Source organism: Tsuneonella rigui (assembly GCF_003958625.1).
Taxonomy (GTDB): domain Bacteria; phylum Pseudomonadota; class Alphaproteobacteria; order Sphingomonadales; family Sphingomonadaceae; genus Tsuneonella; species Tsuneonella rigui.
Map to the genome: position 1 here is coordinate 1 of NZ_RSEL01000029.1, position 56347 is coordinate 56347.

Consider the following 56347-nt stretch of genomic DNA (forward strand, 5'->3'; position numbering starts at 1 on the left):
ACGGTCTCGATGTAGTTCTCGCCGCTGCACGCGTGGCTGAGCTTCTTGCGCAGCTTGCAGATGAACACGTCGATGATCTTGAGCTCGGGTTCGTCCATCCCGCCGTAGAGGTGGTTGAGGAACATTTCCTTGGTCAGCGTGGTGCCCTTGCGGAGCGAAAGAAGCTCCAGCATCGCGTATTCCTTGCCGGTCAGGTGGACCCGCGCGCCATCGACCTCGACTGTCTTGGCATCGAGGTTCACCGCCAGCTTGCCGGTGCGGATGACCGACTGGCTGTGGCCCTTCGAACGGCGCACCACGGCGTGGATGCGGGCGACCAGCTCTTCGCGGTGGAACGGCTTGGTCACGTAATCGTCGGCGCCGAAGCCGAACGAGCGGATCTTCGAATCCATCTCGGCGATGCCCGACAGGATCAGTACCGGCGTCTGCACCTTGGCGACGCGGAGCTTCTTCAGCACGTCGTATCCGTGCATGTCTGGCAGGTTCAGGTCGAGCAGGATGATGTCGTAATCATACAGCTTGCCGAGGTCCAAGCCCTCTTCGCCGAGATCGGTCTGATAGACGTTGAACCCCTCGGTCGTGAGCATCAGCTCGATCGCCTTGGCCGTCGTCGGCTCGTCCTCGATCAGCAACACGCGCATCGCCGGTACCCCCCTGTGATCCCCAAAATCCGTGGTAACGCCCCGTCAATGGGTGTTGCCCGCGGTTAACCACAAAACATCTGAAGGAAAAAGGTTAACGGCGAGTAAAGCGCGTTAAGACTTTCTGGGTGTGGCACGGCGGACTCACTTGTCCTTAGCCGACCCCCGCCAGCTTTTTTTGCCGGCGGCGCTGGACGCTGGAGCCGATCCCCATTGCCTCGCGGTACTTGGCGACGGTGCGGCGGGCGAGATCGAAGCCCTTCTCCTTGAGCAGGTCGACCAGCGTATCGTCGGACAGGATGTCCTTCGGGTCTTCCGCCTCGATCAGCGCCTTGATCGCCGCCTTGACCGCTTCGGCGCTGGCAGCACCCTCGCCGTCGGCGGTGGCGACACCGCTGGTGAAGAAGTATTTCAGCTCGAACGTCCCGCGCGGGCAGGCGAGGTACTTGTTGCTGGTAACGCGACTGACGGTGCTTTCGTGGAGGTCGATCGCCTCGGCCACCGCGCGCAGGGTGAGCGGCTTCAGCTCTGACACCCCCCGGCGGAAGAAGCCTTCCTGCCGCTTTACAATCTCGGCGGCGACCTTGAGGATGGTCTTGGCGCGCTGGTCGAGCGCCTTCAGCAGCCAGTTGGCCTCGTTGAGTTGTTCCTTGAGCCAGCTTTCGGCCGCCTTGCCGCCGCCCTGCTTGAGCTGGACATAGTACGAGCGGTTGACGATCAGCCGCGGCAGCGTCGCCTCGTTGAGCGCGATATCCCATCCGGCGCCGGCGGGCTGCAACAGGATGTCGGGCGTGACCGCCGCCTCCCCACCGCCGCCGTATTGGAGGCCGGGCCGGGGATCGTAGCCGCGCAGCTCGGCGAGCATGTCGGCGAAGTCTTCGTCGTCGACCTCGCACATGCGCTTGAGGCGAGTGACATCGCCGCGGGCGACCAGTTCAAGGTTGTCGATCAGACGCGCCATGCAGGGGTCGTATCGGTCGGCTTCCCGGGCCTGGAGGGCGAGGCATTCGGCGAGGTTGCGCGCGCCGACGCCGGTTGGATCGAGCGACTGGACGACGGTCAGCGCACGCTCCGCCTCGGCCAGCGGCACGCCCAGCGCACCGGCGATTTCGCCAAGCGTGACAGTGAGATAGCCCGCTTCGTCGAGCTGATCGATGATCGCGCGGGCGACGAATTCCTCGCGGCTGTCGCCCGCCGCGGCGCCGACTTGGGCGTGGAGATGTTCAGCGAGCGAAGGCCCCTCGCCACCGCGTTCGGACATGTCCGGGCCTTCCTCGCCGCCAGAACAATGGGCGGCGCTCCAGTCGCCGTCGCCGGTGTCGCGGTCGCGGTCGAGGGCGCTGGAATCGATGTCGAGCGCCGTCTCTCCGTCGCCGGAATCGGCCCCAGCTTCGCGCACAAGTGATTCAACCTCGCCTTCCGGGGAGTCGTCGCGGCTGACCTCGCCCATCTCGAGCAGCGGATTGGCTTCCAGCGCCTCGCCAATGAAGGTTTCGAGTTCGAGATTAGACAGTGCGAGCAGGCGGATCGCCTGCTGCAGCTGCGGCGTCATCACCAGCGACTGGCTTTGCCTGAGATCGAGGCGAGGACCCAGCGCCATGGTTCAGGTCACAGCGTGAAGCTCTCGCCGAGGTAGAGCCGGCGCACGTTCTCGTCGGCGACCAGCGCTTCAGGAGTGCCGGCAAACAGCACCTGGCCGCCATAGATGATGCAGGCGCGGTCGACGATCTCGAGCGTCTCGCGGACGTTGTGGTCGGTGATGAGGACACCGATGCCGCGGGTCTTCAAATCCTTCACCAGGTCGCGGATGTCGCTGATCGACAGCGGGTCGATCCCGGCGAAGGGCTCGTCGAGCAACATGATGCTCGGCTTGGCGGCCAAGGCCCGGGCGATCTCGCAGCGCCGCCGTTCACCGCCCGACAATGCCATCGCCGCGCTTCCCCGCAGCCGCTGCAGCCCAAATTCATCGAGCAGCCGGTCGAGTTCGCGCGCCCGCGTTTCCTTGTCGGGCTCAACCAGCTCGAGCACGCAGCTGATGTTCTGCTCCACGGTCATCCCGCGGAAAATGCTGGTTTCCTGCGGCAGGTAGCCGAGGCCGAGGATCGCGCGCCGGTACATCGGCAGCTTGGTCACGTCCTCGCCGTCCATCAGGATGCGGCCCGAATCGGGGCGGACGAGGCCCATGATCGAATAGAAGCAGGTGGTCTTGCCCGCGCCGTTGGGTCCGAGCAGGCCGAGCACCTCGCCCTTGGCGACCGTCAGCGAAATATCGCTCAGCACGCTGCGCTTGTCGTAGGACTTGGCGATCGAGATGACCTCGAGACCGCCGTTTGGCATCGGAGCGGTGGCGTCGATAACCGGAGCGGAAGGGTCGAGCGTGTCCATCGCGCCTGCATGTAGCACCGCGCGGGGCGCAGAAAACCCCGCTTGGCAGGTTTCGTGCATGGCGCGCGGCGGACCGCCGAGACGGATACGGTTAGCGCCCCTTGCGCCCCGCTCTCGAATTTGAGACAGTCCCCGGCGGAGAGAGTACTGGGAGACAAGGGCCGATGCCCAAGGCGATCGATCGCACCGAAGCCGCGCACACCGAGCACCCGATTGCGGGACGCAAGCTCGATTGGCGCAAACGGATGAGCGACAACGTCGCCTATGCCCTGCTGGTTTACACCGCGCTGCAGATCTTCGTCACCGTGCATGCGTTGAAGTCCGGCACGGACTCGGCCTCGATGCTGCCCTATCTCGCCCTCGTCGTGCTGGTCGCGGCGATCATCCCCGCCTGCCGCGCGTTCGAGGCGCGCTGGATGGGGATCTCCGACGAAGCGGCATCCGATCCCGACTACCGCGGCGCCTACCGCCGCGACCAGGCGATGCTGTGGATCGTCGCGATCGGCCTGCCGTTCGCGCTGACCGGCGTGTTCAAGGTGCTCGCATCGGTCGTCTAGCGGCGGGCCGCCGCGCCTTGCCCTGAGGTCCCGCGCACCCTAGCTCGCGCGGCATGCAATCTTCCGAACTGCTCGACGCCGCCCAGGCCCTGATCGATCACGCGCGCCGATGCGGCGCGGATGCCGCCGATGCGACCGGGCACACGTCCTCCGCGCACGGCGTCAGCGTCCGGCTCGGCGTGCTCGAGGACATCGACCGGTCGGAAGGCGCGCACGTAGGCCTGCGCGCGTTCGTCGGCCAGCGTTCCGCCAGCGTTTCAACGAGCGACCTGTCGCCGGCCGGCCTGCGCGAGCTGGCCGAGCGGGTGGTGGCGATGGCTCGCCACGCGCCGGAAGATCCGTTCGCCGCGCTCGCCCCCGAGGCGGCGCTGGCGCGCGGACCGTTCCCCGACCTCGACATCGCCGATCCCAGCGATCTGACCGCCGAGCAACTGCGCGACCGCGCGTGCGAGACCGAGGACGCCGCGCGCGCGGTTTCGGGCGTGCGCAACAGCGAAGGCGGCAGCGCCGTGCTCGCCCGCGGCGGGTCGGTGCTGGTGACCAGCACGGGCTTGGCGGCCGCTTACGAAGGCGCCAGCCACTCGCTGTCGGCGAGCGTCATCGCCGGCGAGGGCGACGGCATGCAGCGCGACTACGCCTCGCGCAGCGCGCGCTATCTGACGGACTTGCCGGGCCCGGCAGAGGTCGGCCGGCTGGCCGGCGAGCGCGCGGTGGGCCGCCTTGCGCCGGCCACCCCGGCAGGCGGGAGAATGCCGGTGGTGTTCGACCCCCGGGTTTCGCCGTCGCTCGTCGGCCACTTGCTCGGCGCGATGGCCGCGCCGGCGATCGCCCGCCGCGCGAGCTTCCTGGTCGGGCGCGAGGATGAGGACCTGTTTCCCGCGGCGATCCGGATAATCGACGACCCGCTCCGCCCGCGCGGCATGCACTCGCGTCCGTTCGATGGAGAGGGTGTCGCCTGCGCCCCGCGCGTGCTGGTCGAACACTGCAAGGTGACCGGCTGGCTGACCAACGCCGCCTCCGCCGCCCAGCTCGGCCTGCCGCTGACCGGCCACGCCTCGCGCGGGGCCGGCGGCACGCCGGGGGTTTCGCCGAGCAATGTCGACCTGCTCGCCGGCGAAGCGACGGTGGAAGAGCTGATCGCCGACATCCGCGAGGGCGTGCTGGTCGATTACCTGATCGGGCAGGGGATCAACCCGGTAACCGGCGACTACAGTCGCGGCGCCGCCGGGCGACGGATTGTCGACGGCAAGATCGCCGGCCCGGTCGCGGGCTTCACCGTCGCCGGCAACCTGATCGACATGTTCGCGGGGCTGCGCGCGGCGAACGATCTCGAAACCTGGCGCGCCATCAACGCGCCGACGCTGCGGGTCGACGGGATGACGGTGGCTGCTGCTTAAGCTTTTAGCCCTCTCCCCTTGAGGGAGAGGCGGAGGGAGAGGAGTCGGCGGCGCCAGCCGCCGCTGACGCGGCGGACCCCTCTCGCGGGGTCTCCGCAAAGTAGTACTTTGTGGGGTGCCCCAAACCCTCTCCCGCAAGGGGAGAGGGCTTTAAAACTACTTCCTCGCGCTCTTCGCCCGCTCGATGCAGTCGAGCACGACCTTGCGCGCTTCGGCGGCATCGCCCCACTTGCCGACACGGACCCACTTCTCGGCTTCCAGATCCTTGTAGTGGGTGAAGAAGTGCTCGATCTGCTGGAGCACGATCGAGGGCAGGTCCTGCCGCTCGCCGACATCCGAATAATACGGGAAGGTCGTGTCGACCGGTACGCAGATGAGCTTCTCGTCGCCGCCGTGCTCGTCTTCCAGGTTGAGCACGCCGATCGGCCGCGCGCGCACCACGCAGCCCGGGATGAACGGGCTGCGGCTGATGACCAGCGCATCAAGCGGGTCGCCGTCGTCCGACAGGGTGTGCGGGATGAAGCCGTAGTTCGCCGGGTAGCGCATCGGGGTGTGCAGGATGCGGTCGACGAACAGCGCGCCACTCGCCTTGTCGAATTCGTACTTCACCGGCTCGCCGCCGGTCGGCACTTCGATGATGACGTTGAGGCTCTCGGGCGGATTGTCGCCCACGGGAATCTTGTCGATTTGCATGGCGCGCGCCCTAGCCGCGCACATGCTGCGCCGCAACACGCTAGGTTAGGATGAACCGCCCAGCACGTTGATGGTGAACGCGATCACCCCGATGTTGAACACGAACGCGGCGAAGCTGTGCAGCAGCGCGATCTTGCGCACGCCGGTGGCGGTGATCGCGACGTCGGAGGTCTGAAAGGTCATGCCCAGGGTGAAGGCGAAGTAGGCGAAGTCCCAGTAATCGGGCGTCTTGGTGCCGGGAAAGTCGAACCCGCCGACATCGCCGCCGCTCTTCTCGTCGGTCGCGTAAAACGCATGCGCGTAGTGCAGCGCGTAGATGCTGTTGGCGAACGCCCAGACGAGCAGCAGTGTAGCGACGAGCTTGGCGATCGGCAGCCACTCACCGCTTTGCGCGCCCTGCAGCTCGGCGGTGATCGCCGCCATCGCGACCACCGTCAGCAGCGAGGTGATGCCGAGGATCAGTCCGCGGTTGGCATCGTTGTCGCGCGCATGCTCGCGAATCTCCTCCGCGCTGCAATCTTTCAGCAGCGGCGCGAGCGAGACGAGGAACACCAGCGCGGCGGCATCGAACGCCATCGCCGCGCCGTCGCGCCAGTCGTCGGAGGGAAACCACCACTGATGCGCGAACCACGCCGCGATCAGCGCGACGAGGAACAGGATGAAGCGCGGCGGCGCGAGCCGGTTGCCGATCCCCACCGCCTTGGCGGCCCGGGACGCGCCGCGGGCCAAGCTATTGCCCGGTGCGCGGCGCGAGCAGCCGGTCGAGCGGCTGCTCGCCCGTGCCGCTCGGCACCAGCCAGGGGTAGCGCAGGCCGCCGTGGTAGTCGACCGGCACAGTCGTGTAGATGTCGCCGCGCTTGACCAAGAGCTGGATCGGAGCCTTCGAGCCGGCAGCCGCGGTGACCGCCGACTTCATGACGTCCGCCGAATAGGCCTCTCCATTGACCGCGACGATCTGCGAGGTGGTGACCAGCCCCGCGTTGAACGCCGGCCCGTCCCACCGCGCCGAGGTGACCTTGCCGTCCTTGTCGAGGGCGAAACCGAGCGAATAGGTGAGGTCGAGCCCCTTGCCGCTATCCATCACGCCCTTGTCGTAGGGGTTCGGCGTATCGCGCCAGACGAGCTGGTAGCCGGCCATTTCGATCCCCTTGGTCGGGGACGGCTGGTTCGGCTTGAGCAGGCGGGTGGTGAGGAAGTTCGCCCAATCGTACGGGTAAATCCCGTTGAGCGCCGTCACCACGTCGTCGAAGGTGTAGGTCAGCTCGCCCCAATCGCCGTCGCGCATGCCGAAGAACGCTTTGGCAAAATCGTCGAGCCCCTTCGCGCCGCCGGTGCCCTGGCGAATGATCTGGTCCGCCTCGAGCCAGGTTAGCGCGCCCTCGACGTAGTAGTCCTCGCTGCGCTGGAGCGACGGGTAGGGATGAGGCCGGCGGGCGTTGACGATCGGATCGTTGGTGGTGTCGCCCACGTCGCGCCACTCGCGGCCCGGCTGGCCTTCGGAATAGGTCGCGGCGTTGCGCGCGAGCGTGCCGAGGATCGTCTCTTTCTTCTGGATGCCCGACCGCGCGGCGAGGACGTAGCCCCAGAACTGGGTCTGCCCTTCATAGAGCCACAGCAGCGAACCCTGCATCGGGGTGCGGTAGTCGGGAGTCCACAGGTCTGCCGGGCGGCGGAACTTGCCGTTCCAGCTATGCACCAGCTCGTGGCTGACCACGTTGTGGTCCCAATCCATCTCGTCCCATTTGACGAAGCTGTCGGGTTCGTACTGGTTTTCGGCCGAGCGATGATGTTCAAGCCCGATGCCGCCCATGCGGTCGGTCAGCGCGAGCAGCATGTCGTAGTGATCGAAGTGCCGCGCGCCGAACAGCGCGTCGGCCTCGTTGATCAGGTTCTTGAACGACTGCAGGTTCTGAGGCGCGAGCGCGAGCTGGGTCGGCTTATCGGCCACCACGTCGAGCCGCACGTCCTCGCCGATGTCCCAGCTCTGCGCGTTGATCCCGGCGAAGATCGGCGAATCGACCAGCGTCTCGTAGTCGGTCGGCGCCCAGGTCACCGTGTCGCCGGCGCGCTTCTGGCCGTCGAGCGCGGTGTAGACCTTCCAGTCCTTGGGGAAGGTCACCTTCGGGCCCACTGCGATCCGGCGGGCGTAGTGGCCGGCGGGGTAGAAGCTCATCTTCTCCCACTGCAGGTTGAGCATCTCCTGCGTCATCGTAATGCGACCCTCGCTCGACTGCAGCGGCGAGGTGTGGACGAACTTGGCGACGACGGTCTTGGCGCCCTTGGGGAGCGTCACCTTGAAGGCGAATACGTCGAGCGGATCGCGCTTCCACGCGACCGGCTTGCCGTCGACCAGAAAGTGGATGTCGGACACTTGCGCGATCGGCCCGCGCGCGGCGTGGTTGCCGGGAAGCCACTCGGGATAGAGCAGCGTCAGCTCGGTGGTGCCGGCGGGGACCGGGATGGTCTCGGTCACCCGATACAGCCCGCGCTTGGTGTCGCTGGCGTCGATGGTGAGGTCGATCGTGCCGCCGGGCCACGGGGTGTCGGCGGGCAGCGGCGTCGCGCTGGTGAGCGCGGTGGCGACTGGCATCGAGCGATTGCCGTCCTGAGCGACAGCGGGGGTGGCGAGAGCGAAGGCGAGGAGCGGGAGGAGCGCGATGCGATAGATCATGGCCAAGTCTCTGCGGGAAGCATCGGGCGCGCGCAACCCGCCGTTCGACGAGCGGCTTTCGCCGATGCAGCGAACCCGCTAGTGCGCGCCGCGCAATGAGCCAGAAAACTCCTCAAGCCATCAGGGGCACCCAGGACATCTTCGGCGCGGAGGCCGAGGCTTTCGCGTATGTCGTGGAGACCTTCGAGCGTATTCGAAAACTCTACCGCTTCCGCCGGATCGAGATGCCGGTGTTCGAACGGACCGAAGTGTTCAGCCGCTCGATCGGCGAGACCACCGATGTCGTGTCGAAGGAGATGTACTCGTTCGAGGACCGCGGCGGCGAAAGCCTAACCTTGCGGCCCGAGTTCACCGCCGGGATAGCGCGCGCTTACCTCACCGACGGCTGGCAGCAGTATGCGCCGCTCAAGGTCGCGACCCACGGCCCGCTGTTCCGCTACGAGCGCCCGCAGAAGGGCCGCTACCGCCAGTTCCACCAGCTCGACGCCGAGATCATCGGCGCCGCCGAACCGCAGGCTGACGTCGAGCTGCTGGCGATGGCCGACCAGCTGCTGAAGGAGCTGGGCATTGCTGAGGGCGTGACGCTGCAGTTGAACACGCTCGGCGACGGCAACAGCCGCGAGGCGTGGCGCAGCGCGCTGGTCGAGCACTTCGCAGGGGTGCGCGGAGAGCTCAGCGAGGATTCGCAAGAGCGCCTCGACAAGAACCCGCTGCGCATCCTCGACAGCAAGGATCCGCGCGACAAGGTGTTCGTCGGCGACGCGCCCAAGATCGACGACTTCCTGAGCGCGGAGGCACAGGACTACTTTGGCAAGGTGTGCGACGGCCTCGGCGCCGCCGGCGTCGCGTGGGAGCGCAACCCCGCGCTGGTGCGCGGCCTCGACTACTACCGCCACACCGCGTTCGAATTCGTCACCGACCGCCTCGGCGCCCAAGGCACCGTCCTCGGCGGCGGCCGCTACGATGGGCTGATCGAAACCCTCGGCGGCCCGCATACTCCGGCCGTGGGTTGGGCCGCGGGGATCGAGCGGCTGGCGATGCTGGTGGGGGACAAGGGCGAAGACACCCCTGAAGTCGTCGTAGTCGTTGAGGACGATGCCTTTGTCACCGAGGCGATTGCCGCAATTACGCGATTGCGGTCTGACGGCATGAGCGCGGTCCTCATTGCCACTGGCAGTCCGAAAAAGCGGTTCGACAAGGCGGCCAAGATGAACCCAGCGGCGATTGCTTTTGTAAGGTCGCAAGATGGTGGCCCAATCTGGGGAGTACGAGAAATGCGCGAAAAGGGCGACTTCGACTTCGCCCTGATCGTTCATCGGACTGTGGCGGGTTCGTTCAACAAGCCATGACCATCCCCGCCGAACGGCTCGAACAGATCCTGCACCGGTTCAGCGAACTCGAAGCTCGGCTCGCTTCGGGGACGCTCGAGGGCGCGGAGTTCGTGGCCGCCAGCCGCGACTATGCCGAGCTCGAACCCGTCGCGCGGACGGCCGAGGCAGTGCGGACGATGCGCGGTGAGCTGGCCGAGCTCGAAGCGCTCGACGATGCCGACCCCGACATGCGCGCGCTGGCCGAGGAGGAGGTCATGCGGCTGCGCAACGCCCTCCCCGACGCCGAGCATCAGCTCGCCATCGCCATGCTCCCGCGCGACAGTGCCGACGCGAAGCCGGCGATGCTCGAAATCCGCGCCGGCACCGGGGGGGATGAGGCGGCGCTGTTCGCGGCCGATCTCTACCGCATGTACGAACGCTTCGCCGCCGAGCAGGGCTGGCGGGTCGAGCCGGTCAGCATGAACGCTAGCGACATCGGGGGCTTCAAGGAAATCGTCGCCAACGTCGCCGGCTCGGGCGTGTTCGCCAAGCTCAAGTTCGAGAGCGGCGTCCACCGCGTCCAGCGCGTGCCGGTGACCGAAAGCGGCGGGCGCATCCACACCTCTGCGGCGACCGTCGCGGTGCTGCCCGAGCCCGACGAGGTCGACGTGCAGATCGAGGACAAGGACCTCAAGATCGACGTCTACCGCGCGAGCGGCGCGGGCGGGCAGCACGTCAATACCACCGACAGCGCGGTGCGCATCACGCACCTGCCCACCAACACTGTGGTCACCTGCCAGGACGCGCGCAGCCAGCACAAGAACAAGGAGAAGGCGATGCAGGTCCTCCGCGCCCGCCTGTTCGAAGCGCAGCGAGAGGCGACCCAGGGCGCGGAGGCCGAGGCGCGCAAGGCGATGGTCGGCTCGGGCGACCGTTCCGAACGCATCCGCACCTACAATTTCCCGCAAGGCCGGGTGACCGACCACCGCATCGGGCTGACCCTTCACAAGCTCGACGAGGTGCTCGCCGGGCCGGGGCTGGGCGAGCTGGTCGACGCGCTGATTTCGGAGGACGAGGCCAAGCGGCTGGCCGCGCTCGGCGAATGACCAGGGTCAATCAAGCGCTTCATTCGGCCGCCGAACAGCTGTCGAACACTTCGGACACCGCACGGCTCGATGCCGAACTGCTGATGGCGCACGCGCTGGGGGTGACGCGGTCGGAGCTGCTGCTGCGGCATATGCGCGACGAGGCACCGGCTTCATTTGGCGCATTGGTAAAGCGCCGATCTGCACATGAACCCGTCGCCTACATCACCGGCGAGGAGGAGTTTTACGGTCACACCTTCACGATCACACCCGCGGTCCTGATACCTAGGTCGGACAGCGAAGCCGTTATCGATGCGGCCCGCGAGGCGATGGACGGAAAACCGGCGCGGCGGATATTAGACCTCGGGACCGGCTCGGGAGCGCTGTTGCTCACGATGCTGCTCGTGTGGCCCGAAGCCGAAGGAATGGGAATCGATCGCGATCCTTGCGCGGTGTTTGTCGCGCTCAAGAACGCGGAGCGGGTAGGGGTCAATCCGTCCTACGATCCCGAAGAAGCCGAAGCATTTCTGGTGAAGATTCGAGCCAGCGGGATCGACACATCGAGCGGCGCACTCGGGTACGTTTCACGTGGCCGGGCAAGCTTTCGAGTGCTCGACTGGACGAAGCGCGGATGGCGAACTCATCTCGGCCGGTTCGACCTCATCGTCGCCAATCCGCCCTATGTGGAGGACACCGCCCAGCTCGATCCGACGGTCCATGACCACGAACCCCACGGCGCGCTCTACTCAGGGCCGGAGGGGCTGGATGACTACCGCGCGCTGATCCCGCAGCTCCCCGCGTTGCTCGAGCCCGGCGGGGTCGTGGTGCTCGAAATCGGTTACGCGCAGGACGATGCGGTCGCCGCCATCGCCGCCGCATCCGGCTTCTCCGCCGAACTCCGCCGCGATCTCGCCGGGCGGCCCCGCGCGCTTATCCTCCGCCGCGACTGACTTAGGACTTGGCAAACGCGCCTGCGATAGCTACTTCGTGACCCAAGCCCAGCGGATTGCGGCGCGTCCGCCTCCCGCTCGGCCCAGCTCCAACATTTGCATGATCTTCGCGGGATGCACCCGCTGGACAGGGCAGATAGGGCACCGCGACCCATGACGGGCGCGAAGAGGGTCATGCGACCTGTCCGGCGCGAGGGGACGGCCGGGGGTCCACCAGAAGGAAGAGTTTTTCCTTGAACAACAACAGCAACAACAATCGTAACAACAACCGGCGCCGTGGCCGCGGCAATCGCCAGCAGGGCGGCGGCAACCAGAACCGGATCGACAGCCGCGCGCGCGGCAATGCGCCGCAGATGCTCGACAAGTATCGCAAGCTGGCGCAGGACGCCCAGCACAACGGCGACCGCGTGCAGGCGGAATACTACCTGCAGTTCGCCGATCACTATTTCCGCGTCATCGCCGACAGCCGCCCGCGCCAGGAAGAGCAGCGCGCGCGCCGCGACGAGCGCGATTTCTCGAACGAGGAAGAGGGCGACGAGGACGAGTTCGATTCGCCGCGCACTGCGCGTGAAGACCGTCAGCGCGACGATCGTCCCCGGGAAGACCGGCAACGTGACGACCGCCAGCGCGACGACCGTCCGCGGGGCGACCGCGGCCGCAACGATCGCCAGCGCCAGCCGAACCGCGAGGAAGGCGAGCGTGTCAGCGAAGGCGAGGCGGCCAACGAGTACGAACCGGCAGAGAATCCGTTCGTCCGTCCCAGCCGCGAACGCAACAACCGCCGCACGCGCGGTGGGCGCGGCAATGAGGGCGAAACCGCCGACATGACCAGCGACGTCGGCGAAATCGACGCTTCGGCGCTGCCGCCGTCGTTCTCCGCTGGCATCGCCGCCAACAGCGACGACGATGCCGAGCCGGTCACCCGCAAGCTCCCGCCGCGCCGCCGCCGCAAGCCCGCCGATGAAGCCGGTGAGGGCGAAGGCGATAACCTGACGGCGGTCGGCTGATCGCGACGGCGTGGGCCTGCCAGCCCGCCTGACAGGTACCTTTGCGGCCCACCCGCGGCTGAGCGCGCTCGGCTGCGGGCTGGTCGCCGCGCTCGGCTTCCCGCCGCTCGGGCTATGGCCCTTCACGCTGATCGGCGTCGCCGGGCTTGCCGCGTTGCTCGTGCGCACGAGCGGCTGGAAACAGGCGGCGTGGATCGGCTGGCTGTTCGGCGTCGCGCATTTCACGTTCGCCAACAACTGGATCGCGACCGCGTTCACCTACCAGGCGAACATGCCCGCCGCGCTCGGCTGGGCTGCGGTGCCGCTGCTGGCGCTCTACCTCGCCGTCTATCCCGCCATCGGCGCCGGACTGGCGCGGGCGATCGGCGGGACAAGGCCGCTGCCCCTCGCACTTGCGCTGGGCGGCGCGTGGACGGTGTCCGAATGGCTGCGGAGCTGGGTGTTTACCGGCTACGCCTGGGACCCGCTGGGGCTCGCCTTCCTCGGCCCGTTCGACCGCGCCGGCCTTGCCGCGCTGCTGCCGTGGATGGGCACCTACGCCCTCTCCGGCCTCGTCGCGCTGATTGCGGGCGGTCTCGCGGCACTCGCCGCCGCGCGCGCATGGTGGCGAGCGCTGGCGGTCGTCGCCTTGGTCGCGGTCGGCATGTACCTGCCTGGTCCCGCCGAGCAAAAGGGCAACCTGCCCGTCACGCTGGTCCAGCCCGGCTTCATGCAGGACGAGCTCGACCAGCCCCAGCTTTACGAAGGGCAGTTCCGCGAACTGGCCCAGACTACTGCGCCGCGGCGGGATAACGGCAAGCGACTGGTGCTGTGGCCCGAGTCCGGGCTGCCCGACTACCTGCGCGACGGGTATCCGCGCCGCTATTATCTCGCGAGCACCGCCGGCGCCGACCCTCAGTATGCGCGCACCCGCATCGGCCAGACAATCGGCCCCGGCAGCCTGCTGCTGACCGGTGCCGTCGACCTGGAGATCGCGGGCGGCAAGGCGGTGGGCGCCTACAACGTGGTCACCGCGCTGGACTCGCAAGGCAACTTTCACGGCAGCTACGCCAAGGCGCATCTGGTGCCTTATGGCGAGTACCTCGCGCTGCGCTGGCTGCTCGAACCGCTCGGCGCGTCGCGGCTGGTTGCGGGGACGACCGACTTCATTCCCGGCCCCGGCCCGCGCACGCTCGACCTCGGCGACTACGGCAAGGCCGGGATGCAGATCTGCTACGAGATCACCTTCGCCGGGCAGGTCGTCGATCGGGCGCATCGGCCCGACTACATCTTCAACCCGTCGAACGACGGCTGGTTCGGCCATTTCGGACCGCCGCAGCACCTGGGGCAAGCGCGGATGCGCGCGATCGAGGAAGGGCTGCCGGTGCTCCGCGCGACGGTCAACGGAATCAGCGCCGTGATCGACGCGCGCGGTGTGGTGCGCGCGCATCTGCCGTCGAGCCACCTGCCCGGGCGGATCGATGCACTGGTTCCACCCGCCCTGCCCGCGACGTGGTTCGCGAGCCTCGGAAACGTACTGTCGCTTGCCTGGGGGATAGCGATCCTCGGCCTGTCCCTGCTTGTCAGGCGGCGGCGGCGCGGCTAGGCCCCGAGCCACATATAAAGCTTTCCTTATATCGGGATTTCGACCGCATGCGCTCCGACTACTTGTTCACGTCCGAAAGCGTTTCCGAAGGCCATCCGGACAAGGTCTCCGACCAGATTTCGGACGCGATCGTGGACCTGTTCCTGTCGAAGGACCCGCAGGCGCGCGTCGCGTGCGAGACGCTGACCACCACGCAGAAGGTCGTCATCGCGGGTGAGATTCGCGGCAACGGGATCATGGACACCGAGGGCAACTGGGCACCCGGCGTCGAGCAGGAGATCGAGGACACCGTGCGCGGCGTGGTGCGCGACATCGGCTACGAGCAGGACGGCTTCCACTGGCAGACGCTGCAGTTCTCTAACAACCTGCACCCGCAGTCGGCGCATATCGCGCAAGGCGTCGATGCCGGCGAGAGCAAGGACGAAGGCGCGGGCGACCAGGGCATCATGTTCGGCTTCGCGTGCGACGAGACGCCCGACCTGATGCCGGCGACACTCGACTACAGCCACAAGATTCTCGAGCGGATGGCCGCCGACCGCCACAGCGGCGCGGCGCCGTTCCTGGAGCCCGACACCAAGAGCCAGGTGACCCTGCGCTTCCGCGACGGCAAGCCGGTCGCCGCGACCGCGATCGTGGTCTCGACCCAGCACGCCAAGGGCTACGATCAGGGCGCGCAAGAGACCGAGCTGCACAACTACGTCAAGGGCGTGATCGCCGACGTGCTGCCGCGCGAACTGCTGACCAACGAGACCGTCTATCACATCAACCCGACCGGCAGCTTCGAGATCGGCGGCCCGGACGGGGACGCCGGGCTGACGGGCCGCAAGATCATCGTCGACACCTACGGCGGCGCGGCTCCGCACGGTGGCGGCGCATTCTCGGGCAAGGACCCGACCAAGGTCGACCGCTCGGCCGCCTACGTGACGCGCTACCTCGCCAAGAACGTGGTCGCCGCGGGCCTCGCGCGCCGCTGCACGATCCAGATCGCCTATGCGATCGGGGTGTCGCAGCCGCTGTCGCTCTATGTCGATACGCATGGCACCGGCACCGTCGCCGACGAAAAGCTGGAGCAGGCGATCACCGCGGTTGCCAAGGACAAGCTGGGCGGGCTGACCCCGCGCGGCATTCGCGAAGGGCTCGGGCTCAACAAGCCGATCTATCGCAAGACCGCGGCGTATGGCCACTTCGGGCGGCAGGCCTCGGGCGATGATTTTCCGTGGGAAAAGACCGACCTGGTGGGCGCGCTGAAGGCGGCTGCGGCCTAAGCCCTTCCCTCGCGGACCTTCGCGAGGTCACCTTCGAGCGTGCGGGCGGCGAGCAGGTAATGCGCCGCCGCCCATAGCGACACCAGCCCGCACCCGGCCATGCCGTAGCCGAGCGCGATGTCGCTCGCGTAGCCGGCTGCTGAAAGCTTGTCGCTCATCCAGCCGACCAGCACCGGACCGAGCCCGCCGACGAGGCCGGTGAAGATGTTGGTGAAGGCGTGGCCGGTCGCGCGCATCCGCGGGTGGAGCATGTTCTGCAGGCTCCCCGCGGTCGGCCCCAGGAAAGTGAACTGCAGGAGCGTCGATAGCGCGGTGAACACCGCGAACGGCATCAGGTCTCCGCGCGTCATCGCGATGACGTAGAGCGGCGCGGCGGCAAGCAGGCACAGCCCCGGCACTAGCGCGTGGCTCGCCCTGACCCGCGGCGCGAGGCGGTCGGCGATGGTCCCGCCGAGCGCGACCGAAACCGCCGCGGGCAGGCTCGCGATCAGCGCGGTGAACAGCCCCGCCTCGCCCACCGGCAAGCCGAAGCGCCGGGTCATCAGGGCCGACAGGAACGCGATCAGCCCAAACCCGACCAGCGAGGCGAGCGCCGAGCCCATGACCAGGTGCCGTGCGGCAGGGAGCGAGAGCAGGCGTTTGAGGACCGCGCCCACGCCTGGCACCGCATGGTCGATCTCGCCGTCGTGCGCCCCGCGCGGCGGCTCCTTGACGAACAGCCACACGAGCGCGGCGAGCAGGATGCCCGGCAGTCCGGTGACGATAAACGCCCAGCGCCAGCCCCAGTGCTGCGCGACCACGCCGCCGAGGCCCAGCCCGATCAGCGCTCCCAGCGGCGCCGAGAGCAGCAGGATCGACATCGCGCTCGCACGGCGGTGCGGCGGGTAGTAATCCGAGATGACCGACTGGTTCGCGGGCAGGCCGACTGCCTCTCCCACCCCGACCGCGATGCGCGCGGCGAGAAGCTGGTGCCAGCCCTGTACGAATCCGCTGGCGGTCGCCGCGACCGACCACAGCAGCGTGCCGATGGTGGTGAAGGTCAGCCGCCTCCGGTGCTCGGCCAGCCGCGCGATGCCGACGCCGAGCACGATGTTGAGCGCGGAGTAGGCGAGGCCCAGCAGGCCGATCTGCGCGTCGCTCAGGCCGAACTCCGCCTTCAGCGGCTCGACCAGCGCGTTGACCACGATCCGGTCGATGAACCCGATCGTGCCGATCATGGTGAGGAGGGTCAGCGCCAGCGCGGGCGAGTGACGGCGCAGGCGGCTCATGAGGCGACGCTATACGCGGCGCACAAGTGGTTCAACCTCATGCGTATGCGGCGGCATCCTCATCCGGCCAGCTCGCGAGGCGCGGGGTCGAGCGGTTGAGGAACACCGCCGGCAGCTTCACCAGCATCAGCGTCTTGTGAATCCAGTAATCGGCCCACCGCTCGCGCCAACGGGCGGTCACCCGGCCGTTGCGGGTCAGCCAGCGCTCATAGGGCAGGTAGTGGTCGGGCTCGTCCTTCTCGACGACCTCGAAGATGCGCTTCAGCGCCTTGTCGCTGCGGATGTGCGGGTTGGTGAGGAGGATTTCGACCTGCCGCATCCCGCGCTGCTCGGTCAGCATGATCACGCGGCAGAGCTGCTCGAACGCCTTGGGATCGGCGACGATCGCCTGGGTATCGAGCTCGTCGATGGTGCAGCGGAACACGCGCTGGATGAAGTGGTCGATATGGCCGCAGGTGCGGTCCACCTTGAGCGGCATGCGGCCCTGCAACTCGTAGTAGCGGCGGAACATGCGGTAGTGCTTGTGCTCGTCGGCGCGGTGCTTCTCGACCTCGGCGATGAATTTGGGATCGTCGGGACAGCGCGCGCGCACCGCCTCCAGCACCCGGTCGAGCGAGGTGTAGCCGCGGTGCTCGTTGTAGATGTAGATCGATGCCAGGACGTCGAGAAATCGCGACCGGAATGCAGCCCAGGGGTTCATATTAACGCCTCTCAGGCGTGAAATCGCACGATCCGTTGCACCCTGCAATCAATCAAATGTTGCAGTGAGCCGCTCGACTGCCTCGACGAATTCCTCGCGAAACGACTGCACTACGGCGCGTGCCGGGCGGACCTCCTCGATCAGCCCGACACCCTGGCCGACGAAGTAGCTGACCAGCTCGCGCGCCCGCGGGTTGCCGGCTTCGGCCGCGCGCTCGATCTTCGCGAACGAGGGTTCGGACACCATTCCCATCAATGGCATCGGCAGGGTACCCGGACCATCCGCCGCATCCCATGCCTCGTGCCACGCGGTCCGGAGCTGGCGCGCGGGCTTGCCGGTGCGGCTCCGGGACCTGACCGTATCGCGGCTGCGCGCGGCGATCATCTTGTCGCGGAACGCCTCGCTGGTCTCCGCCTCGGGCGTCGCGAGCCAGACGCTTCCGGTCCAAGCCCCTTGCGCGCCGGCGGCCATCATCGCGGCCATCTGCCCGCCGGTCATGATCCCTCCCGCCGCCAGCACCGGCGTGTCGTACCCCGCCTGCCCGAGCGCACGGACCACCTCGGGGATCAGCACCAGCGTCGAGACCTCACCGCAGTGCCCGCCCGCCTCGGTCCCTTGCGCGACAATGATGTCCACGCCCGCCTCGGCCTGGCGCAGCGCGTGCTCCTTGGCCCCGACCAGCGCCGCCACCGGCACTCCGCGCCGCTTGCCCTCGGCGAGCATCTCGGGCGGCGCGATGCCGAGCGCATTGGCGATCAGGCGGATGGGGTGGCGAAAGGCGACCTCCATCAGCGCGAGGCCGTTTTCGGGCGTGATCCCCATCCGCTCGCGCATCTGCGGCACCTCGGCGCTCGCCTCGATCCCATATTGCGAGAGGATTCCGGCAGCGAACTCGGGATACTTGGGATCGATCGCCGCCGCCCGCGCGCGGTTGTCAGTGAACCCCGCAACCCGCGGATCGATCGTCTCGGGCACCAGCACGTCGACGCCGTACGGCGCGCCGTCGACATGCGCGTCGATCCACGCAAGCTCTTCCTCAAGCTGCTCGGGCGAAAACCGCGTCGCGCCGAGCACCCCGAAGCCTCCCGCCTTGCTCACCGCCGCCACCACGTCGCGGCAATGGCTGAAGGCAAACAGCGGGAACTCGGCGCCGGTCAGGCGGCAGACGGCGTTGTTCATCGAATGCTCCTCCACGCCACTACGGCCGCGTAGAGCCTAACGGCTTGCCGGACAGGCCGCTAGCTGCCGATTAGCGGGTAGCGGGTTCCGACCGCAGGCCCGCCGCCTCGATACCGGCCAGCACGCAGGCAACGTCGTCCGCTGGCGCCTCGCCCGACGCCCCGACCGCGCCCAGTCGCATCGCGCCGTCGGCGGAATAGACCGGCACCCCGCCGGGGACCGTGACCACGTGGGGTGCGTCGGCGAAGCCGGGCGTGCCGCGCGCACCTTCCTCCATGCCGCTCGTCGGGAATCCCCACAGCGCCGCGGCGCGGGCCTTTTCCAGCGCGAACTCGGTCGCCCCCGGGCCGCTGCGGTCCATGCGGAACACGATCACCGGATGGCCACCGGTGTCGGTGACGGCGATCGAGTGGCTCTGGCTGGCAACCTCGTCGCGCGCGACACATCCGGCAACGATCGCCTGCGCCGACGCGGATGAGATACGCTGGGTGGGTATCTGCGCGCCGGCTGCCGCGGTCCACCCGGCCAGCACCAATGTCAGGACTGAACGCATGCCTCACCTCCTGCCTGCGCAGGAGTATCGGATCGATACCTGGAGTCGATTCGCTGGCCGACGAACGCGCGGCGCGAACCGTCGAAAGCCGTCAGGCTTCGTAGCGCGCCGTCGTCTTGCTCGCGATCTCTTCGGCGGTGACGCCGGGTGCGGTCTCGATCAGCTTGAAGGGGCTCGCATGATCGGGCCGGTGGAACACCGCGAGGTCGGTGATGATCATGTCGATCACGTTTTTGCCGGTCAGCGGCAGGGTGCATTCGGGGATGAACTTGGGGCTGCCGTCCTTGGCGGTGTGCTCCATCACCACGATGATCTTCTTGACCCCGGCGACGAGGTCCATCGCGCCGCCCATGCCCTTGATCATCTTGCCCGGGACCATCCAGTTGGCAAGGTCGCCGTCTTGCGACACCTCCATTCCGCCGAGCACGGCGAGGTCGATATGCCCGCCGCGGATCATGCCGAAGCTGGTCGCGCTGTCGAAATAGGCGCTGTGGGGCAGCTCGCTGATGGTCTGCTTGCCCGCGTTGATGAGGTCGGGATCGACCTCGTCGTCATAGGGGAACGGGCCGATGCCGAGCATGCCGTTCTCGCTCTGCAGCGTGACCTGCATCCCCGCGGGCACGTGGTTCGCGACCAGCGTCGGAATGCCGATGCCGAGATTGACGTAGTAGCCGTCGCGCAGCTCACGGGCGGCGCGGGCGGCCATCTCGTCACGGGTCCAGGGCATGGGGTATCCTTAGGTCAGCGGTTGGGGGATCAGGAACCAGCCGTTGCCGATCAGCGGCTCGAGCGGCGCGGCCGCGGCCGGGTCCTTGAGGTATTGGAACAGCTCGTCGAAGTCTCCGCGCTCATCGCCGGCAATGGCGACGACGCAGTATTCCTTGGCGAGGTCTTCGCGGCGGGTCTGCTTGCGCTCTTCCGGGTAGCGCAGCAGCGCGAGCTCGTCGCGGCCGACGGTGTCCAGGCCGGACGCAATCAGCGCGCGCCGCACTGCACCCGCCCGGTCGGCGGTGTTGGCGGAAATCCACGCGATAGTCACGCCCTCGGTGCGCAGCCGGGCGAGCGCCTCGACCAGCTTGGGATCGGCATGGATCGCCTTCGCCGGATCGAGCACGCCTGCACCCGGATCGAGATCGATCAGCACCGCGGCGGGATGGACCGAGCACTCGCGGGTAGTCGGCGCGAGCATGCCGGAGTCAGAGAGCATGGCCGACAGGCGCTCGCTTCCGGCGATCGGCAGGGTGCCGACGCGCTGGGAGTAGCCGTATAAATCGTCGTATCCGGCGAACCCGGCTGGAGCCATGCCGGCACCGCTGGGCGGTGGCAGCGCGCCGGCGACGATCTGGACCCGCGTGCCGTCTTCGAGCGTGCGACTGGCCGGGAAGGCCGGTTGCGCGGTCGAGGTCACGAGCGGCTGATCGGCAGGTTGCGTCGCCGCAGGACTGGCAGTGGCGGACATATCGGCCGCCACCGGCAGGGTTTGCACCGAGGCGGGTGCCAGTGCCTGCGTCGTCGCCGCTGACGGCGGAGCGAGCGGCCCAGCCATGACCTCCATCTTCGTCCCATTGGCGAGCGTGATGCTGCGCGTGTACATCCCCGGCGGAGGCGAAGGGGTGGCGGTAGCCAGGTCCGGGTCGGTCGGTCCAGGCCGCGAGGTATCGATCGACACGCGCGGCTGTCCGCGGCTTGCGGGCTGGGCGTCCTTGCCATCGACCTGCGTGCCCAGCACGCCGCCCGCCGCCAGCACGGGAATCGCCGCGGCAACGCAGCCCGACAGAAGCGGCATTGCTGCCAGCAGCGCGCCAGCCAGCAGCCGCGCGCGCCTGGTCATGCCGCGGCGCGCTCGCGAGTGGTGCGGAATTCGATCTTCTTGTCGTAGGGCGCGCCGACAATCATCCGCTGTACGTAGACACCCGGCAGGTGGATGCAGTCGGGATCGAGGCTGCCGGCCGGGACAACCTCTTCAACCTCGACCACGCAGATCTTGCCGCAAGTCGCCGCGGGCAGGTTGAAGTTGCGCGCGGTCTTGCGGAACACGAGGTTGCCGGTCTCGTCTGCTTTCCACGCCTTTACGACCGAGAGATCGGCGAAGATGCCCTGCTCGAGGATGTAGTCCTCGCCGCCAAAGCTCTTCACTTCCTTGCGCTCGGCCACCTGGGTGCCGACGCCGGTCTTGGTGTAGAAGCCGGGGATGCCCGCGCCGCCCGCGCGCATCCGCTCGGCCAGCGTGCCCTGGGGACAGAATTCGACCTCGAGCTCACCAGCGAGGTACTGGCGCTCGAACTCCTTGTTCTCACCGACGTAGCTGGAGATCATCTTGGCGACCTGCCGGGTGCGCAGCAGCTTGCCGATCCCCTCGTTGTCGATGCCCGCGTTGTTCGAGCAGAAGATGAGACCTTTGACCCCGCTATCGCGGATCGCGTCGAGCAGGCGTTCAGGAACGCCGCACAGGCCGAACCCGCCGCTGGCGATCAGCATGCCGTCGGTGAGGATTCCGTCGAGTGCGGCGGCTGCATCGGGATAGAGCTTGTTCATCGCGGGTATCTCTAGCCAGCGCTGCCGCGCGTGTCACGGCCCTCGATGCCTTAGAGGACGTTATTGCGGTGCAGCACACGTCTCAAAGCGCAACTGACCTTCGGGAATTTCTCGGCGCGAAATCAGGTGCTTAATTTTTTAGTTGCGCGAAACGCAACCAAACATGCCTTTTTCGCACTTGCACAATCGCGCTCTCGGCAGCATATGCGGGTCTGCCTTTCAGGCATCCTCTCCCAAGACTTCCAAGGCCCGGCGGGTTATCCCTCCGGGCCTTTTTTTCGTCCGCGCTCCGCCTGCTCGCTACGCGCCGGGGCACCGAATCGCGGCCCGTTCATTGGCAAAGGAGCGGCGGCTTCCTAGCTGTCAGGAAACGATAGCGACAGGAGGGCCAACCCCAATGGCCGAGACGGACACGCCGAACACGGCGGACGGAAAGACGATCAGGCTGCAGGTCGCCGCTGCGCGCCAGGAAGAAAGCGGCCAGGGCATCGCCCGCATGCCGCGCAGCGCGTTCCAGGCGCTCGGCGTGACCGAAGGCGACGTGCTCGAGATCACCGGCAAGCGCACCACCGCGGCGATTGCCGTCCATGCCTACGACGAGGACCAGAGTCTCGAGGTGGTTCGCCTCGACGGCCTCCAGCGCAGCAACGCCGACACCGCTTCGGGCGAGCACGTCTCGATCCGCGTGGCCGAAGCGCGCCCCGCTACCCGCGTGGTGTTCGCCCCGGCTCAGCGCGAAATGCGGCTGCAGGGACCGGGCGAGGCGCTCAAGCGCACCTTCTTCAAGAAACCGCTGGTGGCGGGCGACATCGTCGCCACGACCGGGCACCAGACGGTGCAGAACATGCCGCCCGAAGTGCGCCGCATGTTTAACGCGCCCGCCTACGCACTCACCCAGATCCGCCTGACGGTCGTTTCGACCAGTCCCAAGGGGATCGTTTGCATCGACGAGAACACCGAAGTCGAGCTGCGCGGCGAGTTCGAGGAACCGCGCGATGGCCGCGCGGTGGTCAACTACGACGACGTCGGCGGGATCGGCGACACCATCCAGCAGCTGCGCGAGATGGTCGAGCTGCCGCTGCGCTATCCCGAGCTGTTCACCCGCCTGGGAGTCGATCCGCCCAAGGGCGTGCTGCTGCACGGCCCGCCGGGGACCGGCAAGACGCGGCTGGCGCAAGCAGTCGCCAACGAAAGCGACGCGACGTTCTTCACCATCAATGGCCCTGAGATCATGGGCTCGGGCTATGGCGAGAGCGAAAAGCGGCTGCGCGAGGTGTTCGAGGAAGCCGCCAAGGCGTCCCCCGCGATCATCTTCATCGACGAGATCGATTCGATCGCGCCCAAGCGCAGCCAGGTTGCCGGCGAGGCGGAGAAGCGCCTCGTCGCACAGCTCCTCACGCTGATGGATGGGTTGGAGGCGCGCTCGAACATCGTCGTCATCGCGGCCACCAACCGCCCCGACGCGATCGACGAGGCGCTGCGCCGCCCGGGCCGGTTCGACCGCGAGATCGTCATCGGCGTGCCCGACGAGAAGGGCCGCCGCGAGATACTTGCGATCCACACCCGCGGCATGCCGCTGGGCGAACACGTCGATCTCGACGAGTTGGCGCGCACCACGCACGGCTTCGTCGGCGCCGACATCGCCGCGCTCGCGCGCGAGGCGGCGATCGAGGCGGTGCGGCGGATCATGCCGCGGCTCGACCTCGACGCGCGCGAGATCCCGCCCGAGGTGCTCGAAGACCTGATGGTCACCCGCGAGGACTTCTTCGCGGCTCTCAAGCGCATCCAGCCGAGCGCGATGCGCGAAGTGATGGTGCAGGTGCCCAACGTCGGCTGGGAAGACATCGGCGGTCTCACCGAAGCCACCGAGAAGCTGCGCGAGGGGATCGAGCTGCCGCTCAAGAACCCCGACGCCTTCCGCCGGCTCGGCATCCGTCCGGCCAAGGGCTTCCTGCTGTTCGGCCCTCCGGGCACGGGCAAGACCCTGCTCGCCAAGGCCGTCGCCAAGGAGGCGGAGGCGAACTTCATCTCGATGAAGAGCTCGGACCTCCTGTCCAAGTGGTACGGCGAAAGCGAGCAGCAGATCGCCCGCATGTTCCAGCGCGCGCGTGCCGTCAGCCCGTGCATCATCTTCATCGACGAGATCGACAGCCTGGTGCCCGCCCGCGGGTCCGGCCAGGGCGAGCCGACCGTGACGGGACGGGTGGTCAACACTATCCTCGCCGAGATGGACGGCTTGGAAGAGCTGCAATCGGTGGTCGTCATCGGGGCGACCAACCGGCCCGCGCTGATCGACCCCGCGTTGCTGCGGCCGGGCCGGTTCGACGAACTCGTCTATGTCGGCACCCCCGACAAGGCGGGCCGCGAGCTGATCCTCGGCATCCACGTGCGCGACATGCCGCTCGCCAAGGACGTCGATCTCGGCAAGATCGCCGCCGATACCGAGCGGTTCACCGGGGCGGACCTCGAAGACGTGGTCCGCCGCGCCGGGCTCAACGCGCTGCGGCGCGCGGGCGGCGAGGTGCAGGAGGTGAACGCGGCCGATTTCGCCGACGCGCTCGAGGATTCCCGCGCCACCGTGACCCCCGCGATGGAGGAGGAATACAAGAAGATGCGCGGCGAGCTGAAGAAGCGCGCGGCCGAGACCGGCACCTCGATCGGCTTCATCAGCGAAGGGATGGTCACGCCCACGCGCGAGCGCAAGCACGCCCCGGCGGCCAACCTCAACGATGACGGCGCGAGCTAGGTCGAGGCCGGCTCCGGCGGCGCCGCGGCGTGCAGTAATGCCGCGGGCATGTGCTGCCGGAGCCAGTCGAGCATGTGCTCGCGTACCGCGGCGCGCAGCTCGAACAGGTCGTGGACCGTGTCCGCGCTGACCGCGAGCCGCAGCTCGATCGAACCGGCGCGCGCCTCGGTTACGTAGAGCGTGCCGGTGCGCTTGTCCCACTGCGGCTGCTCGGCGAGGTAGCGCTTGAACTCCGCCCGGATCGGCGCGACCTCGGCCGATGGGTCGAGCTGGAGGAACACCGGACCGGTCAGCACTTCGCTCGACCGGGTCCAGTTCTCGAAGCTGTTGTCGAGGAAGCGGCTGGTGGGCACGATCGCCGCGCGCTCGTCCCACATGCGCACGACGACGAAGCTCATACGGATTTCCTCGACCCGTCCGCTGAAGCCGTCGATCACCACCAGGTCGCCGAGGCGCAGGGGTTCGGTGATCGCCATCTGCAAGCCGGCGATCAGCGATTTGAGCGCAGGTTGCGCCGCCGCGCCGACCGCCAGCGCGGCGAGGCCGGCCGAGGCCATCAGCGTCAGCCCGACCTGCTTCACCGCTGGAATGCCGAGCAGCATCAGGCCGGCCGTGACGAACACGATCACGAAGGTCGCGGTGCGCGAGAGGATCGCGATGCGCGTCCGCCGGCTGCGCGCCGAGGCGACGTCGGTCGAGATCTCCGCCCGGTATTCGAGCGCGGCGGCGAACGCCTTGACCAGCGCATAGACGATCCAGCCGACTAGGCCGGGGACGAGGAACTTGGCGACCGGCAACCACACTTGCGCGACCCACCGGTCGGCTTGCGCGGCGAGTGCGATGGCGAGCGCGGCCATCGCCCAGCGGGTCGGCGCGCGGAGCTGTTCTGCGACGAGGCCGTCGACCGGCGTCTGGGTGCGGTTGGCCAGACGCATCAGCAGCGCGAACACCAGCTTGTGCAGCACGGCCGCCACGATCAGCGCGCCGCCCGCCCAGACCACCGCGTGCAGCAGTTCGGGCCAGTCGGGGGTCAAGCGCAACAATTCGAATTCGCGGAGCATCGCGGCGGCACTATTGGCGCGGGGCTCGGCTGACAACCCGCGGGAGGTCAGGTCGAAAGCGGGAACCTGATCGCGATGTGGACCCCTTCGGGGGTGAAGGTGCGGTCGATCGACCCGCGTAGCTGACGCGCGGCACTGGTCATCAGCAGGCTACCAAAGCCAGCGCGCGTGGGCTGCTCGCCGGTGCCGGGTTTGGCCTCTCGCCAGTCTAGATGAAGCTCATCGGCCTCTTGCCGCCACTCGACGGTCAGCAGCCCGCCGCTCGACCAGCAGCCGTATTTGACCGCGTTGGTGGTAAGCTCGTGCAGCACGAGGCCGATCGGGGTCACCTGTTTGGCGGTCAGCGTCACGTCCGGGCCGTCGAGGCCCGCCCTGCGCTCGGATGACAGGTAAGGCCGGATAGTCACCTCGACCAGCGTCCGCAGCGAGGCATCCTTCGATCCGGCAGGACCCTGCGTCACCTCGTGAGCGGTCAACAGCGCGTGGATGCGGTCGGCGATGCTGTCGACCACCGGCTTGGCTTCAACTGAGTCCTTCCCGCTCATGCGGACGATAGCGAGGATCACCGCGAACAGGTTCTTGACCCGATGGTTGAGCTCGCGCGCCAACAGATCCGCCCGGTCGCGCGCTTCGGCCACCAAAGTCGCCTGCTCGGCTTCGGCGTCGGCCCGGGCAGCGCGCCCGACCAGCCGGTAGCCCAATGCGAGCGCGATCAGCAGCAGGACCGCGAGGCCCACGAGCAGCGGCACCACTCGTCCCTCGGCGCTGGCGGTGTCTACCGTGGCCTCGCGGAGTTGTTCCTCCTCGATCCGCTCGAGTTCGCGCAGCGAGGTGCGCAGCCGCTCCATCACCTCCTGCCCCTCGTCGCTCAGGATGCGCTGGCGCGCCTCGAGCACCTGGCCGCCCTCGACCAGCGCGACCGAATCGCCCATCTCGCCGAACTTGGACGTGGTCAGGTTCTCGACCTGGTCGAGCAGTTCCAGCTGCCGCGGGGTCGCGTCAGCCTCGACGAGTTGCCGCAGGTGCGCGAGCGCGGGGCCGTATTGTTCCTTCGCCAGCCGGTAGGGACCGAGATAGCGCTCATCGAGCGTGAGCAGGTAGCCGCGCTGCCCGGTCTCGCCGTTGAGTACCGCGCGGTTGATGTTGGTGAGCTCCGCCAGCACCTCGCTGGTCCGGCGCGCCTGCGCGCGTTCGGTGCGCTCGGCCTCGACCGTCTGGAAGATGAGCAGGACCGCGCCGAGCAGTGAGGCGGCGACCAGCCCGAACGCGATCAGGTTACCGCTGCGCGCCAACAGCCGGCGCAAGGCCGGACGCAGCGCGGATGTGCGTTCCGTCCCGTCCATGTGCCGGAACTTACGCGCTAATCGCCGGCCAAGCTAGTGCGCCGCGCCCCAGCTCTTGCCGGTGCCGATGTCGATCCCGAGCGGCACGTCGAGCGCGACTGCGGGGAGCGCGGCTTCGGCCATGACCCGCTCGATTACCGGCGCGGCGGCCGCGACGTCGCCTTCGGGCAGCTCGAACACCAACTCGTCGTGCACTTGCAGCAGCATGCGCACGTGGCCGAGCCCGGCGTCTTCCAGCGCGGGCATCATCCGTGCCATCGCGCGCTTGATGATATCTGCGCTGGTGCCCTGGATCGGCGCGTTGATCGCCGCCCGCTCGCTGCCGGCGCGCTCGTTGGGGTTCTTCGAGTTGATCCGCGGGAACCAGGTCTTCCGCCCGAACAGCGTCTCCGAATAGCCCTTCTCGCGTACGCTCTCGAGCGTGGCGTGGATGTAGTGCTGGATGCCGGGGAAGCGCTGAAAGTAGGTGTCGATGATCGCCTGCGCCTCGTCCGCCTCGATCCCCAGCCGGCCGCCGAGGCCCCAGCGGCTGATGCCGTAGAGGATCGCGAAGTTGACCGTCTTGGCCTTGGCACGGGTGTCGCGGTCGACCGTTCCGAACATCTCCTGCGCGGTGCGCGAGTGGATGTCCTCGGCGGCGGCGAACGCCTCTTTCAACGGCGGCACGTCGGCCATGTGCGCGGCGAGGCGCAGCTCGATCTGGCTGTAGTCGGCGGCGAGGAGGACGTTGCCCTCCTCGGCCACGAAGGCCTCGCGGATCTGGCGGCCGATCTCGGTGCGGATGGGGATGTTCTGCAGGTTGGGATCGGTCGAGCTCAATCGCCCGGTCTGCGCGCCGACCAGGCTGTAACTGGTGTGCACCCGCCCCGTATCGGGATTGATCGCCGCCTGCAGCGCATCGGTATAGGTGCTCTTGAGCTTGGTCAGCTGGCGCCACTCGAGTACCTTGGTCGCGACCTCCGCGCCCTGCCCGGCGAGTCCTTCGAGGATCGCCTGGTCGGTCGAATACATGCCGCTCTTGCCCTTGCGGCCGCCCTTGTAGCCGAGCTTGTCGAACAGCACGTCGCCCAGCTGCTTGGGACTGCCGATGGTGAACTCGACGCCGCAGCAGTCCCACACTTCGCGCTCGATCCGGGCGATCTCGCGCGCGAACTCTTCGGACAGCCGCGCCAGTTGCTGGCGGTCGACCTTGATCCCGTGCCGCTCCATCTGCGCGACGACCGGGATCAGCGGGCGATCGACCCGCTCGTACACCCGGCTGCCGCCCTCGGTCGCGAGGCGAGGCTTGAGGTGCTTCCACAAACGCCAGGTCACATCGGCGTCCTCGGCGGCGTATTCGGTCGCGCGGTCGAGCGGCACCTCGCCGAACGGGATCGTCTTCTTGCCGGTCCCGCAGACCTCCTTGAAGGTCAGCGTGGTGTGGCCGAGGTGGCGCGTCGACAGCTCGTCCATCCCGTGCCCGCCGCCGATTCCGTCGAGGCTGCGCCCCGCGTCGAGCGCGAAGCTGACGATCATCGTGTCATCGATCGGCGCGACGTCGATCTTGGCGCAGCGGGCGAGGATCGAGATGTCGTACTTGATGTTCTGCCCGACCTTGCGGACCGCCTCGCTCTCGAGCAGCGGGCGCAGCGCGTCGTAGGCGGCCTGGCGCTCGATCTGCACCGGCTTCTCGGCGAACATGTCGCTGCCGCCGTGGCCGAGCGGGATATAGCACGCGTCGTTGGGTCCGAGCGCGAGACTGATGCCAGCGAGTTCGGCCTTCATCGCGTCGAGGCTGCTGGTCTCGGTGTCGATCGCCACCAGCCGCGCGGCGTAGGCCCGCTCGATCCAGTGCGAGAGGCGCTCCATGCTGGTGACGCACTCGTAGGCCGAGCGGTCGACCGGCGGCATCTCGGGCAGCGGCTGGCGGTTGCCTTCGGGCGCCGCGGGCGCACCAGCGTTCTGCGGCTTGGCCGGATTGAGCTGGGTCGCGCGCTCGGGGCTGCCCTTCCCGCCGTCGAGGCGCTTCAGCAGGCTGGTGAAGCCGTGTTCGGACAGGAACGCTGCGAGCGGCTCGGGCGGCACGCCGTCCAGCTTCATGTCATCGAGCGGGATCGGCAGGTCGCAGTCTTCCTTGAGCTGGACCAGCACGCGGCTCAATTCGGCCATCTCGCGGCCCTCGATCAGCCGGTCGCGCAGCTTGCTGGCCTTCATCTCGGGCGCGGCATCGAGCGCGCCCGCGAGGCTGCCATAATCCTGGATCAGCTTGGATGCGGTCTTGGGGCCGATGCCGTAGATGCCCGGCACGTTGTCGACGCTGTCGCCCATCAGCGCAAGCACGTCGCCCACCAGCTCGGGCGGGACGCCGAACTTCTCGACCACCTCGGGGATGTCGATCCGCTGGTTCTTCATCGTATCGAGCATGTCGATGCAGCCGCCCTCGACGCCGTCGTGCGGCTCCGAACAGCGGCCGACGAGTTGCATCAGGTCCTTGTCGGAACTGACGATAGTCACATCCCATCCGCGCCGGGTCGCCTCGCGGGCGTAAGAGGCGATGAGGTCGTCGGCTTCGAGGTCGTCCTCCTCGATGCATGGCAGGCTGAACGCGCGCGTCGCGTCGCGGATCAGCGGAAACTGCGGGACGAGGTCCTCGGGCGGCGGCGGGCGGTTCGCCTTGTACTGGTCGTAGAGCGCGTTCCGAAAGCTGGTCGAGCCCTTGTCGAGGATCACCGCGAGGTGCGTCGGCCCGTCCGCCTTGTCGAGATCGTCGGCCAGCTTCCACAGCATGGTAGTGTAGCCGTACACCGCACCCACCGGCGTGCCGGCCGGATTGGTGAGCGGCGGCAGGCGGTGATAGGCGCGGAAGATGTAGGCCGATCCATCGACCAGGTAGAGGTGCTGCTTGTCTGCCATCCCGGCCCTGCTAGCAGCGCACGGCGGCGCTTACACCCGCTTTCCGCACGCCGAGCAGCACCCCAATTGCGGCGGGATTTTGGCCAAATCGGGCAAATTGGCTTGCAGTGCCACAAAGCTGCCATTATTTAGGGACGGCACGGTGGCCTCACCGAGCGTCCTTAAACCGCTGTTCAAAGGAACAACGAACTATGCGTAAGATCCTTCTCGCCGCCGCCGCTGGCGCCGCTGCCCTGACCCTGTCGGCTTGCTCGGAAAAGACCGAAGACGCCGCCGCCGAGACCGCCGATTCGGCTGCTGCCGACGCCTCGGCTAACGCTGAAGCCGCCGGCGAAGCCGTCGACAGCGCCGCTTCGGACACCGCGACTGCCGCCGCCAACGCTTCGGACGCCGCGACCGACGCTGCCGCCGCCGCCGAAGCCGACGTGCAGGGCGAGTCGACCACGGAAGCCAAGGCCGACTAAGCCTTCGCATTTCGCGAAACAAACGGGAGGGCGGTGCCGCAAGGCGCCGCCCTTTTCGTTTGTCCGCCGGACGCATAGGATCGCGCGATGACCAAGGTGCTGTTCGTCCTCTTCCCCGGCGTCACCCAGCTCGATTTCACCGGGCCCGCGCAGGTCCTCTCGCGCCTGCACGGCGCCAGCACATTTGTCGCCGCCAAGACACTCGATCCGGTCGCGACCGATTCCGGCTTTGCCATCCTCCCTAACGTGACGTTCGCGGATGCAGAGCAAGCCGACATCTTGTGCGTGCCTGGCGGACACGGGGTGGCCGAGGCACTGGGCGATGCCGAGACGATAGAGTTCATCGCGAGTCAGGCTTCCGGCGCGAAGTGGGTCACCAGCGTGTGCACCGGCGCGTTCCTGCTCGGCCGGGCGGGCTTGCTCGAGGGCAAGCGCGCGACCACGCACTGGGCTTATGCGCACCTCCTGCCGCTCGTGGGTGCCACGCACGCGGCTGGGCGGGTCGTCGAGGACGGCCATACGATCACCGCGGGCGGAGTGACGGCCGGAATCGATTTCGCGCTCACCCTGGTCGCGCGTGAAGCGGGACAGGATCACGCCGAGGCGGTGCAGCTATCGCTCGAATATGATCCCGCGCCGCCATTCGCCGCGGGCAATCCCGCCAGCGCCGGGCCTGCGCGCACGGACATGCTCAAACAGCGGGTGTACGATGCCGCCGCGGCACGGATGGCCGCGGCGCTTAGCGCCGGTCAGTAGCTGGCGGAGGCGTAAGCCCGCGCGGGCTGTGCCTGGTACCCATCGTAGAGCGCGCGGGCGATGCTCGCGATCTTCGCGTCGCGTGCCTCGCGTGAGCCCTGCCCCGTGACGTAGATCGCCACCGCGATGGCGCGGCCGTCGGGCGTGTTGATGATGCCGATGTCGCTCGCGGTATTGCTCAGCGTGCCGGTCTTGTGCGCCACCCGCGCATCGTCGGGCAGCATCGCGCGCATACGGTGCGTGCCGGTGCGGCAGCGGCCCATCGCGCCGAGGATCACCTTACGGCTGCTCTCGGCCAGGAACTTGCCCTGGTAGAGGCCGGTCAGCAGGCGGACCATCGCTTCGGGCGTGGCGCTGTCGCGGATATCGACCGTGCGGGCCGGATCGATCTCACCGTCGTCGCGCACCAGGGTGGCGATGTCGCGGGTCAGGTTGAAGTTGGCGATCCCGTTACGGCGCGCCCAGTCGTTGACCACGCTGGTCCCGCCGACCGCAGCAAGCAGCGCGTCGGTCGCCTGGTTGTTCGAGCGGGTGATCATCATCTCGATGAGATCGACCGCCTTGTAGTACTTGCCCGGCACCACCGGCGCCTTGGCGCTGGAGAAGCGCTTGGAAGCGACCGGCACCATCAGCGGAAATTCGCTCGTCAGCGTGAAGCGGCCGCGCTCGACCCCTTCCATGAAGGTCGCCGCGATCGCGATCTTGCTGGTCGAGGCCATCGGGAAGCGCTGATCGCCGAGCACCGAAACTTCGCGGCCGCTCGCGAGATCCACTGCGTAGACGCCGATCCGGCCGGCGGAGCCATCGGCGATCCGCGCAATGGTCGCGTCGAACGGACTCTGGACGCGCACTTGCGCGACCATCGGCGTGCGCGCCTGCGTGCCGAGCGCCGCGTCGAAGGCACTATTGAAGTCGCCGTCGGCCGCCTGAGCCGTCGTCAGGCTCGTGAACCCCAGCGCCAGAGCGGCGCACCACCGTGCTATGCGTCCCAATCCCATGACCCCCAGACTATCCCGTCATGCTTCACAGGGACTTAACGGCGGCCAGAAAATTGGCGCAAGGGATGCGCGACGAAAAGTGTCCCTCGCGCGATATGGAGAGCCGAAGGCGGGAACTATTCGGTCACGAACCGAACGGAAAAGTGTCCGGCACGCCTTCGTGCGGCTCGTGTCCGGCGGGTTCGAGCGCGCTGGTCTGGTCGAACCAGACATAGCCATTGAACTGCTCGGGCAGCACCGCCTCGCTGTAGTGGCTCCACCGCTCGGTCTCAGGGCGGTAGATCACGCCGATGAAACGTTCCAGCCGCGGTTGCGCGAGACGCGAGCGTAGCGCGTCGTCGGCACCGGGCAGGAGCAGGAAGCGCTCGATCCCGGTATCGTGGCACAACCGCTCGTAGCTGTCGGAGCGCGATGGGAGCACCCGCTTGACTTCGCGGTCGCCGTCCCAGTCGGTCGCCGCCGAGACCGTACCAGCATGCGTGCCGAACCCGATCAGCGCGACCTCGTCGCCCCATTTCTCGCGCGCGAGTTGGCCGATGTTATGCTCGCCGCGCACCGCGCCCATGTCGGTCGCGCGGGCATCGCCGATGTGGCTGTTGTGCGCCCACACGACTGCCTTTGCCTGGGGACCGCCGTGCTCGAGCAGGTGTTCGAGCGTGTCGGCCATATGCTCGTCGCGCAGGTTCCAGCTGTCCGCGCCGCCGTAGTACATGACCCGGTAATAGCGCTCGGCTGAAGCGACGAGGCGCGCGTTCATCGCCGCCCCGAATGCCTCGCCGTCGTTTTCGAGCGCGTCCTGCAGCATCTCGCGGCACTGCGCGATGACCGCCTCCTCGCACCAGCCGAAGCCGTGGGTCAGCGCTGCGCGGCCATAGACGGCGGGATCGTCCTGCCACGGGGTCAGGCAACCGTACCGTTCGCGGGCCACGGCGGCGGCTTCGGGATCGTTCTCATCGAGGTACGCCAGCACCGCCTCGATCGAGCCCGACATGTTGTAGATGTCGAGGCCGTAGAAACCGGCCATGTCCTCCGGCCCGCGGTCGCGGTTGATCGCGTGGAGATCGTGCATCAGCCGCGCGATCACCGGGTTGCGCCACATCCACGTCGGGAAGCGGCGGAACGGGCGTTCCGCGCCCTCGCGCGCCGGCTGGTGACCGATCGCGCGGTTGAGCACCGCGGCATCGGGCCAGTCCGCCTCGGCCGCTACGATGGTGAAGCCGTGCCGTTCGACCAGCCGCTTGGTGATTGCCGCGCGGGCCTGGTAGAATTCCAGCGTGCCGTGGCTGCATTCGCCGAGCATGACCACGCGCTTGTCGGCAAATCGGTCGAACGCCTCGGCGAACGCCGGGTCGTCGATTGGCGGCAGCGGGACCGCATGCTGCGCGATCAGCTCGGGTAGCGACTGCGCGCGGGCGGGCCGGTGGTCGCTCGCGGTGCGCACGCCGTCCTCGGGCACCGCGCCGGGCAGGAGCGGAACGAAGCGGACAGGCGCGAGATCGTGGCTCTCCCACTGCTCCTCGCTCGTACGCTCGATGCAGCGCAGTTGCTGAACGTCTTCTCCGCCGACGGGAATGATCAGCCGGCCGCCGACCTTGAGCTGCCGTTGCAGCGCGTCAGGGACCGCATCGCTCCGCGCGGCGACCAGGATGGCATCGAACGGCGCTTCGGCGGGCAGGCCTTCCATGCCATCGCCGGCGAGGACGGTGCAGTTGCCGTAGCCGAGCGCCTCGATCCGCTCGCTCGCCTCGCGCGCCAGCTTGCCGTGGCGTTCGATGGCGAAGACCTCGTCCGCGATGCGCGAGAGGACCGCGGCCGCATAGCCCGATCCCGCGCCGACCTCGAGCACACGGTCGCCCGGACCGATCTCCGCCGCATCGATCATGCTGGCGACGATCCACGGCTGGCTAATCGTCTGCCCTTCGCCGATCGGCAGCGGCCCGTCGCGGTAGGTGAATTCGCGCAGGCCCTCCGGCACAAAGTCCTCGCGCGGAACTTCCCGGAATGCGTCGAGCACGCGCCGGTCGGTGACCCCGCGGCGGGCGATCTGGCGCTCGACCATGCGGGCGCGTGCGGTCGCCCCGCCGCTCATGCCGAGGCGACGGGCCAGGGCACGCAGCGGGCGCACGCCGGGCTCACGCCTCTGCCAAAACTCGCTCGATCTCGGGCAACGGCGAGTTCGTGAGGTCCTTGGCGAGATCGCCGACGATGCGGGCCTCCAGCTCCTGGTGGCAATGCTGGCGGATCTGGCCGAGCGTCTTGGGATCGGCGGCGATCACCACCGGCTCCTTCGCGCCGTTGAGCGTCGCCTTGTTGAACCACTCGGCGATCGCGGCGCCGTGCGCCAGCTCGTCGACATCAGTGCTGCCGTTGCGCTGCCCGGCCGGGTCCTGATGACGCACCCCGGCGCTGAAGTTGGTCAGCAGGAGGTCGGGCTCGCTGACCTTTTCGAGCTTGGGCTCGAACGGCTGGCCGACGTTCCGCATGATGACGAGCCGCTCGCCATTGGCGAGTGCGACGAGGGCCTGGTGCGGGATCTTCATGGGGGCGTCTCTCCTTCGTATGCGAAGGGTCAACGGCAGGCGGGCAGCTTAGTGCCCGCCGGCTTCGGCGTGATGGAAGGCGCCCGCGACAGGCTGAGTTATCGTTAACGCGGTGGTGACTGCGGGCGGGTAGAACGCTTCTCAACTGGAGAAGGTTCGCATGAAGTTCGTTCCGCTTCCCTCGCGCGGGGGCAATTACCTCGTGGTCGCATCGAACGTGGCGTGGCTGCGCAGCGATGAGAACGGCCAGACCAAGGTTGGGATAGTCGGCGGGCAGCCACTGCTGGTGACCGGCTCGGTCGAGGAGATCGCCGAGATCATCCTGCGCGAGACCCGCGGGGAATAGTAGGCATAGAAAAGGGCCGGAGGATTGCTCCTCCGGCCCTCTTCTACTTCTGGCGGGCCGACTCGGGCAAAGCCCGAGTCGTCAGACGGAGCTTCGCTCCGCTGGCCGGACCGGCGCGAGCGCCGGCTAGCCTGAGCTAGCCGGGCCGCTATCCGGTCAGAAACCCATATCGCCCATGCCGCCCATGCCGCCGCCGCCCATGGGCATCGCCGGCTTGTCGTCGGGCTTCTCGCTGATCGCCGCTTCGGTGGTGATCAGGAGACCGGCGACCGAGGCCGCGTTCTGCAGCGCGGTGCGGACGACCTTGGTCGGGTCGATCACGCCGGCCTGGACCAGGTTCTCATAGGTATCGGTCGCGGCGTTGAAGCCCAGCTGCTCATCGTTGCTGTCGATCAGCTTGCCCGAGACGACCGCGCCGTCATGGCCGGCGTTCTGGGCAATCTGGCGCACCAGCGCGGTGAGCGAGCGGCGGACGATGTCGATACCGCGGGTCTGGTCCTCGTTGGCGCCGGTCAGGCCGTCGAGGGCCTTGGCCGAGTACAGCAGCGCAGTGCCGCCGCCCGGGACGATGCCTTCCTCGACCGCGGCGCGGGTCGCGTGGAGCGCGTCGTCGACGCGGTCCTTGCGCTCCTTCACCTCGACTTCCGAGGCGCCGCCGACCTTGATCACCGCCACGCCGCCGGCGAGCTTCGCCAGCCGCTCCTGCAGCTTCTCGCGGTCGTAGTCGCTGCTGGTCGCGTCGATCTGGGTACGGATTTCGCCCACGCGCGCCTTGATGTCGTCGGCCGAGCCGGCGCCATCGACGATGGTGGTGTTGTCCTTGTCGATCGACACGCGCTTGGCCTGGCCGAGCATGCCGACGGTGACGTTCTCGAGCTTGATGCCGAGGTCTTCGGAAATCATCTCACCCTGGGTCAGGATCGCAATGTCCTGCAGCATCGCCTTGCGGCGATCGCCGAAGCCGGGTGCCTTGACCGCCGCGACCTTGAGGCCGCCGCGCAGCTTGTTGACCACGAGCGTGGCGAGCGCCTCACCCTCGATGTCCTCGGCGATGATCAGCAGCGGACGGCCCGACTGCACCACCGCCTCGAGGATCGGCAGCATCGCCTGGAGCGACGACAGCTTCTTCTCGTGGATCAGGATATAGGGGTTATCCAGCTCGACGGTCATCTTGTCGGGGTTGGTGATGAAGTAGGGGCTGAGATAGCCGCGGTCGAACTGCATGCCCTCGACGACGTCGAGCTCGAATTCGAGACCCTTCGCCTCTTCGACGGTGATCACGCCTTCCTTGCCGACCTTCTCCATCGCCTCGGCGATCTTCTCGCCGACTTCGCGGTCGCCGTTGGCCGAGATGATGCCGACCTGGGCGATTTCCTGGCTGCCCGAGACTTCCTTCGAGCGGCCCTTGATGTTCTCGACGACCTTCTCGACCGCGAGGTCGATGCCGCGTTTCAGGTCCATCGGGTTCATCCCGGCGGCGACCGACTTCATGCCTTCGGTCACGATCGCCTGGGCGAGCACGGTGGCCGTGGTGGTGCCGTCACCCGCGTTGTCGTTGGTCTTCGAGGCCACTTCGCGCAGCATCTGCGCGCCCATGTTCTCGAACTTGTCCTTGAGCTCGATCTCCTTGGCGACGGTGACGCCGTCCTTGGTGATGCGCGGCGCGCCGAAGCTCTTGTCGATCACGACGTTGCGGCCCTTCGGGCCAAGCGTGACCTTGACGGCGTTGGCGAGGGTGTCGACGCCGGCGAGAATGCGTTCGCGCGCGTCGCGGCTGAACTTCACGTCCTTGGCAGCCATGTCTTGTGTCCTTCTCTATGATTCTGATCCCCCGCGAAAGCGGGGGTCTGGTGCGATGACGACTGGGGTCCCCGCCTTCGCGGGGACTCACGGCTTGTCAGCCGACGATCCCCATGATGTCGCTTTCCTTCATGATCAGCAGGTCTTCGCCGTCGATCTTGACCTCGGTGCCGGACCACTTGCCGAACAGCACGCGGTCGCCGGCCTTCACCTCGAGCGGGTGAACCTGGCCCTGCTCGTTGCGGGCGCCGGTGCCGACGGCGACGATCTCGCCTTCGCTCGGCTTTTCCTGCGCGCTGTCGGGGATGATGATGCCGCCGGCGGTCTTGCTGTCGGCCTCGATGCGGCGGACGAGAACGCGGTCGTGCAACGGACGGAATGCCATGTCGCTTACCCTTTCGTAGGTGGTGAGAATGGTTTGGCACTCCCGCATGGAGAGTGCCAGCACGCGGCCATTTAGTGCGCGTCAGATGGGCGTCAAGCGGCCCGGGACAAGATTCTTGTCAGGCCGTGCGGATCGTCAGCCCGAGCGCGTCGCGCTTCGACCAGCGCCACGTGAGCAGGCCAGCCGCAAAGACCAATCCGATCGCCAGCCCGACCCACACCCCGAACCCTTGGAGCGGAGTGAAGAAGCCGAGCCAGATCGCCGTGCCATAGCCCGGCACCCAGTAGCTGAAGATCGCAATCGCCATCGGCACGCGGGTATCCTGCAGTCCGCGCAGGGACCCGGCGGCAACTGCCTGCACGCCGTCGAACAACTGGAACGCGGCGGCCATCGTCATGTAGCTGATGGCGAAGGCCACCATCGCCGCGTTCGCCGGCGCGGCCGGATCGACATAGATGCTGAGCAACAGCTTAGGCGTGAACAGCATGGCGGCGGCGGTCAGGCACATGAACCCTGCCGCCACCGCGATACCCAGCCAGCCTGCCCGGCCGATCGCCGCGCGGTCGCCGGCTCCAAAGTGATAACCGACCCGGATCGTCGCCGCCTGGCCCACGCCGAAGGGTACCTGGAATGCGAGTGCGGCGATCTGCAGCGCGACCGTGTGACCGGCAAGCTCCGACTCCCCGATCCGGCCCATCAGCAATGCCGCGCCGCTGAACAGTCCGGCTTCTGCGATGATGATCACCATCACCGGGCTGCCGACCCGCACGATCTCGCGCAGGCGCGACCATTCGGCGCGCCACCAGTTGCCGAAGATGCGGTACCGCCGCAGCCGCCGGTCGCGTCCGATCGCGACGAGATAGCTCGCGAGGACGAACAGCGAGGTGCACACGCTCGCCAAGGCAGAGCCTTCCAGCCCGAGCGCGGGCGCGCCCAGATTGCCGAACACGAACACCCAGTTGAACAGGAGGCTCGCGCCTAGCGCCAATCCGGTGATGGCGGTGGCGAAAATCGGCCGACCGAGCGCAGAGACGAAGTTTCGCAGCACGCTGGCCGCCACCATCGGGATCATCGCCCACATGATGATGCGCAGGAAATCGCCCGCTCGCGCCGACAGCGCCGGCGTCTGTCCGCTCGCGAGCATGATCGCTTCGCCGAACCAGCAGACCGCCATGCCGACCAGCCCGGTGGCGACCGCCAGCCACAGGCCCATGCGAACCGAGCGGCGGACTTCGCGCACCGCGTGGCGCCGGCGGCCGAGTTCTTCCGCGATCAGCGCCGCGACGATCCCGGTAAGGCCGGAGAACGCCCACATGACCAGGCCGAATAGCGCGATGGCGAGCGCGGACGCGGCCAGCTCGCGCTCGCCCAGCCGCGCGACGAAAATCACGTCGACAGCATGGACCAGCATTTGCAGCAGGTTGGCGAGCGCCAGGGGCCAGGCGAGCGCCAGCGTCGCGGACAGCTCGGTCCGCCAGGGCGCGTCGCGCGTCGAGATGGCTGCGTTCGGCATAAAGCCGGCCCGGATAGGCGCGCGTGTGCCCATCACAAAGGGCAAGGTTGCGCGATCGGACAATTGGCTTCAGCTTGCGGCAAGCTTGCCACAGCCAGGGGCGCGCCATGAAGATCGCACTCGCTTTCGCCGCCGTTGCCGGCGCGCTCCTGTCCGCCGCACCGGCCCACGCGGGCGAGGTCTACGGCGGCGTATACAAGCACGCCGTCGATACGCTGTTCACGCTCGATACCCAGGAGAGCGGCGCGGACCTGCAGCTAGGCTATCGGTTCGATCCGGTGGTGCCCGTGGCGAAGATCCAGCCGTACGTGTTCGGCTCGGTCAACAGCGACAAGGGCGGGACCGATTTCGTAGGTGTCGGGCTCAGCCGCAAGTTCAACCTTGGCGGAATGTATGTCCGTCCCGGCGTCGGGCTGGTGGTCCACGACGCGCCCTCGCTACGCTCCAACCCCGCCACCGGCCTGCGCACCGATCTCGGCAGCCGGGTGCTGTTCGAGCCGGAGATCGCGCTCGGTCTCAATGTCGCCCCGCGCGTCAGCGTCGAGGCGAGCTGGGTGCACATCTCCAACGGTCAGATTCTCGGCAAGCAGAACCCGGGGATCGACATGATCGGCGTGCGGGCGAACCTGAAGCTGTAGCGGCTCGCCCTTTGACCGGGGCCGACTAATCTTTACATGCATCAGGGCGCATCCGGCGCCCGGAGTGATGCATGATCCGCCTAGCACTTGCCGCATCGCTGCTGCTTGCCCTCGCCGCCTGCGGTCAGGCCGCGCGCGAGAGCGACAACCCCAAGCCCGACGCGACCGCCGGCACCCAGGGCGAACGCCCGGCGCAAGCGGTCGCCGAAGCATCAAAAGCCGCCGCGGGCGAGCCGCCCGCCGCATTCGTCCAATGCAAGATTTGCCACACGACCGAGCCGGGCAAGCACTTGATCGGCCCGTCGCTCGCAGGCGTTTACGGCAAGCCGGCGGGCGCGGCGGCGGACTATCCCTACAGTGCCGCGCTCAAGCAGGCCGGGCTGACCTGGGACGATCCGACGCTCGACCGCTTTCTCGATGCGCCCATGAAAACCGTGCCCGGCACCCGCATGACCTATGCCGGGCTTAAGGACCCGGCCGCACGACGCGAAGTCATTGCTTACATGAAGACCCTTTGATGGAGCACGCGGAAGCCAGTCACTTCCTGCGCGACGGGGTGGTCATGCTGGGCTTCGCGCTCGGCTTCGTGCTGCTGTTCCGCCGCCTCCGGCTGGGTGCGACCTTGGGCTACCTTGTCGCGGGCGTGGTGATCGGGCCGCAGGTGCTGCACCTGACCGGCGATCCTGAAGGCAAGATCGCCTTCGCCGAGCTCGGCATCGTGCTGCTGCTATTTATAGTCGGACTTGAGCTTGCGCCGCAGCGACTGTGGCAGATGAAGCGCGAAATCTTCGGGCTCGGCCTCTTGCAAGTGCTGCTGTGCGGCGCGGCGCTGACGCTGGCGATCGGCTTTGCGACCGGGTTCACCTGGCCCGCGGCGATCGCGCTCGGGCTGCCGCTGGCGCTGTCGTCGACCGCGCAGGTGCTGCCGATGCTGCAGTCGGCGGGCCGCCTCAAGACCCCGTTCGGCGAGCGGGCGTTCTCGATTCTCCTGTTCCAGGACCTGTCGATCATCGCGATGATCACAGTGGTCGCGGCGCTAAGCCGCAACCCGGCCGATGCGGGCGGGCCGCCGGGCTGGCAGCTGATGCTGATGACGGTCGCGGCGATCGCCGGCCTGATCCTGGTAGGGCGGTTCGTGATCCGTCCGCTGTTCCGCCTGATCGGACGGCTGGGCGAACGCGAGATGTTCATCGTCGCGGCGTTGTTCACCATCGCCGCTTCGGCCGGAACGATGGAGCTGCTCGGCCTCTCGACGGCGCTCGGCGCCTTCCTCGCCGGCGTGATGCTGGCCGACACGCCCTATCGGCACGAGCTCGAAACCGACGTCGAGCCGTTCCGCTCCATCCTCCTTGGACTGTTCTTCCTCGCGGTCGGGATGATGCTCGACCTTCACGCCATCGCCGAGCGGCCGCTGTTCGTCCTCACCGCCGCGGTCGGGCTGATCGCGATAAAGGCGGCGGTGATGGGCGGCATCGCGCTCGCCATCGGCATGAGCTGGCGCAACGCGCTCGCGCTCGGCCTGCTGCTGAGCCAGGGCGGCGAGTTCGGCTTCGTGATGTTTGCGCAGGCGCAGAACGGCCTGCTGATCAGCCCCGAGGCGGCGAGCCTGTTCGGCGCGGTGGTGACGCTGTCGATGGCCTCGACTCCGATCCTGATGATCCTCACCGCGCCGCTGCGTCGCACGCCGCAATCGACCGAGCGGCGCGAAGCCCCGCGCTCCGACGGCGCGGGCGCGTTGGTGATCGGCTACGGCCGGTTCGGCCAGACCGTGGCGCAGATGTTGATGCTGAGCGACATCAAGGTGACCCTGATCGACCGCGACACGCAGATGATCGACACCGCCGGCGAATTTGGCTCGAAAGTCTATTTCGGCGACGGCACGCGGATCGACCTCTTGCGCCAGGCGGGCGCGGCCGAGGTCGACGCGCTGCTGTTCTGCATCGACGGCAAGCAGCTCGACGCCGCCATGCTGGAAGCGATTCGCGAGGCGTTTCCCCGCCCCAAGATCCTCGTCCGCGCCTACGACCGACGCACGCTGGTGGACTTGCGCGATGCGCCGGTCGATTGCGCGGTGCGCGAGCTACATGGCTCGGCGATCACGATGGGCCGGGCGGCGCTCGAGATGCTCGGCGACAGCCTGCAGGACATCGATGAGGCCGAGGAAGAATACCGTCGGCGTGACGACTTGCGGCTCGGCCTGCAGATCGAGGCCGGCGACTACCGCGCGGCGCGCGACATGGTAGTCTCAGAGCAACGCAACCCGATCAGCTGGCGCAAGAGGAAACAGGCATGAGCAAGGCCGAACGCGAATTCGACATCGTGGTCTATGGCGCGACCGGCTACACCGGCCGCCTCGTCGCCGAGCACTTCGTGCGCGAATACGGCGGCAAGCCGGGTGCGCCGAAGTGGGCGATGGCGGGACGCAGCCTCGACAAGCTCGCCGAGGTGCGCGACGCAATCGGCGCCCCCAAGGACACCCCGCTGGTGGTCGCCGATGCGAGCGATCCGGGCACGCTCGACGCGATGTGCCACCGCACCCGCGTGGTGCTGACCACGGTCGGCCCCTACCAGCTATACGGCAGTGAACTGGTCGCCGCATGCGCGCGCACCGGCACCGACTATGCCGATCTGTGCGGCGAGCCCGGATGGATGCGCGAGATGATCGACGCCCACCACGAGCAGGCCAAGGAGAGCGGCGCGCGGATCGCGTTCTCCGCCGGGTTCGATTCGATCCCGTTCGATCTCGGCGTGCTGATGCTGCAGGAGGAAGCGAAGAAGCGCTTCGGCAAGCCCGCGCCGCGCGTGCGCGGGCGGGTGCGCGACATGAAGGGGACTTTCTCGGGCGGCACCGCGGCGAGCTTGACCGCGACGATGAAGGCAGTGGCGAAGAACCCCAAGCTGGTCAGCCTTCTCGCCAGCCCGTTCGCGCTGACGCCTGGCTTTGAAGGGCCCGACCAGCCCGCCGGGATGATCCCGCACTATGAGGACGATCTCGGCCGCTGGGCCGCGCCGTTCATCATGGCGACGATCAACACCAAGAACGTCCACCGCACCAACTTCCTGCGCGGCCACCCGTGGGGCGAGGACTTCCGCTACGACGAGATGATGCTCACCAGCCCCGGCGAGGCGGGCAAGGCAGCGGCGAACGCGGTGGTCGAGCTGCTCAAGAACCCGTTCGGCGCCAAGCCGCCCGCGCCCGGCGAGGGGCCGACGCCCGAGGAGCGTGAGAGCGGGCACTACGACGTGCTGTTCGTCGGCGAGATGCCGAGCGGCGAGAAGCTGCGTTACGCGGTGAAGGGGCGCTACGATCCGGGCTACGGCTCGACCAGCCGGATGCTCGCCGAGACCGGGATGGCGCTGCTCGCCAACGACGCGGACGGCGGCATCGGCACGCCCGGCTCGATCCTCGGCGAAGCGCTGGTCGAGCGGTTGCGTGAGCATGCCGAGATCACCTTCGCAGTGGAGGACTAGCGCTCCGGCACCTTTATCCATGTGAATGCGTTGAACGGGTCGAAAACGGGGAAAGGAACCAGAACAATGTCCGCCATCGCCGCATTTCTCGGTCGCTTGATGCTCGCGCTTCTGTTCGTGCTGTCGGGAATCCCGAAGATCATGGATCCGTCGGGCACCGCGCAGATGCTCGCATCGAAGAGCCTGCCCGCCAGCCTCGCCATGCCGACCGGTATTTTCGAGGTCGTCGCCGGCCTGTTGCTGGCGCTCGGCATCATGACCCGGCTGGTCTCCTTCCTCCTCGCCGGGTTCACGCTGCTGACTGTGTTCTTCTTCCACAACCAGTTCGGCGACCCGATGCAGGCCGCGCAGGCGTTGAAGAACATCGCCATCGCCGGCGGCCTGCTGGTGGTGTTCGCCTATGGCCATATGCGCTGGAGCTACGATCACATGCGCGCCGCGCGCCGCGGGGAGGTCGCGACCCGCGACGCCGAGGTCCGTGCGCACGAAGCCGAGCTGCGCGCCGCCCGCGCGGAGGGCGCGGCCCACGCGGCAGGTGCGACGGTGGTCGAAGAACGGCCCAAGCGCCGCTGGTTCTGAGCCCTAGAAGCTGACCCGGACGCTCGCCTCGAAGTTGCGTCCGGGCAGCGGGGTGTAGTCCTTGGTCAGGCTAGTCGCGAGGCGGCCGGTGGCGTTGAACAGGTTGTCTGCCTTCAGCAGCAGGGTGACGTTGTCGTTCCCGCGCACCGGCCGCCACGCCAGCGAGGCGTTGACGAAGGTGTAGCCATTGGTCGGGGTTTCGTTTGCCGCGATCTTGGTCTGGTCGTCCGACCAAGCGACCTCGCCGCGCGCGGTGAACGCCCCGGCCGTGCCCTCTAGCGCGCCGAACAGGCTCAGCGGCGGGATGCGCGGCACGTTGGCGCCGTTGCCGAGTTTCGCGCGCACGTACGACCCGCGCAGCTCGCTCTTCAGTGCGAAGCCACCCGAGCGCAGCAGCGGCGCGTCGATCTCGCCCTCAATGCCGTAGTAGTCGGCATCACCCTGGCGGAACTCGTAGACCGGCGCATCGTCGATCTCGGTGCCGGTGTTGGCCTCGTAGATGTAGCCCTTGAAGCGGTTGTAGAAGCCGGTGAGCGACAGGTCGGTCGCGCCGATCCGGCCGCGCGCGAACACTTCGCCGCCGACCGCGCGCTCGGGGCGCAGGTTCGGGTCGCCGCGTTCGTAAGTCTGGGTCGCCTCGTGATAGCCATCGACCAGTAGTTCTTCCGGGCTCGGCGCGCGCGCAACGCGGTTGGCGTTCACGCCGATGTCGAGCCCCGACGGAAGCGAATAGGTCAGCCCGAGCGCGCCCGAAACGGTCGAAAAGCCGCGGTCGAAAGCGAGGTCCGGAGCCGAGACCGTTGCGTGCTCGTAGCGACCCGCGAGCTGCAGCCGCAGGTTTTCGGCGAGCGGAATCTGCTGAAGCGCGAACACCGCGATCGATTCCGACAGGTTGCGCGGCAGGATCTTTTCGTCGCCCTCGGTATCGAGATGGCGGAAGGTATATTGCACGCCGGTCGAACCGGACCAGTCCGAGCGTTCGGCCTGGATCAGCTCGGCGCGCGCTTCCATGCCCTCGACGTTGAACACCGTTCCCGGCTCGTCGCCCTCGAATTCGGTGTGCTGGTAATGGCTGTAGGCCGCGCGGCTCTCCAACCGGTCGAACAGCCCATCGCCCAGCGAGAGCACCGCGCGCAAGTCGCCGCGCCACTGCTTGAGGCCGATCGAGCCCGGCTCGCTGTCCTCGCCGCCGGGCCGGGTGGGAACACCGTAGAAGGTGTCGTAATAACCAAGCGACGCGCCGATATTGCTGTCGCCGTTGAAGAACGCGATGCCGCCGTTGGCGCTGTAGGTTTCGGAGCCACTGTTGGGCAGCACACCGCGCTGGTTCGCCTGACCGCGCAGGGTCGCGGCGAAGGCGGGATCGGTCGCCGCGATCGCGTCGGCTTCGCTCAGCAGCTCGGCGCGCAGCGGCGCGGCGACGGTGAAGCCGGGGACCGAGACATCGCCGGTCTTGCTGTACGAGCCATCGATGTGCGCCGCGAACCCGCCGCCGAGCGGGGCGTCGATCGAGGCAGCGCCCTGGCGCAGGTTGGCGACCGTGTTGCCGCCCACCATCGCATCGAAGTGCACCGGCTCATCGGGCAGGCGCAACGGAATGCGCTTATCGATCACGTTGACCGCGCCGCCGATCGCCTGGCTGCCGTAGAGCAGCACCGCGGGCCCGCGCAGCACGTCGATCCGCTCGGCATTGAACGGATCGACCGCGACCGCGTGGTCGTCGGACACGTTGGAAGCGTCGATCGAGCCGATCCCGTCGATCAGCAGCTTGACCCGGTTGCCCGAGAATCCGCGCAGCACCGGGCGCGAAGCGCCAGGGGCGAACCCGCTCATCGAAACGCCGGGCTGGTTCATCAACACCTCGCCGATCTGCACCGCCTGGTTGCGCTGCAGCTCCAGCCCCTCGACCGCGGTGGTGCCGGCGAGCATGTCGAGCCGCTTGAGCCCGTTCGCGGTGACGGTGATCTGGCCCGAATCGGCCGCCCGGCTGTGGAGGTCGTCGTCCGCCTGCGTGGTATCGTCGGTGGCTTGCGGGTCGTCCTGCGCCAGCGCCGGAGCGGCGGACGCGAGAATGGTGGTGGCAAGGAGGAGCGGCAGGGCGCGGCGCGCGGCATGATGATATATAGTCACGCGGCGCCCAGTAGCGGCGCGTGCAGAGCGCGCAAGTCCGTTGTTCGCTGCAACTGACGAACGGCGCATCTGGCGCGACGACCTGCATGTCGCACGTGGGGCGCGCAGTGCGCGCACCGCGAAACGGCGGGGCGGCTTCAAGGTCGGGAAGCAATGGAGCGGGCGAAGGGAGTCGAACCCTCGACCTTCTGCATGGCAAGCAGACGCTCTACCACTGAGCTACGCCCGCTCAGGCGCTTGTCGTCCAGTTGCGGACGACCGAAGAAGCGAACCCCTCCGGTGGGAGGCGCGCGGTTAGCAAAGCACCTTGTGGGCCGCAAGCGCTATTTGGAGCGCGGCGATTTCGCTTCACAATCGGGCATGAACACCCACATTGGCCCGCGCATCGCGACAACCGACCCACCAAACAGACAGGGGGATCAAGACGTGGCCAGCATGGGGCTGAACCTCGAAGAGCAGAAGGCGGTCGACCGCTTCCGCAAGGATATCGTCGAACCGTCGATGACGAGCCTCGTGGTGCTCGATTTCTGGGCCGAGTGGTGCGGGCCGTGCAAGGCGCTCGCGCCGGTACTGGAAAAGGTCTGCGGCGAATATGCCGACAAAGGCGTGCTGCTCGCCAAGATCAATGTCGACGAAGAACAGTTCATCGCCGCGCAGTTCCAGGTGCGCTCGATCCCCACGGTCTATGCGATGTTCCAGGGCCAGCCGGTCGCCGACCTGACCAACGCGCGCACCGAATCGCAGTTGCGCGAGATCCTCGACCGGTTGCTCACCCAGTTGCCGGTCGGCGGTGCCGCCGAGGCCGCTCCCCAAGTGGCGCAGTTCATCGAGATGGGCGAACAGATCCTCGCCGAGGGCGATAGCGAGCGAGCAGCGGGAATCTTCGCACAGGTCGTCGACATGGCGCCCGACAATGCGGCGGCTCGCGCCGGCCTGATCCGCTCGCTCGTTGCGGCCGGTCGCACCGAAGAGGCACGCGCTGCAGCGGAAGGGTCGGACGAGGCGCTTTCGGGCGATCCCGCGGTGAAGGCCGCGCTGTCCGCTCTCGAGCTGGCCGGAGACAAGGTGGACGACAGCGAACTGCAAGCGCTCCGCGCCGCCGCGACCGAGCGCCCCGCCGATATGGACGCCCAGCTCGCGTTCGCCGAAGCCGCCTATGCCGCCGGCGAGCGCGACCAGGCGGCCGACACGCTGCTGGCGATGATCCAGCACGACCGCGAGTGGAACGACGGCGCCGCCCGCGGGCGGCTTCTCAAGATCTTCGAAGCGGTCGGGCTGGAGGACCCGTGGGTCGTCGCCACCCGCCGCAAGCTGTCACGCGTACTGTTCGGATAACGATGCCGACCCGCCTGTCGATCTTCCCCCTGCCCGGTGCGATCCTGTTTCCCGGGCTGCACCTGCCGCTTCACGTCTTCGAGCCGCGCTACCGCGCGCTGGTCGGTGATGCGCTCGCGCGCGACCGGCGCATCGCGATGATCCAGCCGCAGCGCGCAGCGGACGACGCGCCGCTTTACGCGGTCGGCTGCGTCGGCAAGATCGACGAGGTCGAAGCGCTCGACGACGGGCGTTACAACATTGTCCTCTCCGGCGAAGCGCGCTTCCGTGTGTTGCGCGAGCTCGACGTCACCACACCGTTCCGCCAGGTCGAAGGCGAACTGCTTCACGACGACGAACACGCCGCGCTCGCCAGCGTCGAACGCGCCGGCTTCGAGCAGGAAGCGCGCAGGTTCGCCGAAGCGCAGGGCTACCTCGTGGACTGGGACTCGGTCGCCCGCCTCGACGACCGCACGCTGATCGACGGGGTCAGCCAGATCGCCCCGTTCGATGCGGCCGCGAAGCAGGCGTTGCTGGAGGCCGGCAGCCTGTCCGAACGCTGCGAGCTGCTGGTTCAGCTGATGCAGTTCTTCGGCCACGGCGACCCCGAGGAAGGGCGCGTGACGCTGCAGTAGGCTAGAGCCCGAAGCTCGCCTTCAACCCGTCGATGACATATTGCGCGGCGAGCGCCGCCAGCAGCACGCCGAGCAGGCGGGTAATGACCGCTTCCACCCGCGCGCCAAACAGCTTCATCAGCGGGCTCGCTGCGATCAGCGCCAGCATGGTGAGGACCAGCACTGCGGCGAGCGCGGCGAGCACCATCAGGGTCGGCGCAACCCCGTGCGCCTTCGCAGTGAGCAGCATGATCGAGGCGATCGCGCCCGGTCCCGCGAGCATCGGCATCGCCATAGGGAACACCGAGACGTCCTCCACCTCAGCTCCGGGCACGTGCTCGGCGGTGACTTTCTCGGCGCGCTGCTCGCGACGCTGGGTGCGCTTCTCGAACACCATGTCGAGCGCGATCAGGAACAGCATCAGCCCGCCGGCGATGCGGAAGCTGTCGAGTTCGATATGCAACGCGCCCAGCAGGTCCTCGCCGAACAGCGCGAACACCACCAGGATCGCGCCCGCGATCAGGCACGCGCGCACTGCCATCGAACGCGACTGCGCGGGCGTCGCGCCCTTGGTCAGACCGGCATAGATCGGCGCGCAGCCGGGCGGATCGATCACCACGAACAGGGTGATGAACGCCGAGAGGAACAGCTCGATCATGCCCGCGCTCAGCAGCTCGGCGGGGTGGCGCCCGCAGGCGCTTGCGGGGCGGCGGCGACACGGCGGAATACCTCCCGCATCTCGCCGCCCTGCATTGCGCTCACCACCAGAGTGCGGCCGCAATCGGCGCGCAGCTCGGTGCGCCAGGTCAACGTGCCGTCGTCGGACTGACCCTCCGCCCAGGCATCGGCACGCCGCGCGCGGTCGGGCCGCCGCCCGTCGCGGAAGTTACGCGCCGACGGACAGTCGGCGACGCGCGCCGAGATCATCTCCGGCGCCGCGTAGCTATCTTCGAGATCGAAACCCTGATCGAGCACCCAGCGGTATTCGCCGTTGTCCTGCCGCTGCCAGATCGTAGCGAAACGGGTGCGCTTACCCGTCGGGTGCGTGGCGGGTCCGGAGGACAGCGCGAAGCTGCCGTCGCAGCTCGCCCACACCTGATCGGGCTCCCACACGATCGCCTTGGCCGGATCGGGCGCGCCTTTGAGTGCCGCCTGGACGCTTTCCCACTGCGGGCCGGGCCACTCCGCGTCCTTGGTCGCGTACTCGCGAAAGGCGGTCCAAGTGCCTTTCTCGCGCGCCTCGCGGGCGAAAGCGAGTTCGGTTGCGATCACTTCGCTGGGGTTGGCGCGCGCGGTCAAGCGGCCGTCGCCGAGCGGGCCTCGCCCGGCAGTGCAAGCGGTGGTGGCGAGGATGAGCGCGGCGGCGATTAAACGATGCATGCGCGTACCCTAGACCGCTGCCCGCCCCGTGCCAATCGCGCCCTAGATCGCGTCCTTGGCGAGCGGCAATCCGGCGTGGCTGTAGGCCGCGACGATCGCATTGCGCAGCAGCACCGCGATGGTGGTCGCGCCAACCCCGCCCGGCACCGGGGTGATCGCGCCGACGTGGCCGAGCGCCTCGTCGTAGGCCACGTCACCCACCAGCCGGCCCTTCGCTTCACCCTCGGCGGGCGGGAGGCGGTTGATCCCGCCGTCGAGCACGATCGCGCCGGGCTTGAGCCACTCGCCGCGGATGAACTCGGGCTGCCCGATCGCGGCGACCACGATGTCCGCGCGGCGGAGCACTTCGGGCAAGTCCCGCGTGCGGCTGTGCGCCATCGTCACCGTGCAGTTCGCACCGAGCAGGAGCTGCGCCATCGGCTTGCCGAACAGGATCGAGCGGCCGACCACCACTGCGTCCATGCCGGACAGATCGCCGAGCAGCTGCTGGAGGATCATCAGGCATCCCAGCGGTGTGCAACTGACCGGCGCGTCCATCCCGAGGACCAGCCGCCCGGCGTTGACCGGGGTGATGCCGTCGACATCCTTGTCCGCATCGATCGCGGCGATGACGGTCTTCTCGTCGAGGTGCTTTGGCAACGGGAGCTGGACGAGGATGCCGTCGACCACCGGGTCGGCATTAAGCCGCTCGACCAGCGCGATCAGCTCGTCCTGCGGGGTGTCGGCGGGCAGGCGGTGCTCGAAGCTCGCCATGCCGGCGGCGAGCGTCGCCTTGCCCTTGGCCGCGACGTAGACCTGGCTCGCGGCATCCTCGCCCACCAGCACCACCGCGAGCCCCGCCTTGCGCCCCGCGCGCTGCTCGAATTCCGCGGCGAGCGTGCCGACCTTCGCGCGCAAGTCGGCCGCGAAGGCCTTACCGTCGATGATCTCCGCCGTCATCAGTAGGGCCGGATGCTCTGGAGCACGATAATGATCGCGTAGATCGCCAGCAGGAGCACCATCGGCGAGAAGTCGATCGCCCCGGTATCGGGCAGGAAACGCCGGATCGGCCGCAGCAGCGGCTCGAACAGCCGGGCGATCGCATCGTGCACCGCGACGAAGAACGTGTTGTCGCGCCCGATCACGTTGAAGCTGAACAGCAGCCCGATGATGAACCAGATGATGACGAGCATGTTCGCCGTGTTGGCGATCATGATGAAGATCTGGATCAGCGCGTCCATCGGGTCCTCTTGGAGAAGTTGCCTCGCCCCTCTAGCCGAGGGGCGGCAGGTGTATCAACGGTCTAATACGGTTTAGCTCGCCCGGATCAGCGTGCCCGCGCCGCTTGCGGTGAAGAATTCGAGCAGCATCGCGTGCGGGACTCGCCCGTCGAGCACTACCGCCGCCTCGCACCCGGCCTCGACCGCATGAACGCAGGTCTCGAGCTTGGGGATCATGCCGCCGCTAATCGTCCCGTCGCCACGCAGGCGGGCGATGTCGGTGGGGGTGAGATCGGTCATCAGCGCGCCGCTCTTGTCGAGCACGCCGGCTACGTCGGTCAGCAAGAACAGCCGCGCTGCACCCAGCGCGGCGGCGATCGCGCCCGCCATGGTGTCGGCGTTGATGTTGTAGGTGTGACCGTCCTCGCCCGCGCCGATCGGAGCGATCACCGGGATCATCCCGGCGGCGACTGCGGTGTCGATCAGCGCGGTATCGACCCGCGCCGGCTCGCCGACGTAGCCGAGGTCGACCGCCTGCTCGATGTTGCTGTCGGGATCCTTAGTGGTGCGCTGGACCTTGGTCGCGGTGACCAGCCCGCCATCCTTGCCCGATACGCCGAGCGCCTTGCCACCGGCCTGGGCGATCCAGCCGACCAGTTCCTTGTTGATCGCGCCCGATAGAACCATCTCGGCGATCTCGGCGGTCGCCTTGTCGGTCACCCGCAGGCCGTCGACGAAGGTGCTCTCCACGCCGAGCTTCTTGAGCATGGCGCCGATCTGCGGCCCGCCGCCGTGGACCACCACCGGGTTGATGCCGACCGCCTTCAGCAGCACCACATCCTCGGCGAAGTCTCGCGCGGCTTCGGGATCGCCCATTGCGTGGCCGCCGTACTTCACCACGAAGGTGCGGCCGGCATAGCGCTGGAGATAGGGCAGCGCCTCGATCAGCACTTCGGCCTTGGCCAGCGTGGCCTGGTTATCGACGGTCATCGGGCGGTTCCTCGCGCGCGGTAGTCGCGGCGGCGCTTAGCGGCTCACATGGGCAAGGGAAAGCATTGCGCGACTGTGGCTGGAAGGACACGAAGTGCACGCGCCGGATAGAGCGAGGACAGCTTAGTGCCCGCCGCTGCGGGACAAATTCTCTCGCGCCGCTTCGCCTGTGGGGCGGTTGCGAAGCGAAAGCGCACGGTGTTAGACGCAGCTCGTCCAAAACATACAAAAGACGGGTCGGTAGTGCAGGATTTCAGGGACCGCCTAGAAGCGGCCTACGACGCTTGGGGGGAAAGCGGCGGCACCACGCCCGCGCAGTTCTTCGAGCTGATGGACGAGGCGATCGAGTTCCACTCGGTCCTCGAGCGCGAATTCCCGAGCGATGCCGTGAGCGGGCCGTTCTGCGGCAAGGCGGCCGTGATCGGCTACTGGACCGCGATCGCCGAAAGCTGGGAGATGCTCTCCAGCCGGACCGAGGCGGTGGTCGGCGAAGGCGATCGGATCGTGTGGATCGGCCGGGTGCGCTGGCGCCATCGGCGTACGCTGCGCGAGCTGGAAACGCCGAAGATCGATGTCTGGACCGTGTGGCAGGACCGCGCGATCCGCTACTATGAGATGATCGACAGCGCTTCTTACGCCCGGGCGGTCGAGCACCCCGTGCGCGAACAAGCTTAACGCGTTCTCAACCTTGCGCTGTCATTGCGGGATGCGCGGTCTGCCGATTCCGCGCCCGACCTGGGCCGGAGGCGATCGCGAGGGAGACGCTCGATGGCGCAGGCCGACAGCGATCAGGGACGCGTGGAGCGCAAGTCCGACCGCCGCGGCGACGATCGCCGGGTCGAGCAGGTCAAGTTTGCCGGTTCCGACCGCCGGGAAGCCGAGCGCCGCTCGGGCGGCGACCGCCGGGACGCCTGAGTTTCTACTGCGAGAACAGCAGCACGCTGTGACCGCCGCCTGAGATTAGAATGCCGTTCTGCTCAGTCCGCGCGACGCTGGTCGCCGCGTCGAGTGCGCGCGTGACTTCGGCGATGCGCGGCGGTGGGGCGATCGTGCAGACTGGCGGCGGCATCTCGCCCGGTTTGGGGGCATTGAGCGCAGGGCCGAACGCGATCTTGTCACCCTCGACGCGATAACTGCGCACGATCCACGCGCAGCGCGGGTCCCACCACAGCTCCTGCGCGCTGCCGCTCAGCGCGAGACCGTAGGGTTCATTGAACTCCGCGCCGTCGATCCCCGCGACGCGCCAGGCGCCTTCGAGCGTAGTGACCGGTGAGACACGCGACGGCGTCTCGGAACTAACCTCCGTGCTCTGGGCAGGTTTCGGGGCGGGCGCGTCGGGCTGCGGCTGACAAGCCGCGAGAACGGCGGACGACAACAAGACGATCGGCAAGCGCATCCCGCCAAGCTGGCGCCTTGCGCCGCAAAAGAAAAGCCCCGCCGGATCGCTCCGGCGGGGCCAATCTTGGGTCAGGCGAAAAGGGTTATTCGCCCTCGCCCTCGGCTTCGACCGGGGCTTCGTCGCTCTGCTGCAGGTACTCGCCCGCATCGGCGTCGGTGCCGTGGGTCTCGCCCTCCATCACCGCCAGCGGATCGTCGCCGATGGCCGCTTCGATGCCCTGCTCGAGCTCGGCGGCATGCTCCTCTTCGGCGGAGTTCGCCATGATGAGGTGCTCCTGCGCCTTCTGCCACGCGGCCCGCAGCGCGGCGTCGCGGCTGTTGGCCGCGATCCGCATGCGGTTCATGCCCGCACCGGTGCCTGCCGGGATGAGACGGCCGACGATGACGTTCTCCTTGAGACCGATCAGCGTGTCCTTCTTCCCTTCGACCGCCGCCTGCGTGAGCACGCGCGTGGTTTCCTGGAACGAGGCGGCCGAGATGAACGAACGCGTCTGCAGCGAAGCCTTGGTGATGCCGAGCAGCACCGGCTTGCCTTCGGCAGGGGTCTTGCCCTTGCCGAGCTTGGCGTTGAGTTCGTCCATTTCCTCGCGGTCGACCTGCTCGCCGGGCAGCAGCACGGTGTCGCCACCGTTGGTGATCTCGACCTTCTGCAGCATCTGGCGAACGATCACCTCGATGTGCTTGTCGTTGATCTTCACGCCCTGGAGCCGGTAGACTTCCTGGATCTCGTCGACGAGGTACTCGGCCAGCGCCTCGATCCCCATGACTTCGAGGATGTCGTGCGGGTTCGGCGAGCCCGAGATGAGCGTGTCGCCCTTCTTGACGAAGTCGCCTTCCTGGACGTCGATCACCTTGGTCTTCGGGATCAGGTACTCCACCGGAGCGCCCTCTTCCGGCACGATCGCGATCTTCCGCTTGGCCTTGTAGTCGCGGACGAACTCGATCCGGCCGCTGATCTTGGCGATCACCGACACGTCCTTCGGCATCCGCGCCTCGAACAGCTCCGCCACCCGCGGCAGACCGCCGGTGATGTCGCGGGTCTTGGCCGCTTCGCGCGAAGCACGGGCAAGGATGTCACCCGCGGCGACTTCCTGGCCGTCCTCGACCGACAGCGAGGTGCCGGGGGCGAGCATGTAGCGTGCCGCCTCGGTCTCGTCGCCGCTCTCGTTGAGCAGGGTCAGGCGCGGACGCAGGTCGTCCTTCTTCTTGCGGCTCGATGCGCGCAACTCCGTCACGACGCGCTGGGCGATGCCGGTCGCGTCGTCGACGCGTTCCTCCATCGTCGTGCCGTCGATCAGGTCTTGGTAGCGCACCACGCCCGACTGCTCGGTGATGATCGGCAGCGAGAACGGATCCCATTCGGCAAGGCGTTCGCCTTCCTTCACGGTGTCGCCGTCCTTGTGCATCAGCACCGTGCCGTAGGGCACCTTGTGGAGCTCGCGCTCGCGGCCCTCGGCGTCGATCACCACGATCTCACCGTTGCGGGCGAGGCTGAGGATGCGGTTCCGCTTGTCGACGATCGTCGGCATGTCGCGGTATTCCACCCGGCCGTCCGAGATCGATTCCAGATGGCTCGTCTCGTTGACCTGCGCCGCGCCGCCGATGTGGAACGTACGCATGGTCAGCTGGGTGCCCGGCTCACCGATCGACTGCGCGGCGATCACGCCGACCGCCTCACCGATGTTGACCGGGGTGCCGCGGGCAAGGTCACGCCCGTAGCAGGTGCCGCAGACGCCCTGTTCTGCTTCGCAGATCAGCGGCGAACGGATCTTCGCCGACTGGACCTCGGCTTCCTCGATCGCCTTCACCATCGGCTCGTCGAGCAGGGTGCCCGCCTTGACGATGACTTCGCCGGTCTTGGCGTTGACCAGGTCTTCCGCCGTGGTGCGGCCGAGGATGCGCTCGCCGAGCGAGGCGATCACCGAACCGCCCTGCACGATCGCGCGCATTTCGAGCGCCCGCTCGGTGCCGCAATCGTCGACGATGACGACGCAGTCCTGCGACACGTCGACCAGGCGGCGGGTCAGGTAACCCGAGTTCGCCGTCTTCAACGCGGTGTCCGCGAGGCCCTTGCGGGCACCGTGGGTCGAGTTGAAGTATTCAAGAACGGTCAGGCCTTCCTTGAAGTTCGAGATGATCGGGGTCTCGATGATCTCACCCGACGGCTTGGCCATCAGGCCGCGCATGCCGGCGAGCTGCTTCATCTGCGCCGGCGAACCGCGCGCACCCGAATGGCTCATCATGTAGATCGAGTTGATCGGCTTCTCGCGGCCGCTCTCGTCCTTGGGACGGGCGCGGATCTCGTCCATCATGGCGTTCGCCACGGTGTCGCCGCAACGGCTCCACGCGTCGATCACCTTGTTGTACTTTTCCTGCTGGGTGATCAGGCCGTCCTGGTACTGCTGCTCGTAGTCGGCAACCAGGGTCTTGGTCTCCTCGATCAGCCCTTCCTTGGCGTCGGGGATGATCATGTCGTCCTTGCCGAAGCTGATGCCCGCCTTGAACGCGTTGCGGAAACCGAGCGCCATGATCGCGTCGGCGAACAGCACCGTGTCCTTCTGGCCGGTGTGACGATAGACCTGGTCGATGACGTCGCCGATTTCCTTCTTGGTGAGGAGGCGGTTGACGACATCGAACGGCACAGTGTGCCGCTTGGGCAGGCATTCGCCGATCAGCATGCGGCCCGGCGTGGTCTCGACGCGGAGCATGTACTCCTTGCCGGCCTCGTCGGTCTGCGGAACGCGGCTGACGATCTTCGAGTGGAGCGTGACCGCGCCGACGTGCAGCGCCTGGTGCACTTCGGCCATGTCGGCCAGCATCATGCCTTCGCCGGGCTCACCCTCACGGTCCATCGACAGGTAGTAGAGGCCCAGCACCATGTCCTGCGAGGGCACGATGATCGGCTTGCCGTTGGCGGGCGAGAGGATGTTGTTGGTGCTCATCATCAGCACGCGCGCTTCCAGCTGCGCCTCGAGGCTCAGCGGGACGTGCACGGCCATCTGGTCGCCGTCGAAGTCGGCGTTGAACGCGGCGCAGACCAGCGGGTGAAGCTGGATCGCCTTGCCCTCGATCAGCACCGGCTCGAACGCCTGGATGCCCAGGCGGTGGAGCGTCGGCGCGCGGTTGAGGAGGACCGGGTGCTCGCGGATGACCTCATCCAGGATATCCCAGACTTCCTTGCGCTCCTTCTCGACCCACTTCTTCGCCTGCTTGAGGGTCATGGAGAGACCCTTGGCGTCGAGGCGGGCGTAGATGAACGGCTTGAACAGCTCGAGCGCCATCTTCTTGGGCAGGCCGCACTGGTGCAGCTTGAGTTCCGGACCGGTCACGATGACCGAGCGGCCCGAGTAGTCGACGCGCTTGCCGAGCAGGTTCTGGCGGAAGCGGCCCTGCTTGCCCTTGAGCATGTCGGATAGCGACTTCAGCGGACGCTTGTTGGCGCCGGTGATGACCCGGCCGCGGCGGCCGTTGTCGAACAGAGCGTCGACCGCTTCCTGCAGCATGCGCTTTTCGTTGCGGACGATGATGTCCGGCGCGCGCAGCTCGATCAGCCGCTTCAGGCGGTTGTTACGATTGATCACGCGGCGGTAGAGATCGTTGAGGTCCGACGTCGCGAAGCGACCACCGTCGAGGGGCACCAACGGGCGCAGCTCGGGCGGGATGACCGGGATCACCTCGAGGATCATCCATTCGGGCTTGTTGCCCGAATCGATGAAGCTCTCGACGACCTTCAGCCGCTTGATGATCTTCTTGGGCTTGAGTGCCGACTTGGTCTCGGCCAGCTCTTCGAGCAGCGCGTCGCGCTCGCCTTCGAGGTCGAGGTCCATCAGCATGGTCTTGACCGCAGCGGCGCCGATGTCAGCGCTGAACGCGTCCTCGCCGTACTCGTCCTGCGCGTCGAGCAGCTCATCCTCGGTAAGGGTCTGGAACTTCTCGAGCGGGGTCAGTCCGGGCTCGGTGACGATGTAGGCTTCGAAGTAGAGCACGCGCTCGAGCTGCTTCAGCTGCA

At 67.7% G+C, this 56347-nt stretch carries 51 protein-coding genes and 1 tRNA gene (1 of these 52 cut by a window edge); 21 read left to right on the top strand and 31 right to left on the bottom strand.

All coding sequences use genetic code 11. The features are described 5' to 3' along the window. The 3 genes from ctrA to lptB form a co-directional block, all read right to left on the bottom strand. On the bottom strand, window positions 1–641 hold a 641-nt coding region (gene ctrA / locus ELY12_RS13265; RefSeq protein WP_164549473.1), incomplete at its 3' end, for a response regulator transcription factor CtrA. A gap of 154 nt (window positions 642–795) precedes the next feature. Then, window positions 796–2241 (bottom strand): RNA polymerase factor sigma-54, encoded by a 1446-nt coding sequence (gene rpoN / locus ELY12_RS13270; protein WP_126177194.1) that lies wholly within the window; start codon window positions 2239–2241, stop codon window positions 796–798. Between the two features lie 8 nt (window positions 2242–2249). Beyond that, complete coding sequence (lptB, locus tag ELY12_RS13275; RefSeq protein WP_126177195.1) at window positions 2250–3026, bottom strand: LPS export ABC transporter ATP-binding protein; 777 nt, start codon at window positions 3024–3026, stop codon at window positions 2250–2252. Window positions 3027–3190: 164 nt separating this feature from the next. Between lptB and ELY12_RS13280 the strand changes: the two genes are divergently transcribed. Together ELY12_RS13280 and ELY12_RS13285 are read left to right on the top strand one after the other, a co-directional pair. Further along, window positions 3191–3583 carry a hypothetical protein gene (locus ELY12_RS13280; RefSeq protein ID WP_241229878.1) on the top strand — a complete coding sequence of 131 codons (393 nt, stop codon included), beginning with the start codon at window positions 3191–3193 and terminating at the stop codon, window positions 3581–3583. A gap of 53 nt (window positions 3584–3636) precedes the next feature. After that, on the top strand, window positions 3637–4980 hold the full coding sequence (locus tag ELY12_RS13285) for a TldD/PmbA family protein (protein WP_126177196.1): 1344 nt from the start codon (window positions 3637–3639) through the stop codon (window positions 4978–4980). Between the two features lie 156 nt (window positions 4981–5136). Here the strand turns inward: ELY12_RS13285 and ppa are convergent, their stop codons facing one another. Genes ppa through ELY12_RS13300 form a run of 3 tightly spaced genes read right to left on the bottom strand, consistent with a single transcriptional unit; the run spans window position 5137 to window position 8344 of the window. Beyond that, window positions 5137–5673: an inorganic diphosphatase gene (gene ppa / locus ELY12_RS13290; protein ID WP_126177197.1), complete on the bottom strand. Its 537-nt coding sequence runs from the start codon at window positions 5671–5673 to the stop codon at window positions 5137–5139. A gap of 45 nt (window positions 5674–5718) precedes the next feature. After that, window positions 5719–6402 (bottom strand): DUF1345 domain-containing protein, encoded by a 684-nt coding sequence (locus ELY12_RS13295; protein WP_241229879.1) that lies wholly within the window; start codon window positions 6400–6402, stop codon window positions 5719–5721. Between the two features lies 1 nt (window position 6403). Continuing rightward, complete coding sequence (locus tag ELY12_RS13300; protein WP_126177198.1) at window positions 6404–8344, bottom strand: M61 family metallopeptidase; 1941 nt, start codon at window positions 8342–8344, stop codon at window positions 6404–6406. 95 nt (window positions 8345–8439) lie between these two features. Here ELY12_RS13300 and hisS point away from each other — a divergent pair, with 95 nt between their 5' ends. The 6 genes from hisS to metK all read left to right on the top strand — a co-directional run bounded on the left by hisS (window position 8440) and on the right by metK (window position 15546). Further along, window positions 8440–9693 carry a histidine--tRNA ligase gene (hisS, locus tag ELY12_RS13305; protein WP_126177199.1) on the top strand — a complete coding sequence of 418 codons (1254 nt, stop codon included), beginning with the start codon at window positions 8440–8442 and terminating at the stop codon, window positions 9691–9693. Beyond that, on the top strand, window positions 9690–10760 hold the full coding sequence (gene prfA / locus ELY12_RS13310; protein ID WP_126177200.1) for a peptide chain release factor 1: 1071 nt from the start codon (window positions 9690–9692) through the stop codon (window positions 10758–10760). The genes hisS and prfA overlap by 4 nt, the downstream gene beginning before the upstream one ends. Continuing rightward, the gene (locus tag ELY12_RS13315; RefSeq protein ID WP_126177201.1) at window positions 10757–11689 is read left to right on the top strand and encodes a N5-glutamine methyltransferase family protein; all 933 of its coding nucleotides are present in this window, start codon (window positions 10757–10759) and stop codon (window positions 11687–11689) included. The genes prfA and ELY12_RS13315 overlap by 4 nt, the downstream gene beginning before the upstream one ends. A gap of 233 nt (window positions 11690–11922) precedes the next feature. Next, entirely contained in the window at window positions 11923–12696 is a 774-nt protein-coding gene (locus tag ELY12_RS13320) for a DUF4167 domain-containing protein (protein ID WP_126177202.1), read from the top strand. 10 nt (window positions 12697–12706) lie between these two features. Then, a complete protein-coding gene (gene lnt, locus ELY12_RS13325; RefSeq protein WP_126177203.1) occupies window positions 12707–14281 on the top strand; it encodes an apolipoprotein N-acyltransferase in 1575 nt (524 codons plus the stop codon). Between the two features lie 47 nt (window positions 14282–14328). Continuing rightward, window positions 14329–15546 carry a methionine adenosyltransferase gene (gene metK, locus ELY12_RS13330; RefSeq protein WP_126177204.1) on the top strand — a complete coding sequence of 406 codons (1218 nt, stop codon included), beginning with the start codon at window positions 14329–14331 and terminating at the stop codon, window positions 15544–15546. On the opposite strand, the gene ELY12_RS13335 is transcribed toward metK, so the two are convergent. The 7 genes from ELY12_RS13335 to ELY12_RS13365 all read right to left on the bottom strand — a co-directional run bounded on the left by ELY12_RS13335 (window position 15543) and on the right by ELY12_RS13365 (window position 21781). Beyond that, on the bottom strand, window positions 15543–16814 hold the full coding sequence (locus ELY12_RS13335; RefSeq protein WP_126177205.1) for a spinster family MFS transporter: 1272 nt from the start codon (window positions 16812–16814) through the stop codon (window positions 15543–15545). The two genes, metK and ELY12_RS13335, sit on opposite strands and share 4 nt — an antisense overlap. Window positions 16815–16851: 37 nt before the next feature. Then, window positions 16852–17514 carry a ferritin-like domain-containing protein gene (locus ELY12_RS13340; protein ID WP_126177206.1) on the bottom strand — a complete coding sequence of 221 codons (663 nt, stop codon included), beginning with the start codon at window positions 17512–17514 and terminating at the stop codon, window positions 16852–16854. A 48-nt stretch (window positions 17515–17562) separates the two neighbouring features. Further along, complete coding sequence (locus tag ELY12_RS13345) at window positions 17563–18693, bottom strand: NAD(P)H-dependent flavin oxidoreductase (RefSeq protein ID WP_126177207.1); 1131 nt, start codon at window positions 18691–18693, stop codon at window positions 17563–17565. Window positions 18694–18763: 70 nt separating this feature from the next. Further along, entirely contained in the window at window positions 18764–19246 is a 483-nt protein-coding gene (locus ELY12_RS13350) for a GlcG/HbpS family heme-binding protein (protein WP_126177208.1), read from the bottom strand. 91 nt (window positions 19247–19337) lie between these two features. After that, window positions 19338–19973 carry a CoA transferase subunit B gene (locus tag ELY12_RS13355; RefSeq protein WP_126177209.1) on the bottom strand — a complete coding sequence of 212 codons (636 nt, stop codon included), beginning with the start codon at window positions 19971–19973 and terminating at the stop codon, window positions 19338–19340. A gap of 9 nt (window positions 19974–19982) precedes the next feature. Continuing rightward, complete coding sequence (locus tag ELY12_RS13360; RefSeq protein WP_126177210.1) at window positions 19983–21077, bottom strand: hypothetical protein; 1095 nt, start codon at window positions 21075–21077, stop codon at window positions 19983–19985. Next, window positions 21074–21781 (bottom strand): CoA transferase subunit A, encoded by a 708-nt coding sequence (locus ELY12_RS13365; protein ID WP_126177211.1) that lies wholly within the window; start codon window positions 21779–21781, stop codon window positions 21074–21076. Before ELY12_RS13365 ends, ELY12_RS13360 begins: the two co-directional genes overlap by 4 nt. A 397-nt stretch (window positions 21782–22178) precedes the next feature. Between ELY12_RS13365 and ELY12_RS13370 the strand changes: the two genes are divergently transcribed. Then, window positions 22179–24527 carry a CDC48 family AAA ATPase gene (locus tag ELY12_RS13370; protein WP_126177212.1) on the top strand — a complete coding sequence of 783 codons (2349 nt, stop codon included), beginning with the start codon at window positions 22179–22181 and terminating at the stop codon, window positions 24525–24527. On the opposite strand, the gene ELY12_RS13375 is transcribed toward ELY12_RS13370, so the two are convergent. Genes ELY12_RS13375 through polA form a run of 3 tightly spaced genes read right to left on the bottom strand, consistent with a single transcriptional unit; the run spans window position 24524 to window position 29823 of the window. Next, window positions 24524–25588, bottom strand: coding sequence for a mechanosensitive ion channel family protein (locus tag ELY12_RS13375; RefSeq protein ID WP_126177213.1), 1065 nt, complete (start codon window positions 25586–25588; stop codon window positions 24524–24526). The two genes, ELY12_RS13370 and ELY12_RS13375, sit on opposite strands and share 4 nt — an antisense overlap. Window positions 25589–25635: 47 nt before the next feature. Continuing rightward, window positions 25636–26931, bottom strand: a complete 1296-nt coding sequence (locus tag ELY12_RS13380) for a sensor histidine kinase (protein WP_126177214.1) — start codon at window positions 26929–26931, stop codon at window positions 25636–25638. Between the two features lie 33 nt (window positions 26932–26964). Further along, on the bottom strand, window positions 26965–29823 hold the full coding sequence (polA, locus tag ELY12_RS13385) for a DNA polymerase I (RefSeq protein WP_126177215.1): 2859 nt from the start codon (window positions 29821–29823) through the stop codon (window positions 26965–26967). Window positions 29824–30014: 191 nt separating this feature from the next. On the opposite strand from polA, the gene ELY12_RS13390 reads away from it, so the two are divergent. Together ELY12_RS13390 and ELY12_RS13395 are read left to right on the top strand one after the other, a co-directional pair. Continuing rightward, window positions 30015–30287, top strand: coding sequence for a hypothetical protein (locus ELY12_RS13390; RefSeq protein WP_126177216.1), 273 nt, complete (start codon window positions 30015–30017; stop codon window positions 30285–30287). An 87-nt stretch (window positions 30288–30374) separates the two neighbouring features. After that, window positions 30375–31043 (top strand): DJ-1/PfpI family protein, encoded by a 669-nt coding sequence (locus ELY12_RS13395; protein WP_126177217.1) that lies wholly within the window; start codon window positions 30375–30377, stop codon window positions 31041–31043. Here the strand turns inward: ELY12_RS13395 and ELY12_RS13400 are convergent. From ELY12_RS13400 to ELY12_RS13410, 3 genes are all read right to left on the bottom strand, one after another. Then, window positions 31037–32041, bottom strand: a complete 1005-nt coding sequence (locus tag ELY12_RS13400) for a serine hydrolase (protein WP_126177218.1) — start codon at window positions 32039–32041, stop codon at window positions 31037–31039. The two genes, ELY12_RS13395 and ELY12_RS13400, sit on opposite strands and share 7 nt — an antisense overlap. 124 nt (window positions 32042–32165) lie before the next feature. After that, window positions 32166–34130: a protein-L-isoaspartate(D-aspartate) O-methyltransferase gene (locus ELY12_RS13405; protein ID WP_126177219.1), complete on the bottom strand. Its 1965-nt coding sequence runs from the start codon at window positions 34128–34130 to the stop codon at window positions 32166–32168. Window positions 34131–34173: 43 nt separating this feature from the next. Further along, window positions 34174–34581, bottom strand: coding sequence for a baeRF12 domain-containing protein (locus ELY12_RS13410; protein ID WP_126177220.1), 408 nt, complete (start codon window positions 34579–34581; stop codon window positions 34174–34176). A 160-nt stretch (window positions 34582–34741) separates the two neighbouring features. Between ELY12_RS13410 and ELY12_RS13415 the strand changes: the two genes are divergently transcribed. Further along, window positions 34742–34927 (top strand): hypothetical protein, encoded by a 186-nt coding sequence (locus tag ELY12_RS13415; protein ID WP_126177221.1) that lies wholly within the window; start codon window positions 34742–34744, stop codon window positions 34925–34927. Between the two features lie 156 nt (window positions 34928–35083). On the opposite strand, the gene groL is transcribed toward ELY12_RS13415, so the two are convergent. The 3 genes from groL to ELY12_RS13430 all read right to left on the bottom strand — a co-directional run bounded on the left by groL (window position 35084) and on the right by ELY12_RS13430 (window position 38625). Continuing rightward, entirely contained in the window at window positions 35084–36727 is a 1644-nt protein-coding gene (gene groL, locus ELY12_RS13420; RefSeq protein WP_126177222.1) for a chaperonin GroEL, read from the bottom strand. 97 nt (window positions 36728–36824) lie between these two features. Continuing rightward, window positions 36825–37112 (bottom strand): co-chaperone GroES, encoded by a 288-nt coding sequence (gene groES, locus ELY12_RS13425; protein WP_126177223.1) that lies wholly within the window; start codon window positions 37110–37112, stop codon window positions 36825–36827. Window positions 37113–37230: 118 nt separating this feature from the next. Further along, window positions 37231–38625, bottom strand: coding sequence for an MATE family efflux transporter (locus ELY12_RS13430; RefSeq protein ID WP_126177224.1), 1395 nt, complete (start codon window positions 38623–38625; stop codon window positions 37231–37233). 107 nt (window positions 38626–38732) lie between these two features. Here ELY12_RS13430 and ELY12_RS13435 point away from each other — a divergent pair, with 107 nt between their 5' ends. From ELY12_RS13435 to ELY12_RS13455, 5 genes are all read left to right on the top strand, one after another. Beyond that, window positions 38733–39263 (top strand): acyloxyacyl hydrolase, encoded by a 531-nt coding sequence (locus tag ELY12_RS13435; RefSeq protein WP_126177225.1) that lies wholly within the window; start codon window positions 38733–38735, stop codon window positions 39261–39263. Window positions 39264–39334: 71 nt separating this feature from the next. Beyond that, window positions 39335–39781: a c-type cytochrome gene (locus ELY12_RS13440; RefSeq protein ID WP_126177226.1), complete on the top strand. Its 447-nt coding sequence runs from the start codon at window positions 39335–39337 to the stop codon at window positions 39779–39781. After that, on the top strand, window positions 39781–41556 hold the full coding sequence (locus ELY12_RS13445; RefSeq protein WP_126177227.1) for a monovalent cation:proton antiporter-2 (CPA2) family protein: 1776 nt from the start codon (window positions 39781–39783) through the stop codon (window positions 41554–41556). The genes ELY12_RS13440 and ELY12_RS13445 overlap by 1 nt, the downstream gene beginning before the upstream one ends. Beyond that, complete coding sequence (locus ELY12_RS13450; protein WP_126177228.1) at window positions 41553–42734, top strand: saccharopine dehydrogenase family protein; 1182 nt, start codon at window positions 41553–41555, stop codon at window positions 42732–42734. Before ELY12_RS13445 ends, ELY12_RS13450 begins: the two co-directional genes overlap by 4 nt. Before the next feature lie 66 nt (window positions 42735–42800). Then, entirely contained in the window at window positions 42801–43313 is a 513-nt protein-coding gene (locus ELY12_RS13455) for a DoxX family protein (RefSeq protein ID WP_126177229.1), read from the top strand. A 3-nt stretch (window positions 43314–43316) separates the two neighbouring features. On the opposite strand, the gene ELY12_RS13460 is transcribed toward ELY12_RS13455, so the two are convergent. Both ELY12_RS13460 and ELY12_RS13465 read right to left on the bottom strand, forming a co-directional pair. Further along, entirely contained in the window at window positions 43317–45443 is a 2127-nt protein-coding gene (locus ELY12_RS13460; RefSeq protein ID WP_164549516.1) for a TonB-dependent receptor, read from the bottom strand. A gap of 154 nt (window positions 45444–45597) precedes the next feature. Beyond that, a tRNA-Gly gene (locus ELY12_RS13465) sits at window positions 45598–45672 on the bottom strand. A gap of 206 nt (window positions 45673–45878) precedes the next feature. Here ELY12_RS13465 and ELY12_RS13470 point away from each other — a divergent pair. Then, complete coding sequence (locus ELY12_RS13470) at window positions 45879–46778, top strand: tetratricopeptide repeat protein (protein WP_126177342.1); 900 nt, start codon at window positions 45879–45881, stop codon at window positions 46776–46778. Between the two features lie 2 nt (window positions 46779–46780). Continuing rightward, window positions 46781–47392 carry an LON peptidase substrate-binding domain-containing protein gene (locus ELY12_RS13475; protein WP_126177231.1) on the top strand — a complete coding sequence of 204 codons (612 nt, stop codon included), beginning with the start codon at window positions 46781–46783 and terminating at the stop codon, window positions 47390–47392. 1 nt (window position 47393) lies between these two features. Here ELY12_RS13475 and ELY12_RS13480 read toward each other — a convergent pair whose 3' ends face one another. From ELY12_RS13480 to argB, 5 genes are all read right to left on the bottom strand, one after another. After that, window positions 47394–48029: a MarC family protein gene (locus tag ELY12_RS13480; RefSeq protein WP_126177232.1), complete on the bottom strand. Its 636-nt coding sequence runs from the start codon at window positions 48027–48029 to the stop codon at window positions 47394–47396. A gap of 8 nt (window positions 48030–48037) precedes the next feature. Continuing rightward, window positions 48038–48751 (bottom strand): hypothetical protein, encoded by a 714-nt coding sequence (locus ELY12_RS13485; RefSeq protein ID WP_126177233.1) that lies wholly within the window; start codon window positions 48749–48751, stop codon window positions 48038–48040. A gap of 42 nt (window positions 48752–48793) precedes the next feature. Beyond that, window positions 48794–49690, bottom strand: coding sequence for a bifunctional methylenetetrahydrofolate dehydrogenase/methenyltetrahydrofolate cyclohydrolase FolD (gene folD / locus ELY12_RS13490; RefSeq protein ID WP_126177234.1), 897 nt, complete (start codon window positions 49688–49690; stop codon window positions 48794–48796). Continuing rightward, window positions 49690–49971: a YggT family protein gene (locus ELY12_RS13495; protein WP_126177235.1), complete on the bottom strand. Its 282-nt coding sequence runs from the start codon at window positions 49969–49971 to the stop codon at window positions 49690–49692. The genes folD and ELY12_RS13495 overlap by 1 nt, the downstream gene beginning before the upstream one ends. Before the next feature lie 72 nt (window positions 49972–50043). Further along, complete coding sequence (argB, locus tag ELY12_RS13500) at window positions 50044–50940, bottom strand: acetylglutamate kinase (protein ID WP_126177236.1); 897 nt, start codon at window positions 50938–50940, stop codon at window positions 50044–50046. A 243-nt stretch (window positions 50941–51183) separates the two neighbouring features. Between argB and ELY12_RS13505 the strand changes: the two genes are divergently transcribed. Next, entirely contained in the window at window positions 51184–51615 is a 432-nt protein-coding gene (locus ELY12_RS13505) for a nuclear transport factor 2 family protein (protein WP_164549517.1), read from the top strand. Window positions 51616–51708: 93 nt separating this feature from the next. Then, on the top strand, window positions 51709–51855 hold the full coding sequence (locus ELY12_RS14380; protein ID WP_164549518.1) for a hypothetical protein: 147 nt from the start codon (window positions 51709–51711) through the stop codon (window positions 51853–51855). A 4-nt stretch (window positions 51856–51859) separates the two neighbouring features. Here the strand turns inward: ELY12_RS14380 and ELY12_RS13510 are convergent, their stop codons facing one another. Next, on the bottom strand, window positions 51860–52336 hold the full coding sequence (locus ELY12_RS13510) for a hypothetical protein (protein ID WP_126177238.1): 477 nt from the start codon (window positions 52334–52336) through the stop codon (window positions 51860–51862). Between the two features lie 85 nt (window positions 52337–52421). Further along, window positions 52422–56347 carry the 3' portion of a DNA-directed RNA polymerase subunit beta' gene (rpoC, locus tag ELY12_RS13515; protein ID WP_126177239.1) on the bottom strand. It continues 388 nt past the right edge of the window, so the window shows 3926 of its 4314 coding nt (coding positions 389–4314); the start codon falls outside the window, past its right edge — the gene reads right to left on this strand; it ends in the stop codon at window positions 52422–52424.

Excerpts from the sequence above, each read along its gene's own strand:
- prfA (WP_126177200.1), top strand. The coding sequence starts at position 9,690 with ATGACCATCCCCGCCGAACGGCTCGAACAGATCCTGCACCGGTTCAGC.
- polA (WP_126177215.1), bottom strand. The coding sequence starts at position 29,823 with ATGGCAGACAAGCAGCACCTCTACCTGGTCGATGGATCGGCCTACATC.
- ELY12_RS13445 (WP_126177227.1), top strand. The coding sequence starts at position 39,781 with ATGGAGCACGCGGAAGCCAGTCACTTCCTGCGCGACGGGGTGGTCATG.
- ELY12_RS13415 (WP_126177221.1), top strand. The coding sequence starts at position 34,742 with ATGAAGTTCGTTCCGCTTCCCTCGCGCGGGGGCAATTACCTCGTGGTC.
- ELY12_RS13430 (WP_126177224.1), bottom strand. The coding sequence starts at position 38,625 with ATGCCGAACGCAGCCATCTCGACGCGCGACGCGCCCTGGCGGACCGAG.
- ELY12_RS13390 (WP_126177216.1), top strand. The coding sequence starts at position 30,015 with ATGCGTAAGATCCTTCTCGCCGCCGCCGCTGGCGCCGCTGCCCTGACC.
- ELY12_RS13450 (WP_126177228.1), top strand. The coding sequence starts at position 41,553 with ATGAGCAAGGCCGAACGCGAATTCGACATCGTGGTCTATGGCGCGACC.
- ELY12_RS13335 (WP_126177205.1), bottom strand. The coding sequence starts at position 16,814 with ATGAGCCGCCTGCGCCGTCACTCGCCCGCGCTGGCGCTGACCCTCCTC.
- ELY12_RS13440 (WP_126177226.1), top strand. The coding sequence starts at position 39,335 with ATGATCCGCCTAGCACTTGCCGCATCGCTGCTGCTTGCCCTCGCCGCC.
- ELY12_RS13435 (WP_126177225.1), top strand. The coding sequence starts at position 38,733 with ATGAAGATCGCACTCGCTTTCGCCGCCGTTGCCGGCGCGCTCCTGTCC.
- ELY12_RS13355 (WP_126177209.1), bottom strand. The coding sequence starts at position 19,973 with ATGCCCTGGACCCGTGACGAGATGGCCGCCCGCGCCGCCCGTGAGCTG.
- ELY12_RS13340 (WP_126177206.1), bottom strand. The coding sequence starts at position 17,514 with ATGAACCCCTGGGCTGCATTCCGGTCGCGATTTCTCGACGTCCTGGCA.
- folD (WP_126177234.1), bottom strand. The coding sequence starts at position 49,690 with ATGACGGCGGAGATCATCGACGGTAAGGCCTTCGCGGCCGACTTGCGC.
- ELY12_RS13370 (WP_126177212.1), top strand. The coding sequence starts at position 22,179 with ATGGCCGAGACGGACACGCCGAACACGGCGGACGGAAAGACGATCAGG.
- ELY12_RS13345 (WP_126177207.1), bottom strand. The coding sequence starts at position 18,693 with ATGAACAACGCCGTCTGCCGCCTGACCGGCGCCGAGTTCCCGCTGTTT.
- ELY12_RS13285 (WP_126177196.1), top strand. The coding sequence starts at position 3,637 with ATGCAATCTTCCGAACTGCTCGACGCCGCCCAGGCCCTGATCGATCAC.
- ELY12_RS13300 (WP_126177198.1), bottom strand. The coding sequence starts at position 8,344 with ATGATCTATCGCATCGCGCTCCTCCCGCTCCTCGCCTTCGCTCTCGCC.
- ppa (WP_126177197.1), bottom strand. The coding sequence starts at position 5,673 with ATGCAAATCGACAAGATTCCCGTGGGCGACAATCCGCCCGAGAGCCTC.
- ELY12_RS13400 (WP_126177218.1), bottom strand. The coding sequence starts at position 32,041 with ATGGGATTGGGACGCATAGCACGGTGGTGCGCCGCTCTGGCGCTGGGG.
- ELY12_RS13350 (WP_126177208.1), bottom strand. The coding sequence starts at position 19,246 with ATGCGTTCAGTCCTGACATTGGTGCTGGCCGGGTGGACCGCGGCAGCC.
- lptB (WP_126177195.1), bottom strand. The coding sequence starts at position 3,026 with ATGGACACGCTCGACCCTTCCGCTCCGGTTATCGACGCCACCGCTCCG.
- ELY12_RS13365 (WP_126177211.1), bottom strand. The coding sequence starts at position 21,781 with ATGAACAAGCTCTATCCCGATGCAGCCGCCGCACTCGACGGAATCCTC.
- ELY12_RS13315 (WP_126177201.1), top strand. The coding sequence starts at position 10,757 with ATGACCAGGGTCAATCAAGCGCTTCATTCGGCCGCCGAACAGCTGTCG.
- ELY12_RS13455 (WP_126177229.1), top strand. The coding sequence starts at position 42,801 with ATGTCCGCCATCGCCGCATTTCTCGGTCGCTTGATGCTCGCGCTTCTG.
- ELY12_RS13405 (WP_126177219.1), bottom strand. The coding sequence starts at position 34,130 with ATGAGCGGCGGGGCGACCGCACGCGCCCGCATGGTCGAGCGCCAGATC.
- ELY12_RS13480 (WP_126177232.1), bottom strand. The coding sequence starts at position 48,029 with ATGATCGAGCTGTTCCTCTCGGCGTTCATCACCCTGTTCGTGGTGATC.
- ELY12_RS13495 (WP_126177235.1), bottom strand. The coding sequence starts at position 49,971 with ATGGACGCGCTGATCCAGATCTTCATCATGATCGCCAACACGGCGAAC.
- groL (WP_126177222.1), bottom strand. The coding sequence starts at position 36,727 with ATGGCTGCCAAGGACGTGAAGTTCAGCCGCGACGCGCGCGAACGCATT.
- ELY12_RS13280 (WP_241229878.1), top strand. The coding sequence starts at position 3,191 with ATGCCCAAGGCGATCGATCGCACCGAAGCCGCGCACACCGAGCACCCG.
- ELY12_RS13485 (WP_126177233.1), bottom strand. The coding sequence starts at position 48,751 with ATGCATCGTTTAATCGCCGCCGCGCTCATCCTCGCCACCACCGCTTGC.
- metK (WP_126177204.1), top strand. The coding sequence starts at position 14,329 with ATGCGCTCCGACTACTTGTTCACGTCCGAAAGCGTTTCCGAAGGCCAT.
- ELY12_RS13375 (WP_126177213.1), bottom strand. The coding sequence starts at position 25,588 with ATGCTCCGCGAATTCGAATTGTTGCGCTTGACCCCCGACTGGCCCGAA.
- ELY12_RS13475 (WP_126177231.1), top strand. The coding sequence starts at position 46,781 with ATGCCGACCCGCCTGTCGATCTTCCCCCTGCCCGGTGCGATCCTGTTT.
- ELY12_RS13395 (WP_126177217.1), top strand. The coding sequence starts at position 30,375 with ATGACCAAGGTGCTGTTCGTCCTCTTCCCCGGCGTCACCCAGCTCGAT.
- groES (WP_126177223.1), bottom strand. The coding sequence starts at position 37,112 with ATGGCATTCCGTCCGTTGCACGACCGCGTTCTCGTCCGCCGCATCGAG.
- ELY12_RS13510 (WP_126177238.1), bottom strand. The coding sequence starts at position 52,336 with ATGCGCTTGCCGATCGTCTTGTTGTCGTCCGCCGTTCTCGCGGCTTGT.
- hisS (WP_126177199.1), top strand. The coding sequence starts at position 8,440 with ATGAGCCAGAAAACTCCTCAAGCCATCAGGGGCACCCAGGACATCTTC.
- rpoN (WP_126177194.1), bottom strand. The coding sequence starts at position 2,241 with ATGGCGCTGGGTCCTCGCCTCGATCTCAGGCAAAGCCAGTCGCTGGTG.
- ELY12_RS13380 (WP_126177214.1), bottom strand. The coding sequence starts at position 26,931 with ATGGACGGGACGGAACGCACATCCGCGCTGCGTCCGGCCTTGCGCCGG.
- ELY12_RS13360 (WP_126177210.1), bottom strand. The coding sequence starts at position 21,077 with ATGACCAGGCGCGCGCGGCTGCTGGCTGGCGCGCTGCTGGCAGCAATG.
- ELY12_RS13410 (WP_126177220.1), bottom strand. The coding sequence starts at position 34,581 with ATGAAGATCCCGCACCAGGCCCTCGTCGCACTCGCCAATGGCGAGCGG.
- ELY12_RS14380 (WP_164549518.1), top strand. The coding sequence starts at position 51,709 with ATGGCGCAGGCCGACAGCGATCAGGGACGCGTGGAGCGCAAGTCCGAC.
- argB (WP_126177236.1), bottom strand. The coding sequence starts at position 50,940 with ATGACCGTCGATAACCAGGCCACGCTGGCCAAGGCCGAAGTGCTGATC.
- ELY12_RS13470 (WP_126177342.1), top strand. The coding sequence starts at position 45,879 with ATGGGGCTGAACCTCGAAGAGCAGAAGGCGGTCGACCGCTTCCGCAAG.